This window comes from Synechococcus sp. CS-1332 (genome assembly GCF_025127995.1).
Lineage (GTDB): Bacteria > Cyanobacteriota > Cyanobacteriia > PCC-6307 > Cyanobiaceae > Cyanobium.
Genome location: NZ_JAHLYP010000051.1, coordinates 1 through 57,131, shown reverse-complemented (window position 1 = coordinate 57,131; position 57,131 = coordinate 1). Strand labels below are relative to the sequence as shown.

Sequence of the window (57,131 nt, the reverse complement as noted above, 5' to 3'; positions counted from 1 at the left end):
ACCTTCGCTGCCGGGGATGGTGGGCACACCCACCTGTTTCATGGTGATCTTGGCCGTCGATTTGTCGCCCATGGCCAGGATCGCAGCCGGCGAGGGGCCCACGAAGATCAGGCCATGGTCGAGGCACTTCTCGGCGAAGTCGGCATTCTCCGCCAGGAAGCCATAACCGGGATGGATGGCGTCGGCGCCGCGGGATGTGGCGGCCGCCAGGATGTTTGGAACGTTGAGGTAGCTGCGGCTGCTGGGGGCTTCGCCCACGCAGACCGCCTCATCCGCCAGCTGCACATGCAGGGCGTTTTTATCCACGGTGCTGTAAACGGCCACCGTGGCGATGCCGAGCTCCCGGCAACTGCGCAGGATGCGGAGAGCGATTTCGCCTCGGTTGGCGATCAGCAGTTTGCCGATGGGCATCCGTGCAGGTCCGGGCGATAAGGGCTGGCGGGGGTGCGGCCGTGCCGGGGCGGACTGTATCAGTGCTCACCGGCGCCCCCGGCGGCGAGGACCTTCGGGGGTGGGGGGAGCCCATGGGTATATTGCTCAACCGGTGCGGTGCTTCGGCCTGCGCCAGCCACGCGGATGTGGTGGAATTGGTAGACACGCACGTTTGAGGGGCGTGTGGCTTCGGCCTTGCGAGTTCAAGTCTCGCCATCCGCATTTTTCTTTTCAAGCTCCCGTCCCCCGGAACCTGGGGTTCTCTTGACCCAGCCGTCGCCGGTCTCCGCTCCAGCCGCCGAGAGCGCGATCGTGCTCGTCAGCAACGGCCCGGGGGAGCTGAGCACCTGGGTGCGGCCCCTGGCCGAGAAGCTCCATGGCCTGGAGCCCCTGCGGCCCCGCGATCCCGCCGCCAGCTGCAGCCTGCGGCTGGTGCTGGTCCCTTGCCCCAACGCCACCGGCGCGGAGCATCGGGTGGCCCAGGGCTGGGGCCTGTTCGAACAGGTGCTGCCAGCCACCCGCTTCTGGTGGCTGCTGCTGCGGCCCCGCCGTCACGGCCCCTGGCCCGCCCGGGGGGTGGTGGTCTTCCTCGGTGGTGACCAGTTCTGGACCGTGTTGCTCTCGGCCCGGCTGGGCTACCGCCACCTCACCTATGCGGAGTGGGTGGCCCGCTGGCCCCGCTGGAACGACCGCATCGCTGTGATGGGGCCCGCCGCCGCCGGCCGCCTGGCCCCCCGCTGGCGCCAGCGGGCCACGGTGGTGGGGGACCTGATGGCGGACCTCTCGGCCCTGGCCCGCCAGGACGATCCCCTGCAGGCCGGTGACTGGGTGGCCCTGCTGCCCGGCTCGAAGCGGGCCAAGTTGCTCGTGGGAGTGCCATTCCTGCTCGAGACAGCCGACCGGCTGGCGGCGTTACGGCCGGGCTGCCGCTTCCTGCTGCCGGTGGCTCCCACCACCTCGGTGCGGGAACTGCTGGCCTACGGCGGGCCGTCCAACCCGCTGAACCGGCGCCAGGGGGCCGGCGAGCCCCATCTCCAAGGCGACGAGCTGGTCACGGCGGCAGGCACCCGCATCCTGCTGCTGCAGCAGCATCCCGCCCATGCCGCCCTCAGCCAGTGCGCCCTGGCCCTCACCACGGTGGGGGCCAATACCGCCGAGCTGGGGGCCCTGGCGGTGCCGATGATCGTGCTGGTGCCCACCCAGCATCTGGCGGTGATGCAGGCCTGGGATGGCTGGCTGGGGCTGGTGGCCCGGCTGCCCCTGCTGCGGCGTCTGGTGGGGGTGGCCCTCACCGCCTGGCGCATGCGCCACCGGGGCTTCCTGGCCTGGCCCAACATCTCCGCTGGCCGCGCCGTGGTGCCGGAACGGGTGGGACCGATCGAACCGGCCCAGATCGCCGCCGAGGCGGCCGACTGGCTGGAGCATCCCGAACGGCTCTCGGCCATGGCCAGCGACCTGCGCAGTTTGCGGGGAGCGCCGGGGGCCGTGGCGGCCGTGGCGGCGATGGTGCGTGGCCTGCTGCCGCCGCGGGAGCGGTCCGGGCGACCATTGCAATCTGGATAGGATTTCTTCAACCATTGCCCCCCTGCGGGGTTCGCCACCATGCAGCCGAGCGATTCCACCCCCCTTGAGCACGTCGACGAGGCTGACTTGCGGGCCCGGCTGACCCCTGAGCAGTACCGGGTGGCCCGCGAGGGGGGCACCGAACGGGCCTTCACCGGTGCCTACTGGAACAACAAGGCCACCGGGATGTACCACTGTGTCTGCTGCGGCAGCGAGCTGTTCAGTTCCGACAGCAAGTTCGATTCCGGCACCGGCTGGCCCAGCTTCTGGGAGGGCGTGGGGGCCGGGGCGATCAACACCCACACCGACCGCACCCACGGCATGGAGCGCACCGAGATCCGTTGCGCCCGCTGTGACGCCCACCTCGGCCATGTCTTCAACGACGGCCCTGCCCCCAGCGGTCAGCGCTATTGCGTCAATTCGGCGTCGCTGCGCTTTGCGGAGGGCTGAGGCCGCAAATCGGCCGGTTCACCAGGGATCGTCGAGGATCTCCGGCTCCACATCCACCGGTTCCTTCGGCCGGGGGGCCGGGGCCTGGGGCCGCTCAGCCCTCAGGGGCTCCCGTCCTCGCAAGGGCTCATCAACATCCCGCTCAGGAGGTTCTGAGGGTGAGGCATAGGGCTCAGGCTCGAAGGCCCGTTCCTCCCGATAGCGCTCCCGGTCGTAGCGCTCCTCGTCGTAGCGGTTGTCGTAGCGGGTGGGGTTGCGGTCGGGCGCCATCCGCTCCTGCCGGTCGCTCTCCCGGCCGCTCTCTCGGCCGCTCTCTCGGCCGCTCTCTCGGCCGCTCTCTCGGCCGCTCTCCCGGCCGCTCTCCCGGCCGCTCTCCCGGCCGCTCTCCCGGCCACCGTAGGGATCTGCCGGCGCCGGGCGGGGCTCGGGGCGCTGGCGCGGCTCGGAAAGGTCGTCGTCGAGGTAGCGACGCTGGCGCAGGGGCTCCCGTTCGCGCCGTTCCTCCAGCTCCACGTATTCCAGCTCCTCGGCGGGTTGGAAGCTGCGGCTGGTGGCTGGCTGGATCCGGCGTTGCTCCTGGGCGACGGGCTGTCCGGCCGGTAGCTGGTTCTCGGCAGGAACGGCCCCGGTGCGGAAGCGATCCCGCTCCTCCTGCTCCCAGCTGGCGCCGCCGATCCCCAGTTTTTCCAGCAGGCCGGTGCCGAGCTGTTTGAGTTTCTCCTCGGCTCCCTCGTAGACGATGATCCGATCGGGGCCGCTGCTGACCACCTCCCCCACCGGCATTTCCCAGGTGCTGAGCACCCCTTCCCCCAACAGGGGAACGCCCAGGGCACCGATCACCAGGGTGGTGAGCTCACCGGTTTCGATATCGAAGCTGAAGCCGAGAACGCGGCCGAGTTGTTCCCCCGACTCGGTGATCACTTGGCAGTTGATGACCTTGCTGTAACGCTCGGGATTGAAGCCCTCGGCCAGGGAATCCACCGAGTCCACCAGGATCACGTCCCCCACCTGGCGGATGCGATCCAGCGGCATCCAGCGGGGCAGGCCCGGCAGGAAACGGGTGAGAGGGTTGTCGCGCAGGCCCAGGGCCACCACTTCACGCCGGTCGATGTCGACCACCACCTCACCGACGACGCCCAGGCGGCGGCCGGTGTCCCGGGTGATCACCTGGGTGCCCATCAATTCGGAGCGCAACCAGAGGCGGTCGCTGGTGGCGGCGGGCTCGGTGGAGGGGGGAATCGGGGAGGTCAAATCCGGAGATCGGGGCTGGACGGCAGGGGGAACGGGAGCGACTTCACGGCCTGGAACAGCCTGGTCGGCCCATTGTGGCCCACGCGGTCGGCTCAGGCCGCCGGCGGCAACCCGACCACCTGGGTGTGGGAGCCGCGGGCCTGGGTGACGCCGATGGTGCGGGTGGCCGCGGCGATCATCGGCCGGCGGTGACTGACCACCATGAACTGGGCCTGGTCGGCCTGGGCGGCGATCAGGGCCGCCAGCCGCTCCACGTTCACCCCGTCGAGGAAGCTGTCCACCTCGTCGAGGGCGTAGAAGGGCGAGGGGCGAAAGCGCTGCAGGGCGAACAGGAAACTCAGGGCGGTCAGGGATTTCTCACCTCCGGACATCGAGGCCAGCCGCCGCACCGCCTTGCCCTTGGGATGGGCCACCAGGGTCAGGCCGCCGTCGAGGGGCTGGTCGGGGTTCTCCAGCTGCAGGTGCCCCTCGCCGTCGGAGAGGCCGGCGAAGATGGTCTGGAAATGGCCGTCCACGGCCCGGAAGGCCTCCATGAAGGCCTCCTGGCGCAGCGTCGCCACCGTTTCGATCCGCAGCAACAGTTCCTCCCGCTCCTTGCTGAGCACCTCCAGCCGGTCGTCCAGGTCGGCCAGCCGCTGCTCCAGCAGCTCGAGCTCCTCGAGGGCGAGCATGTTGACCGGCTCGAGGACCTCCATGCGCTGCTGCAGGCTGCGCAGGTTCTGTTGCAGCGCCTCCAGGCCCCCGTCGCGGACCTCCTCGGGCAGCTCGGGCCGGGGCTCGGGCAGTTCCCGTTCCATCTGGGCCTGCCGCAGGCCGTGGCTGCGCTGCTCCTCGGCCAGGGCCAACCGTTCCTCCTGGCGCCGTTGCAGCTCCCACTGGCGCTGCTGCAGGGCCTGGCGCTGGCCGGCCAGATGGGCTTCGGCCCCGTCGCGGGCCCGGCGCCGTTCGCCGAATCGGGTCTGCAGGTCGGCTTGCTGCCGCTCCAGGACGGCGCGGCGCTCCTGCTCCACCTGCTGCCGCTCCTTCCAGAGCTGGCGTTCGCCCACCAGGGCCTGCACCGCCTCCACCAGCCGCCGCTCCTCCCCGGCGAGGGCTTCCAGCTGGCTGCCCAGCCGTTCCGCCCCCAGGGCCCGCTCCCGCCGCTCCGCCTCCAGGCCATCCCGCTGGCGGCGGGCCTCCACCAGGGTCTGGTCCGCCCGCTCCAGCTCGCTCTGGAGCCCCTGCCAGCGGGCACTGTCGTCGTTGCCGCTGGCGAGGCGCTCGGCCTCCTCCAGCTCCGCCAGGGCCTGGCGCAGGGGGGGCAGGGTCTGCTCGAGGGTCTGCATCCGGCGACCATCGGCCTGAAACGCTTCCTGCAGCTGCTGCAGCCGGCTGCTCACCTGCTCGCGGCGCTGCTGCCGGGGGGCCAGGGTGCGCTCGGCGGCGCCTCGTTCTGCCTCGAGGGCGGCCTGGCGCTGCTGCAGCTCCAGCAGGACCGGCCGGGCTTCCTCCAGGCCACGGCCCAGCTCGGCTTCGTGGCGGCGGCAGGCCAGCAGGCTCTCCCCCAGCTCCAGCAGCCGCTGCCGCAGGGGCTCGGCCTCATCGCCCTCGCTGCTGCGGCCGAAGCCCAGCTGGCCGGAGCGCTGCTGCAGGCTGCCGCCGGTCATGGCGCCGCTCTTCTCCAGCAGTTCGCCCTCCAGCGTCACGGCGCGGCAGCGGCCCAATTCCCGGCGGGCGTCGCCGAGGGTCGCGAACACCAGGGTGTCCCCGAAGACGTAGCGGAAGACATCGGCATAGACGGGCTCGTGGCGGATCAGATCCACCGCCCGCCCCACCATCCCGCCGGCACCGGCACCACCACCAGGGTTGCCCCGCTGCAGGGCCGCCCCTCCCGAGGCACCGCTGCCACCCCCACTGCCGCCCCGGATGCGGTTGAGGGGCAGGAAGGTGAGCCGGCCGGCGCGGCGGCTCTTGAGCAGCTCGATCGCCCGGGCGGCGATGCGGTCGTCCTCCACCACCACCTGGGCCAGCCGCCCGCCCGCCGCCACCTCCAGGGCCACCCGCAGCCGCTCCTCCACCTCGCCCAGCTGGGCCACCGAGCCGTGGATCCCCTCCAGCCCCGCTTCCAGCAGCAGGCGCAGGGCGCCGGTGCCGCGGCTCTCCTGAAGGGTCTCGCGGCGGCTGTCGAGGCGGGCGATCTCCCGTTCCAGGCTGGTCTGCTCCTGCTCCAGCCGCGCTCGGGTGCGCTGCTGCAGCGCCAGGGCCTCGGCCAGCTCCTGGGCCTGCCGCTGGCGTGCTTCCAAGCTGGCCAGGAGGGTTCTTTCCTGCTCCGCCAGGGTCGCTACCGAGGCGCTGCCCTCCGCATGGGCGGCGTCCTCCTGCTGCTCCTCGCCGCCGAGTTCCTGGAGCCGCTCGGAGGCTTGCCGCAGCCGTTCCTCCAGCTGCTGCCGTTCGGCCAGCAGGGGCGCGAGCTGCTCCTGCAGCTCCTGGCGCCGGCGGCTGCGGCCCTGCTGCTCCTCCAGCCAGCTGCCGGAGCGCCCGGCCACTTCCCCGAGCCGCCTGCGGGAGAGCTCCACCGCTGCCTCGGCCTCGCGGCAGAGGGCCTCGGCCCGGGCGACGGCGCCGTCGTCGGCCTGGCCGTCGAGGGCCTGGCGTTGCTGACGCAGCTCGCCCTGGTTCTGCTGCAGCTCCTGGCGACGGCGCTGCAGTTCCTCGGCCTGGTGGCCATGGCGTTCCGCCTGGCGGGCCAGTTCGCGGCCGCTGGTTTCCAGACCGGCCAGTTCGGCCTGTACCGCCAGCAGCTGGTCTTCGCCCAGGGTCTTCACCTCCGCCTGCAGTCGCTCGAGGGCGGCGGCGGCGGCGACCACCTCGGCTTCGGCGGCGACGATCGCCTCCCGCTCCTGCTCCTGCTGGCGGTCGAGGCTTTCAAGCCGGCCGGCCAGGGCCAGGCCGTGGGCGCGGGCCTCTTCCCAGGCCAGCACCTGCTCCTGCAGGCGCCCGTGGTGCAGCCGTTCGCGCAGCTCCTGGTAGGTGCGCGCTTTGGCGCAGTCGCGCTCGAGCTTCTGGCGGGCCGCCAGCAGTTCCTGCTCGACGATGCGGCAGCGCTCCTGACGCTCGACCACCTCGTCGAGCTTGGCCCGGCTCTGCTCAATGCGGGAGTCGAACAGGGCCACGCCGGCCAGCTCATCGATGATGCCGCGCCGGTCGCGGGCGCTCATCGAAACGATCCGGGTCACGTCGCCCTGCATGACGACGTTGCTGCCCTCCGGATCGACCCGCAGCCGCCGCAGCTGGGTCTGCAGCTGCAACAAGTTGCAGGGCACCCCATCGGCGCTGAAGCTGCTGCTGTAGGTGCCGCCGGGGGCCACCCGCAGCCGCCGGGTGACACTCCACTCCCGCTGGCCCCGCTCCAACCAGGGACCCTGTTCAGGAGCGTCCAGCCCCTCCTCGGCGCTGTCCGGCTGCCAGTCGCCGAGGTCAAAGCGGACGGTGACGCTGGTTTCTGCCGCCTTCCCCTCCCGCAGCATGGCGCTGTTGATCAGATCGGGAAGTCGCTCAGCACGCATGCCCCGGCTGGTGGCCAGGCCCAGGCAGAAGAGCACCGCGTCAAGGATGTTGCTCTTGCCGGAGCCGTTAGGGCCCGTGACCACCGTGAAACCTTCCTGCAGCGGGATGGTCATCGACCCGCCGAAAGACTTGAAGTGGGTGAGCTCAACCTGATTGATGTGAACCAACGGGCTCATGCATCAGGCGACTGCACTTTAGCCGAGGTGCTGACGAACTCAAGTCACCCTCTCTACGGTGAAGCCACCTCGGCCTCGCCACCAGATTCCCCCATGGAAACGGATACCACCCATGCCGCCACGGACCCCGCTCAGATCGCGGCTCCGGAACCCACAGGGTCAGGTGAGGCCCAGCGCCTGCAGAAGCAGTTCCGGGACCGCTTCGAGAGCCTGCTGCCCACCATCCAGAAGGAGTGGCCCGAGGTCGCCCGCCACACCCTGGAGGCCACCCGGGGCAGCTTCGATCACGTGGTGGAGGTGATCAGCCATCAGAGCGGCGTCACCGCCACCGGCGTCAAGCAGCAACTGCTGGATCTGGTCAATGTCACCGGTGAACAGGCGGGGCAGGTGGTGGACGCGCTGCGCCCCCTGGAGGATCAGCTTGAGCACCTGCTCGATGACCTCAACACCACCCTGCGCCCCCGGATCGAGAAGCCGGTGCGGGAGCGGCCGTTGATGGCCCTCGGCATCGCCGCCGGCGTGGGGCTGGTGGTGGGTCTGCTGCTGTCTTCGGGTCGGCGGTCGGCATGAGCGGCCAGAACTTCGCCCGGGTCACGGCGCTGATCAGCTCGGTGATGGACCTGCATGTGCGCATCGCCCTGCAGGAGGCCGACAAGGAGAAGCGGCGCCTGGTGGGCGGGGGGGTGATGCTGGGCATGGGCCTCACCCTGATGACCCTGGCGCTGGTGGCGGCCGAACTGGTGCTGCTGCTCTGGATCCGGGAGGCTTTCGCCCTGAGCTGGCTGCAGGCCGCGGCGGCCGTGGCGGCCCTTGATGTGGTGCTGGCCGGCGTCAGCCTGCGCATCGGCGGCCAGATGCTCAAGGGCCCTTACCTGCCGCAGACCACCGCCGGGCTGATCCGCACCACCCGGGCTCTCACCGGAAAGTCCTGAGGCCCACCGGGCTCAGAAGCTCAGCTCCAGCCGCAGGCTGCGCAGGGTGCCCCGGTCGGCGCGGGCCGTGTCGGACACCTCCAGGGTCCAGGTGCCGCTGGGATCTTTGCCCTTCAGGCCCGCCAGGGCGGGGGCATTCACCGCGTCGTAGGTGATCTTGAGGTTGTCGGTGCCGCCACCGGCCCGGTCGTGCAGCAGCACAGGGGCGGCCCCCAGGGCGGCGGGCGGCAGCAGCCGGAGCACCAGATCGCCGATGTAGGTGTGGTCGAGATCCACGGTCACCTTGATCGACTGCAACGGGCCCGGGGCGGCCACCGGCAGGGTCAGGCTGGCGGTCTGGAAGTCGTTGATGGGCACATCCTGCACCGCCTGGAACACCAGGGCCGCCGCCGGCTGGGGCGGGCGGGCCAGCTCCACCGCCTTGCGGGCGCTGACCCGCCCGTAGCCGTAGAAGGGGCTGCGCCCGCTGGCGTCGTAGTTGCCACCGGCGGTGTCGATCCGGACGCAGGCCTGCCGCAGGATCTCCCGCACCTGATCCCAGCGCAGGGCAGGGTTCCGCGCCAGCACCAGGGCCGCCACCCCGGCCACGCCAGGGCAGGCGCTGGAGGTGCCGCCGAAGGCGTTGGTGTAGTGGCCCGCCGGGTCGCCCTTCTGGGGGCTGCCCTGGTTGTAGCCCAGCCCGCCGGAGCGGTCCGTGGTCCAGATGCCGGGGGTGAGGGAGGGCCGGCCGTCGCTGCTGGGGAAGCTGCACCACACGGCCTTGCCGTAGTCGCTGTAGGCGCTGCGTTTCGAGAGGTCGTTGCAGGCCGCCACCGCGATCACCCGGGCGTAGCTGGCGTAGCCGTCGTTATCGACGCTCTCGTTGCCGTTGCCTGCCGCGAACAGCACCACGCAGCCCTTGCCGCTGCGGCCCTGGGTGGTGGCGAAGTCGATCGCCAGCCGGGTGGAATCCGGCAGCGGCACCACCTGGCGGTGGGCGGGGTCGTTCGGGTCCCACCAGGCGCCGTCGGGCGGGCCCCAGCTGCAGGAGATCACATCGGCGCCGTTGCGGGCCGCCCAGACGAAGGCCTCCGCTTCCGCCTGGGAGCCCAGGCCGGAGGCCAGCCGGATGGGAATCAGTCGGGCGCCGGGGGCCACGCCAGTGGCACCGAACTGGCCGTTGGCGCAGGCCACCCCCGCACAGGCCGTGCCGTGGTCGTCACCGCGGCCGGGCCGGGGATCGCCGCTCTGGCGGGTCACATCCCGCGGCGCGACGACCTTGCCGGAGGAGCGGAACTCCTCATGGTCGATGTCGAAGCCGTCATCCACCACCGCGATGATCGCCCCGCTGCCGTCGCTGAGGGCCCAGGCCGCTTCCACCTCGGCGTGGGCATCGACGAGCCGGCCGTTGACGGCGGTGGCTTTGAGGTGCCACTCGGAGGGGAAGGCCTGCCGGCGTTGCCGGCTCAGGCTCACCAGTTCCGGGTGGCAGAGCGTGACGGTCTCTTCGCCCAGCAGGGTGCCCGCGATCTCGAACACGCTGAGCCCGCTGTTATCGGGAGCTGCCACGAAATAGGCGTTGCGCGCATAGGTGAGAGCGCGTTTGAGGCTGAGGCCGTGACGTTGCAAGACAGCCTCACAGGCCTCGGCTTCCGCGTCGTCCTCGAACTTGATGAACAGATTCTCCGTATAGACCACAGGCCGACCGCCGGCATCCACAAGAACTCGGCCGGCAAAGTCAATCGCCGGTTCGGCCTTGAGCAGGTTGCGGGCGCTGTCGCGCAGGGACCCATCGGACTGGGGGAGTTTCGTGCTCAACAGCTCGACCCCCGCCTCGCGGAAGCGGGTAAGGGTCTCGAACTGGTCAAGAATCCGGTGGGTCTCGGCGCTGACAGGCGACACCTCGAACGGCCGCGCCGGCATCACCGCCTGGCGACTAAGGGTGCGGACGACGAGGTGATTGTCGCTGACATCAAATGCATAGGGGACACCATCTTTGCCGCCATAGCGAACCTGAACCATCGGCTTTCCGGCTGCGGTTGTCACTCTCCGCCGATGGGCTTCTGAATTCAAGACAACGGAACAGGACGTGATCTGCCGTCACAGGCAGGGGGCTAACGTCTGCGGACTGGCGGGGGGCCGGTCGATGGGCCAGGAGCAGGGGGCCATTGCGGCGATGTTCGACGCTTTCCCCCAGCAGATCAGCATGGGGGGGCCGGGATCGCTGCTCCTGGCGCAGAAGCCTGGCTGGTACGCCCTGCATGGGCAGCCCCTGCCGGAGGCGAACGTGATCCTGCTCTTCGAGCCCGAGGCGATCGCCGTGCTGGCCGGCACCCCTGCGGCCCCCCTGGCTCCGGGCCAGGCCATCAGCCCGGTCTATGCCCAGGCCGGAAGCGACGAGCTGGCTGTCCCCACCGGAGTGCTCTTCCTGCGTGTCCGACAGGGGGAACGTGCGAAGGACCATCGCGCCGCCCTGGAGCAGGCCGGCTGCCGCATCGCCAGCCTGCCCGACCATGCACCTGAGGCCGCCTGGTTGCGGGCCAGCAGTGGCCGCATCGCCGACGCCCTCGGCTGCCTGGACAGGCTGCGGGACCTGCCGGGTGTGGAGAGCATCGAGCCCCAACTGCTGCGGCGCAGGGCGCATCGTTAGCCGCCGGGGCCGGCAGCGTTCAGAGCGTCACCCCCATCACCGCCAGGGCCGCCTCCTCCACCCACACCGACACCGACCCCCCCGGGCAGTGCCATTCCGCCCAGCCGTCTGCGTTGGTGGTGACCGGCGCCTGGATGTGCCCGGTGAGGTCGCGGAAGGTGGTGTGGCGCTTCCCCACCTCCATCCACTTGTGGCCGGCCGCTCCGTCGCTCATCAACACGGCCATGGACCCGGGGTGACCGGGGGTGCCCAGGCGGGTCCAGCCGATGCTGTTGACGTGGTCGAGATAGTCGTACTGGGGGCCGTAGGCGCAGTGGCTGCGGGCCAGAAGGAAGCGGTCGATCAGGAAGCGGTGGCTGGGCAGAACGATCCTGTGCTCCTGGCCGTTCTTGCTCTCGGTGTAATCGGCGCCGTAGTAATCGGCATGGAAGATGCAGGGATAGCCCTGGTCGCGCAGCAGGATCACCGCGTAGGCCAGGGGTTTGAACCAGGCTTCCACCACCGATTCCAGCGATTGCAGCGGCTGGGTGTCGTGGTTGTCCACCAGGGTCACAGCCAGCAGGGGCAGCTGCTGCATCAGGGTGCCGTCGAGCAGCCGGCGCATGTCGTAGTGACCCCCGCTGCGGCTGGCCTGGTGAAAATTCATGTGCAGCGGTGCATCGAACAGGCTCATATGGCCGCCGGTGTTGGCCGCATACCAGTGCAGGCTTTCGACGTTGTAGGTCCAGTACTCGCCCACCACGAACAGATCGCGCTGGGCATGCTCCTCCAGGCTGCTGATCCAGTCGAGGAAGAAGTCACTGGCGATGTGCTTGATCGCATCGAGCCGGAATCCGTCCGCGCCCACGTGGTCGAGGGTCCACAAGCCCCAGTGTTTGAGCTCGCCGCGCACCTCGGGGTGGTTCACGTTGAGATCACTGCCCATCAGGTAGTCGTAATTTCCCTTCTCGAGATCGACGTTGCTCTCGAATCCGGACCCTTGGGTGCGCCAAACGGCCTTGAAATCGGGATCCAGGCTGTTGTGATCCACGGCGTCGAAGTGATACCAGTGCCACTGCATCGACGAGTAGCGGTCGCCGCGGCCATCGAAGCGGAACCGGGTCCAGGCGCTGATCGTGCGTTCCTCCCCCAGGGACCGGTTGCGGTCGGCGGGGTCGTAGGGGGTGGCCCGGTACTGCTCCTGGTCGTCGGCGTTGAGCTTGTGGTTGAACACCACATCGGCGTACACCTGGATCCCGACCTCACGGCAGGCCTGCACGGCTTCCAGATACTCCTGCTTGGTGCCGTATTTGGTGCGCACCGTGCCCTTCTGGTCGAATTCGCCCAGATCGAACAGGTCGTAGGTGCCGTAGCCCACATCCCACACGCTGCCCCCCTTGCCGGCCGGCGGTAGCCACAGGGCCGTGATGCCGGCCTTGGCCAGGGCCGGCGCCTCCTGCCGCAGCCGCCGCCAGTGGCCGCCGTCGCCATCGCTGTACCAGTGGAACCACTGCATCAACGTGCCGTTGAATTCCGTCGGTGACGCCAGCTTGCGGGCGCTGATCTCGGCCTCGTGGCTGGCCAGCCACTCCTGCAGCAAGTTCACCGTCGCCGTTCCGGTGTCGAGGGCCGGATCCCTCCCGACGGCGAGAACCTCCTGCTTGAGCGCTTCAAAGAGTGAGGCCATGGAGGCTGGCGGGGCGGAGGCAGGACCCACCGCTAGCAGTGCTGGCCCGGAGCCGCTGTAGCCGGCCTCAGTGGATGTCGTAGCGGAGCCAGCGGCAGTCGATGCCGCCATTGCTCACCGGCACCCGGCGGCTGGCCTTCATGCGCAGGGCGCCCGTGAGTGCGGGGTTGCCGCTCAGCAGCCACAGGGTCCAGCCACCGCAGTGCTCCTTCAGCATCCGCCCCAGATCGCCGTAGAGCGCCTCCAGGTCGTCGTCGCCGCCGACCCGCTCCCCGTAGGGCGGGTTGCACACCAGCACACCGGGTGTCTCGGGGGGATGGAAATCGCGAAAGTCCCCCTCCCGCAGATCGACCCAGTCGGCCACGCCGGCGGCGGCCGCGTTGCTGCGGGCCATGGCCAGCACGGCCGGATCCCGCTCCATGCCCACGACCGCGGCCAGGGGCTCGCCGCCTGGGAGGCACGAGCGAGCCATGGCCATGGCAGCGGTCCGCTCCCGCTGCCACAGGGGGGCATCGAAATCGGGCCAGCGCTCCAGGCTGAACGTGCGCTCCAGGCCGGGGGCGCGGCCAAGGGCGTGGCAGGCGGCTTCGATCAGCAGGGTGCCGGAACCGCAGAGGGGATCGGCTAGGGGCACCGTGCCGTCCCAGCCGGTGTGGGCGATCAGTCCGGCGGCCAGGTTCTCCTTGAGGGGAGCCAGGCCCATGGCAGCACGGTAACCGCGCCGGTGCAGGCTGGCGCCGCCGCCATCGAGGCTCAGCACCGCCTCGGGGCCACTGCCGCCGGGGCGCCCGGGGCTGAGGTGCAGGTGCAGCACCAGGTCGGCATCGTCCAGGTCCACCGAGGAGCGGGACCCCCACACCTGGCGCTGCTGGTCCACCAGGGCGTTCTTCACCTGAAGGGCGCTGTAGTGGCTGTGATTGAGGCCCGGCACACTGCCGCTGGCCTCGACCCGGAAGCTCAGCTGCGGCGGTAGCCACCGCTCCCAGTCAGCGGCCCGCTGCACCCCGTCGTAGAGCTCCTCGCGGCCGCGGCAGGGGAAGCGGGCCAGCTGGCGCAGGAAGCGGAACGGCAGCCGCGCCTGCAGATGCAGCCGGTAGAAGGTGGCCGCATCGGCCCGCAGACCCACGGCGCGCCGCAGGGGGCGCACCTCAAGGGCGCCGAGGGCTGACAGTTCCGCCGCCGCCGGTTCCTCCAGTCCCGGAGGAACCACGGCGATGACGTCGAACGGGGAGGGGGTGGCCATCCCCCCATGCTGCTTGCCGGCCGGCGGCCCGAAGGTGGCAAGATGAACAAGCTCGTCTTCGGACGAACTAGGTGGTCCACACCAGTGTCTCGGACAGCGGTTCGATTCCGCTCAGCTCCATTCCCCCAGGCCCACCGGCTCCGGCCGGTCCGTCATCCCGGGGCTGCAATGGTTTCGACGGGGCATGAGGAGGGTGACTGAAGCCTGCTCGGTAAGAGCGAACCCGTAACAGCGAACAACATCGTTCGTTTCTCCCGTCAAGCCGCCCCCGTGGCTGCCTGACACTCTTAACGGAGACGGGGTGAGGTCAGCCTTGTCACCCAAATGACCCATGGGGCCTGGAAGGGCCCTTTTCAGTAGGAACGGCAAGGGTTTTGGGGGTTCGATCTAACCCCGAATCTGCACCCGTGACCATCTCCGTGACCATCCCTGCTTGAGGAGCCCTGCCAGGAGCGCCTGGCCGTTGCAGGGCCTTCGGAGAAGTGACTAGGATCTTCGCAGCCGGCAAAAGCCAGGCCCACACCTCACCGAACCAGGGGTCCCAACCCCGCAAGGTCCTTCGTTTGGTGTGGTTATGGCAGGAATCTGGATTTCGACTCCCGAAATGGCTTTGTGCCTAGGGGTCCATCCGAAGACGCTCCTAAAGCTGCGTCGATGTGAGTTCTCTCCTTTCCGAGAGGGTGTCCATTTCCGCCGTGGCGGGCTGAGCACCTTGGCGCCGCTCCAGTGGGAGACCGAGGCTGCGGAACGCGCTTTCACCAGTTTCCGGCGTATAGACCCCGCACAGGTGGAAACCTTCGCATCGGCGAGGGCTTGAGCGATGGCCTCCACAGAGGTGCGCCATGGCCTGACCTCGCTTGCCACTATCAAAGGGGAATGGCGTGAACAGGCGTATGGCCGTTGGTTCTTACTGCTTACCTCCATCGCGGATATTGACAGCGATCTGTTATTGAACGGCAGCGGTGACTGCCCTCTGTGCCATGCGGTCGGCACCTTCCGCTGGAGTCAAACGGACGACGGTGATGGCGGCCATTGCTCAAACTGCGGCGGCCCAAATCAAAAAGGTGGTCCGCTCAGCGACATGGAGCTATTTCGGCGCCACTTGGGTCTGACCTTTGAAGATGCCGTCGCCAAGATTGATGGCGGAATCTGCGGCGTACTGCATCGACAACTCAAGCGCCAGCCGCCAATGCAGGCCGAGCGCAACGCAGGCGATGCCCTGCGCGAAGAACTGATATTCCTTCCCGCCGATTGGCGACTGGTTCGCGTCGGCCCAGACAAGCGGCCGATTGGTGCTGACTGGCAATCAGTTCCTGGCCTATCGCCTGATGATGCGATCGAACTGGAAACCATGCCTCCCGCGTGGGGCCTGCTATCAGGGCCGCAGTCCGGTTCCGTTGTTCTTGATCTTGACGAAGATGGATGGCGCGAAGACTTCGCAGAGCGCACCGGCCATCCAATCGAGGACTTACCGCAGACCATCGCGTGGACTTCAACCAAGCCTGGGCGATCCGGTCGTGCATTTACCGTCGATAACGAGTGGTGGCCTCACCTGGCCAATCGTCGGCCCTTCACCCGCCCATGGCAGGAGGGTGATCCCATCGGAGAACAAGGGCAGAAAAGTCCCGTCACCCTTTGGGAGCTGCGCGGCGACCGGCACCAGGCGGTCATCATCGGCGCGCACCCTGAAACAGGCTCCTACCGCTGGCTGGAAGGCTGCTCACCGCAGGACATTCCCGACCCAGCGCAGGCTCCCGATTGGCTACTGGAGCACCTAGCCGTTCAGGAGGTCAAGCAGGCTGAGCCATACACGCCGCAGGATGGTGATGCAGAGAGGGCGGTCGCGATGCTCGCGACAATCCCCGCCGAACAGCACAGTAACTACGACAACTGGTTGCGCATCGGCATGGCGCTCCACTCCGTTGATCCCGGCTTGCTGTCGAACTGGGTGGACTGGTCAAGGACGATGGCTGGGTTTGACGAGGGAGAATGCCTTTACAAGTGGCAATCGTTAGGAAAGTCCAATCGCGGCAGACCCGCAACCATCGCATCGCTGCACCATCTGGCAAAGCAGCATGGATACAAAGTGCCGAAGCGACTGCCCCCAGCCGTCCCGCCAGCGAAGGCACTGAAGCTCCCTCAGTCGGTGGTAATCGATGGGGGTGCCCCTGAGCTGAAGCTTCACAGCAAGGACAGCGACTGGCTCCCCACGGTGATGAAACTCGCCTTCGGTGCTGATCGTTGGCTTCACATCGAAGGCATCCTTCACCGCTGGAACGGAACCCACTACCAAGCCCTCCCGGATCAGGCACTTGCACCACGGGTTGCGCCTGTACTCAGTCGCCTCTACTACTTCAACACGCAGACCAATGAAGACATCCACCACTGGGCCAGACCCGCCCGCGTTACGGAAGCGATCGAGTGGTTCAGGAAGACCCTCCTGCCATGTACTGACTCCAACCCCCCGAACGCGATCAACTGCCGGAATGGCACCATCACTTGGGCCTGGAACGGTGACCGCATGGAGCTCACCTTCGGTCCCCATGACCCCGCGCAACGGTTCACCTACTGCCTGCAATACGACTACGATCCGCAGGCAGATGGAGCACACCTGTGGCGCCTCCTGGATGCTCTGGAGCCGCAGGACCGCGACACCATGAAACGGCTTCTCGGCTCTGGTCTGCAGCTTGACCGTTTCCGCGCTTCGAAAGGTCGTCCTCGTGCCTTGCTGCTCCTGGGTGATGGCGAGAACGGCAAGGACACCATCCGGGGCGCCTTGAGCCTGACACTCGGCGCCCGTGGCATGACCGGCTGCACCCTCTCCGACTTTCAGCAGTACGATAAGGGCCGGAAGTTTCCCATCTCCCCTCTCCGGGGTGCCCGCATCAACTGGAGCCCAGAGAACACCAGCTTCGCAAGGCTCGAAATGATCCAATCGCTCAAGGGTGCTATCACGGGTGAAGAACTGAGTTGGGAGCAGAAGAACGTTCAAGAGCAACCTTTCACACCTAACGCGATCTTCCTGTTCAATTGCAACCAGCCCCCGCTGATGGATGCTGGACAGGCCGCCATGCAATCGCGCTGGCATGCTGTTCGCTTCCTCAAGCGCTATAGCAGCAACCCCGACCCGAGCGACCCCAACCAGCTAAAGGCTGATCCCCGACTGAAGGATGACCTGGGTTTCATCCGGGAGAACATCTGCCCAGCAATGCTGAACTGGCTCCTGGAAGGGCTTCAGCTCGCCGTACGCGACGGCATCAACTTCCGCAGCACACCCCAGACAATTGACGCGATCCGGCGACATTCATGCCACCTGTTCGATTTTGCAGAAGACGTCGGCCTGGAGGCTGACCCCACCGCCGAGATTGAGCACCGCAAGGTCTGGAACCTGCTGGAAAGCTGGTATCAGCAACAGAAGATCCTCCACCTTGACAACAACGGCCGGCCCAGCTGGAACGATCGAGACATGGTCGGCGATCCACCTGTTCGCACCCCTAACGGACTGGAGCGCCGCCTGAAGGCTGTCTTTCCGAAGCTCTCCAGCAGGAAGGCGCCGAAGACGCGAATCGCCTTGCTTAAAGGGGTCGTGCTGGTCTGAAAAGGCATCTGGGGAAGGCATATGCCTTCCAGGGGGAAGCCATCGGGGAGGCATAGGAGAAGGCATCTTTAAGGCCATGACAGGCGGGGGAGGCATCGCACCCCTATTTTTCAAACTCAATTTCCACTCACGCGCACGCGCAAGGCCAGAGGTGATTTTGATTTTTTGCCCCGGATGCCTCCCTCTCCTGTCCCCATCTGGAACATGGCTTCCCCAATGGCTTCCCCGTGCCTTCCGCATGGCTTCTCCGTAATCCCCTCATGGCTTCCCCGGCCTTGCCCGCAACCAGTCACGATCCGCCGTCGCCCGTGTGCCCTGGATTGGTCTGCATCCCACGTTCCGGCTGCAGGCCCTGACCGTCCCTGACTACTCCCGCTGATCGCTAGATTGCCGTTCAGCACTTCACTTAGGACTGTGAATCAACACAACTGTGGGAGAGTGAATCAGTCCAAGTCAGCCAAGCAGATTGCTCCGCCTAACGCTGCCCCTGAGTGGCAGGCAGTGTGCTTGGGGAGGCGAAGCAGAAGGTGTGCGGTGGCCTGTCCACTCGAGGGGCCTGTTAGGCTTAATCTACAAGGGATGCGGTCTCCGGATCAGGATGGCAATACCACACGACGCGATTAACTCAGTCCAGCAGGGTGTTGAACCCCAATATTCCGTTAGAGATATTCTTGGCTGGTTTGAAAAAACACGTCGCGGGGTCAATGTCGTCGCAGAAATTCATGGTGCATTATCTGCGGCCAATCTGGAGACCGAGCCATCTTTTGAGACCGCTTATCTCGATGAACACGTAAAGATAAAACGAACCGGTGGCCCCATTCAGGATGACATTGTTCGAGGCGGAACAGTGGATGATCCTGTAATCAGAGTTACGTCGGTAGCAGCCGCTCATAGAACGATTATATCAGTAACAAGGTCTGAAACTGTAGAGCGTGCAATCACGCTAATGCTCGAGAACAATTATTCGCAGCTACCAATTATGGGCCGCTCCGATGCCCGGGCTATTGATGGCATGTTTAGTTGGCGATCTCTCGGTGTTGAGCTTGCAAGTGGGAGACAGCCAGTTCGAGTGCAAGATGCGATGGAGCATTCTGAGATTGTTAATCATGACGACGACTTAGTCCAAGTTGTCCAACGCATCCTTCTGCATGATGTAGTTGTTGTCCAGGCTCAGGATCGTACTTTCCAGGGCATACTGACTATTCACGACATTGCCGAGCAGTTTCAGGCTTTAGCTGAGCCATTTCTCCTTGTGGGAGAGATTGAGAAGCAGGTTCGGCGGCTTATAGATGGACGATTCACTCACCAGGAGCTCATGAGCGTTAGGGATGGAGATGATTCCCGAACAATCACAACAGTAGCAGATCTAGCTTTTGGTGAATACCTCAGACTGATACAATCTCCGAATAACTGGTCAAGACTGGGGCTGGCAATCGATCGCGCCGAATTCGTCCGCATCCTTGACAGAGTTCGCGAGATTAGAAATGATGTGATGCATTTCGATCCTGACGGGCTTGACAACGAAGTCAGGAAAGAGCTGCAGAGTGCAAAGAGGCTGCTGACTTGCATCAACCCTGAGCCAGCACCAAGACCTGAATAACTCTTGTTTATTGCCTAACTACTAATGGGCGGGTCCGTGTATAGCCCTCATGGAGCCCCCCTTTCAGTAGAAGTCACAGATGGCGGCAGAGCTGACATGAGGGGAACCCTTGCAAGAACATGAATTTGGTGCAGACCCCCGCAAGCAAAGAGGATGTTGTCCGGGTCAGCATAACGTCCGCAAAACTCGGTTCCACCCCTGCCGATCTACGCAGCGGCCAGGTCCTAAAACTGCTCTGCAGGCTTGCCCTGCCGCGTATGTGAAAACTGGAGGGGCATAGCTTCCACCCGAGGCTTTCCCCAACCCTGGAGTCCAGCTGTTGGCCCTGGCTGTTCCCTGCTACCGCCGCCGGCTGATCGGTCGGCTCCGGCCCCGCGTGGTCGGGTGGAGCTACTCCAGGCGTCGCCTCCCCCGCCTTCGGTTGCAGGGAGTGATGTGGATCCGCTCGAAGTCTTCGGGGCTATGCGGCTTCCCTCTTACCGCCCCCATTGGCCCCCTGCTGCCTCCTGACTGCCCCCTGCCGCCCCGGTGGCCAAACCCCTAGGCGACTCCTAAGGTTGGCATCCCCAGGCCCCAAGCCAGCCCGACCCAATGGATCTGATAGACCATCTTCAAGCTCTTTCAGCTAGGGCTCAGCAGACCGGCAGCAACCTCACAAATGAGGAAGCTACGAAGATGGCCTTGATCGCCCCGTTCTTGCAGGCATTGGGGTATGACATATTCAACCCAAATGAGGTCATGCCAGAGTTCTCTGCAGACCTTCCAATGATCAAACAGGGTGAGCGTGTGGATTACGCCATCCTTGAAAATGGGGAGCCGAAGATTCTCGTTGAAGCAAAACCATATGCAACTAATCTAAAGACTGCCGAAAAGGGCCAGCTTCAGCGGTACTTCCACGCAACACAGGCCAGGATCGGTATTTTGAGCAACGGTCGGATTTTCCATTTCTATTCCGACTTGGACGCACCAAACGTCATGGACGACTCTCCCTTTGCGGAAGTTGACCTTCTTGATCTGGACAATGCACCAATAACAGAAGTGAAAAGGCTGTCGAAAGCAATGTTCGACATAGATACTTTGCTATCGACAGCAGAGAAGCTGAAGTATTTGCGCGGCGTAAAGGAAGAAATCAAGAAGGAGTTAACCACCCCAAGCGAGTGGTTTGTGAAGGAGATGGCGGCTCGTATTCATAGTGGCAAGCAAGTCACAGCAAAGGTCAAGGAACTATTTGAGCCAATCGTTGCAGACGCCATCGATAGCTATATCAATAACCGCATTGCAGAGCGTCTAAAAAGTGCCATGCAAGCCGAAGGCAAGTCGGCACAAGAATCGCAGGAAGTTGAAACAGACATCGGTGAAGACCCCAATGCGCTGGTGACAACCCAAGAAGAGCTTGATGGTCTGTATATCACTCGGGCCATCTGCGCATCTGAGATCGACCCTTCAAGGCTTATAGAGAAAGACACAAAGAACTACTTCAACGTGCTGCTAGACGGGAAAAGCCAGAAGGCAGTTGTTCGGCTATATTTCAATGGCAAGAAGAAGTCTATGGAAATATGCGATGCTGCTGAGCCGGCGAATGTTGACTTAGATGGGCCGTCTGGAATTTATCAGTATGCAGATCGAATCAGGGCTGCTCTGAAGCTCAAGCTCGGCTAGTCAAGGCTGAAAACCACTGGTGATCAGCCTGGCCGGTGCCACTGGCCAGTGGATCCGCCTTGCTGAGCACGCGGCCTGGCAGGAGCAGCGGAAGGCCGAAGCGAAGCAGACCGAAGTCCCCAACTCCGAAAAGCAGACCCAGGTGCTGGAAACCATTGGCGGGCTGGCATCACCGAAAGGCTCGACAGTGCGGGAGATCGCTGAGGTGATCTACGGAGCCAACCCTGAACAGTCGCAGATGGTTGGGGTTCGGAAGCAGTGCGACTCGCTGGTGATCCAAGGATTCCTCAAGAGGATCCGCGACTCACGGCCGACCCTTTATCTGGTTGATGAGGGTTGAAAGGTGGGTTCTTGGGTTCTTTCCAGTCACTGCAAGGGTTTAGGTGGGTTCAAGACTGGGTTCTTAGTGGGTTCTTAGGGTTCAGGCGGTCGTTGGAAAGAACCCAGTGAACCCAGTCTTGAACCCAGACGGGAACCCAGCAGATCCCTTCCCGTGCAAGGGGAGAACCCAAGAACCCACCAAAACGGAGAGTTTCATGCGAGATCGCTACCTTTGGCTCCAGTGCCGAGCCCTGCCTCGGTCTCCATGAATCGACGCGAGATGGCACCTCAATCAGGGCATCCTCCATCGCTAGTTGCTGAGTAAATCCCAACGCGGCATCAAGGGGATCCACAACACGGTGGCCATCGGATGGCCGGGGCGTCCTCCTTTCGAGCTGGGTACAGCACAGTGGGGGTTCAGACGCCGATCCGAGGATTGAGCATCTTGTTGCGTGATGTGAAGCCAAGCATTGCGGGCATGCCGATCCTGCAAGGATTGGTTATGCACTCTAGTAAGTGCCTGCGCATTATTTCTATCAGTTGAGGAATAAGGGAGATGGCTTCATACCGGATAAAACTTGATACCATACGATGCTTGCAGTCTCGAAATGCGGGCGATAACCACGACACGTTGAACGTTTCTTTCTGGATCGCTCCAGCGGGGCATTTTCCCACTCCAGACATGACGCTATCGTCTGCACTTGGGATTACCAACGGCCCGCGGATTGATCCTCACTTTGGTCCCGGCGATAGTTTTGCGCTCGTTCGTGACGACAACGCTTGGGGCTACGGACGAAATATTGATTGGGAACTGGTTGTGGACTTGCCAGATGATTCGCTCGCCAATTGGGACGTTTCAATAATGCTTTGGAACAACCGTGGTATAGACGACCCATACGCAGTTACCAAGCTTGTCACAGCTCTTGGGCTGGCGGCTGCTGGGGGCGCGGCGGGGCTGGCTCTAGGTGGGGAAACAACCAAGACCTTCGCTGCCTATGTAGCAGCTGCGGCGAAGGGGCTTGGCGGCGAGGCCATCAAGAAGATTGTAAATTCATTCTTTGCAGACTGGCCGGAGTGTACTGGAATAGTCTTCAAAAGGAGCTTGCCTTGGAACCGAGATAACTTTGGCCAATCGGTTGGCTCGCTGATACTGGAATCGGATCCGATTGACGAGGTACCTGAAGGTTGCCATCGGCCACGTTACCAGGTGGACATCACCGTCACCTCGGAAACGTTGCCTCGATTTGGCACCTCCGAGAAGCTTCGGAAAAGGCGGTACTACGCCGTTCAGGCGCCTGCCAGGCGTCAGTGGCTTGGAACGTGGTTTGATGCATTGTCCTCGGCTTCGATTGGGGTCACGATTCGGCCATCGTCTCAAGGAGGGCCAGATTTTTACAGTGTGGAGATAAAAGAGGACGCACAATACCCGAATGGTTCTCGTGGACAGGTTATCGATAAAAGCTACGATCCAGTCACGGAACTGAACTTACGCGACGCCTTCTACTCAGGAACTGTAATAACAGCGGAAGCTACAGGGATGACAAATGGGATGGTGCATACACCACTCATTCAAGAATTTCTTCGTGACATCGAGACGGCCGCACTTTGGAGAGGCGCGGCATCGGTTTCCAATCTCACGGGCTCGGTCAGCGATCTGATGCTTTCCAGCAGCAGCCAGCATTCTGACTTTTTCGAGCCAGTCAGAACAGGACAAGCCGAGCAGACGTTCAGAAACGAAACCGGAGTGAATCGCAGGGTTATCGCTGAGGTGGTATACACCGCCGTTACAGAAGAGGGCGCCACGCTGTACATCGAGGAGCATGGAATCACATTGCGCCTGTATACAGTTGAGGACATCATGGAGTCGGGAGAGGTCCGGCGTTGGGGCCCGATCCTGCGCTACTACCGAAAGCCTCGTATCGAGGCGACCGTCGCCGATGTTCAGCTCGGACAATACACAGGAGTGAATTAGAAACGCGTTCAATGAAGTTTATGGTGTTGTTCACGGTCTTATACCGCTCTGGTAAACAGATATCGTGTTCACTTGTTGAGTCCCAGATTCATGACTGTGCTGCTCCACCAGGTTGTTCATGCCTGCTACTGAGCCAGCTGCTTTTGGGAGGTGAGGCCACCCCAGTGACCTTTGGGTAGCAGCAGGCGAGGGGACGCCATCCGTCCTGTATGTGGGGCGACTACTCAGGCCAGCTAGTGAAGACCGGGGCGTGCTCGCCGATGATGGTGTCGATTCGTTCGAGGGGCCATCCATCGGGATCGAGGTGCCAGAGGTAGCGGGGCATGGAAGTTGAGCGACTGCACAAAGGGTTCCCGGTGGCGGACAAGTCAGCGAGAATGCCCCCAATACAACTTCTGAACAATGCGCCTCCCAGTCCTGCTTGTAACGACCTTGGCCGCCCTCACCCTGGCTTCGCTACCGGCCGATGCGAAAGTGGTCGCCGAGGGGAAGTCAAGCCCCGGCGGCTTCTATTGGCAGAAGGTTCAGAAAAGCAACGGCAGCATCCAGTACCTCAGCCGGTCGACCAACGATTCTGCGATCCAAAAGAACGCCAAGTGTGATGGGGCGAAAGCCGCCAAGCCTTAGCCGCACCTTTGCGCTCTGTGCCTCACTGCTACTCCTTGCCGGGCCTGCCGCAGCGGCCACTGTGATCTCAGTCGGTGATGGCGACACACTGCGGGTCGCGGATGGTGGGGAGGAACATCACGATCCGGGTGTCATGCATTGATGCCCCGGAGATTGCGCAGGCGCCCTATGGCATGGCCTCCCGCCGCCTGCTGCAGGAGCTGGCACCGATCGGGGCGAAGGTTCAGCTGGTCATCAAGGACCGTGACCGCTATGGGCGCACTGTGGCCGACATCCAGCGCAATGGGCAGAGCATCAACCTGAGGATGGTTCGCGCCGGCCAGGCCTTCGCGTATCGCCAGTACCTCGCGAAATGCGATGCAGCCGCCTACCCAAAGGCGGAGCACCTGGGCCTGGGCGTCCTGGTCGATGGCGCTGACGCGGCCGTAGCCGATGCGTGCCCCCTGCCGTTCCGCAAAGGAGGGGACTCCCCAACCGAAACGGGGCAGGGTTGCGAGACAGCAGACCCCCTGGCCTTCCGTGGTCGGTTCCGTCCCCGATCCGGTGTAGCGGAAACGGTCGTTTGCGGGACAGCTGCTGGGCGTTTGGTGGTGGCTGTCATGGCGTGTCGGTGGTGGTGGTGGATGCGGCGCTGGTCAGGCCAGGGCCAGCAGCAGATCGGCGCGGCAGCCAGAGCAGGCCAGGGCATGGTGGCCAGCAGTACGGGCCAGTTTCCGCAGCTCGCGCACCTGCAGGGCCGCCAGCTGGGGAGTAAGCGCCTAAGGGGCAGGAGCACGCGCCGGTGGGATCAGCAGGGCCAGGGCCTCGAATGTGGCGGCCCCTGCGACCAGGGACAGCAGCACGGCCCGGTCGCTGGTGTCGGTATTCATCAGTGGTTGCGCCCGGCCGGGAATGTAGAGCGTCCGGCTGGCAAGACCAGCTCCAGGGCTCGAACCTGGCTGCCGCCTCGACGGGCTGGTGGTGGTGCGCGTGGCAGTGATGCTCGATGGTGAGGGAGCCAGCCGGCATCCCTAAGCCCCTGTCAGAACAGAACCCAGCCGGTGAAGTGGCGACCCTCGGCGCGATCGATCACAAGGCGAAGCCGGAGCCGCCCTAGGTCCAGCCCCCAGCTGATGGCGCCGCCGGCACGATCGAACCACAGGCCACGGCCCAGGAATTCGGTGCAGCGATCGACGTGGATGGCCAGCTGGCGGCCGAGCACAACCAGCAGGGCGAAGCCGGTGGAGGTGATGGTGCAGGACATGGATGATGGATGCGTTGGGACTAGCAGCGACCCAGGTAGTCGGCGGTGGCGTGGGTGCAATTGCTGGTGGACGATGCGTCCCGCGTTCACTGATGCCGGGAAACGTTGCCATCCGCAATGCAACCCATGCGCTCGTAGTTGCGGACTGGTCCGCCAGATGACTCAACAGGAATCGGTAGGGGGTACTGGGAGGGGTCATCACTTCGCGGCGATGGGGAAAGGTCCAAAATCGGGCGACCCCAAAATCAATGTGAAAGGCAACTTGCAAGACGCATTAGTGGCCGCCTCACTCCCAACTGCAACCATTATGGGAAAATCAGATCAGGGATGTAGCCAGCCCTGGAATGACAATCATCCTCGCCGAAATTGACTGATTGCAGGAGTGGCCAAGACTCTATAGACACTCGATCACCGTTGAAGTTGCTGCAGCAGCAAGGCCACCGCCAATTCATTCCTTGAATGTAGCAAAGAAAAAAAGTGATCTGTCAATGGGCCGCGGTCTTACGCGGCCAGCTCAATATCGCTCATCCCATGATGCCCGCCGAAGGTCAGCTCTCAACGGTTGATGTCCTCCGTGTTCAGCGGTTGAACCTCCAGAATTGCACCCCGTCCTGCTCGTCGGCGACTAGGCGCTGGCGGGCCTGGGGTGGCTCATCGCGGCGCATGAGATCGAACATGTCATTCAGCAGCGCCTCGGCTTCGGCGAAGTACCCGTGGCCGATCCAGTCCAGATCGAAGTTCGGCACCGCCACGGTGTCTACACCTTCCACCACGGTGTATGGAGAGAAGTAGCCGGCTCGGGGCGCGTCATGCAGACGGGCCGAGAAGCCAACGGCCCGATCGGCCGATGAGGCATACAGCGTGGCGCGTTTGCTGAATTGGGGATAGTGACGTGCCAGTTCAAGGAACAGATCACGATCCACATCAGGAGCGGCCAGGAAGATCTGGCCGAATTTCACCGTAGATCGGGCTTGCGTATCCGCGGCGATTCGCTGCAGGGCCCTCAGTAGCCCGCGATTGCCCATGCTGTGGGCGATCAGGTGAACCGTCTCGGCGCCGCAGTGGCGGGTGAAATCGATCAGGAAGTCGGTGATCGCCGCCTCACTGGCCTCGATGGTGGCCTCATCGGATGGATAGGCGGTGAGGCTGCCACGCGACGGCCAACTGAAGAACGCGGTGGCGCCTTGAACGTTGAGGTCCACATCAAGCTGGGCAGCGCGGATGGCGGCTTCCTGGAAGCTGACATTGAAACCGTGCAGAAAGATCAGGGCGTGGGGAGCGGCGCCTTCCTGCCGCGCCTGATCCATAGCGGCTTGTAGCTCAGCAAAGAAGGCTTCGTGCTGGCGCGGTTCGATGGCCTGCAGGCGGAGACGATCGTCCCGGAGATCGAAGCGTTTCAGCCGCTTCCAGAAACTTCTTCCCGTCTCCCCGAAGCGATGGCCCGCCGGCACATGGACTAGGGCCCGGCCGTAGGAGGTGCTGGCGCCGCGGCTGTTTCCATAGTCATCCCCGGCGGGAGTTCGGTTGGTGGCGAACCAGACCGGCACCACCGTGCCAGTGATGGCAGCAGGCCTCGCGGAGGGCGCGCCCGGTGAGAAGGGAAGGCTGCCTCCGATGAAGGAGAAGCTTTGAGGTGAGGGTGTGCCACGTTCCGGGTTGAGGAAGCTCTCCAGTTCCTCCAGTTCCTCCAGATCCTCTCGGGGCTTCTCGGGCGGCTGGCGTAGCTGCGCCATCAGTCCCTGGACCTGTTGCTCGATGGCGGCGGTTTCAGCTGCCTGGTGGGCGAGTTGTTGCAGGATCAGCTGCTCGAGCTGGCCGGCGGCCGCAGCATTCCCCTGACGCACAGCCGCCTCCAGCTCGGCCAACAGTTCGGTGATGGGGCGATCGGGTGAGCCTGAGGGAGTCATGGCGGGAGAGGGGGAGGGGATCAGTTGCCGGCGAGGGCCTGCTGGCGGCATTGCTCCAGGATCTGATCGGTTCTTTGTTGCAGCTCTGCCAGATCAACCTGCAGCTGCGTTAACCATTCGACCAGCGGCCCGAAGGCCGGATCGGCCAGCAGCTCGGCCACTCGGGGCACCACCAGAGCGCTGCCGACCACCTCCGCCTGCCGGAATATCTTGACGTAGTTGACTAGGGAGTTCTGCAGGCCCTGATTCAGGCCCGCGCAGTGGCGATAGAGCAGGGCGGCCAGCTGGTGGCGGGCGGATTCCCTGGACGCCTGCTCATCACGGGCGTCCAGCAGGTAGATCGCCAGGCTGCCGTGGGAGATGGCGCGACTCTCTGGATCCTGCAGGTGCTCTGTGATCGCCAGGGCCTGGCAAGCCTGGCGAATGGCCTGCTCAGTATCACCTAGGTTTTGAAACAAAGCCGCTAAGGAACCGCGCACTTTGGAAGTCATAGATGGATCGTTGGTGAACAGCTCCAGGCAGGCAACCAGTTCCTCTTGTGCTTCATCCAGCCGGTTGAGTGCGATCAGCGTCGAGGCCCGATTGAAGCGGGTCCCCCCGATATCCTCGGCGGAACGGCCCAGGGCCTGCTTCACCTGCAAGCTGGTCTCAAGACGCGCCAGCGCCGAGACCCAGTCCATGCGGTCGTAGTCCGCGCGAAAAGCGACATGCAGCGCAGTGAGGTAGGTGCGGCTGAGCATTTCCAGATCCGGTGCCTCCGGTACGCTCAGGCCCTAGCGGCTCTGGTGCCACCACTCGTCAACCTGCGCCAGGTGCAGCTCGATTTCCGGCAGAGCCGAACGGGATTTGCCCTGCGTAATGTCAATGCCCAGTGCCTGCAGTTCGCTGTTGATCACACCGATCAAGGGTCCGCCTGCCTTCTTCTCAGCCTCAGCAGATTGCATGTGCAGGTCGCGGGCGGCCTGCAGCTCCCCCAAGTTCCTCAGTGCACACCCCCAGTTGGCGTAGGTCACTGCCAGGACCATCCAGCCCTCGCGGTCTTCTTCCACGCTGTCTGCTATGGCCAGGCGCGCCAAGTCGGCAGCCTGCTCATAGAACGGCAGGCTCTGGCGTGGAGCACCGCTGTTGTGCAAAGCATCGGCGAGAAGGATTAGGCATGTCATGCGCGGCCGGCCTGCGGGTGCCGTGTCTACGGCCCAATGGAGGTGGGGCAGAAGGCCCTGCAGTAGCACCGGGTCTTTGATGCTGGTGACCACTTGGCCGGCGACACCGCCTAGCTGGTCGTAGGCACCGGCCTGCACGAAGTAGACGATCGCCTGACGGCCAGCCTCCTGCGCCGTGCTGCCCTGCTGGTGCAGGAGGTCCTCGTAGCAGGCCATCAGGTGTTCGGCATAGTCTCGCCGCACCGCAGCGGCGTCGCGATCCCCTTGCTCGGCGGGGTGGTGCTCCATCCAAGCGTCGATGCGCTCGACCACCAGCGCATGGACGCTGTAGAAGGTGACGGCCTGCTCCGGCTTCTTGCCGGTGGGAACCTGCCGCTCCTGGAGCAACCCCGCCGCCATCAGGGCGCTGAGCAGCGGCTGCAGGGCGGGGCGTTGCGGGGCCTTCGGCAGGGCCTGAAGCGCCTCATGGTCCTCCCGGGGCATCTGATCAAGTTTGCGCTGCTGCTCAGGGGGCAGGGTGTCCCGCAGATCCAACAGCTTGCGGACAAACCGCATTCGCTGCACCTCATGACTCTCAGTGCTCCACAGCCCCTCCAGCAGCCGCAGGGAGACCGGATCATTGGCCAGGGCCAGGATCCATAGCAACTGGCGGGCCCCGGCGCCGGCCTGGGCGATCAGCTGATCAGTGGAGGTGGTGAGGGCGTCACGGAGGTAGCTCTGCTCCAGCTCACGGTTCTGTTCAGCGGCAGTGCCGGTGAAGAGCTCCGGTAATGCTGCGAAGTCCTTCTGCCGCTCGAGCGTGTCGAGTGCCTCCAGCAGCTGGGAACGGCGGTCCGGAGCTGCCGCCAGCCTGGCCAGCCGCGTCATGAGCAGGGGGTGAAAGCGGCTGACGCTCAGCAGCCGCAGCGCCAGCTGACGTTCTTTGAGATCCTCCCCGAAGGCCATCGCGCGCAAGGTGGGCTGAGAGCCCAGATACAGGGCCGCCTCGGCGCGCTGCAGCGGCCCGAGCGGCACCCCATACCCCCGGCCGCCGGCCTGGGCCGCCAGGGGACGGCGGCTGGTGATCAGCACCCTTGAGGATGAGCCCTGCAGCTGCTTGGCCAGCAGCTGCAGGCACTGGTCCCAGGCCGGATCCTGGCAACGCCAGAGGGGCTCGGCTCCATCGGCGTTGTCGGGCTGGGGCAGCAGGTTGGTCTCGAAGTTGTCGAGGACCAGCAGGATGGGCTCATCGCGCAGGGCGCGGCAGAGGTTTTCCATCAACCGCTGCAGCCGTTTGGGGCCTGTGAAGGTCTCGCTTGCCTCGCGGTGGATGGCATCGGCGCGGTGCTGCTGCACATGCGTGTAGTAGCGCTGCTCCTCCCCGGCGAGCCTGAGATGGATGTCCCGCAGGGTCCCCTCAAAGCTCAGGGCGCTGGGCTTGGCCTGATAAAGCAGCAGCCATTGGAAGCGGGATTCCCATAGGTCAAGCGCCTCGCTCAGCAGGGCGCTCTTGCCCATGCCGCCCAGCCCGGTGATCACCGCCACCGGGGTGACCTCGGCTCCGCCGGTGGAGCCGAGGAAACGGGCACCGAGGCCCGCCAACTCCCAGGTGCGCCCCACGAAGGAATCGTGGCTGGCAGCGGTGAGCTCGGGGATGCTGTGCAGCCGGCGGCGGGTCTCCCCACGGGCCGGTGAGCGACCGCTGAGCTGGCGGATAGGGAGGCAGCTGTCCAGCTGGCCGTAGAGCAGGGGTGTGGCGTGATCCGCCCACGCGCAGCTTGCACCGCCCGGGGGATGATTGATCAGTTGCCGGCGGGCCATCGCCAGCGCCGTTGCCGCCTCCTTGGGCGCCTGGTCGGCCAGTAGGTGGCGGTAGAAGGCCACCGCCAGCTGGCGGGCATAGCCATCCCCGACCGCGAAGCGCATCGCCACCACCGTCGGCACCCCGGCAGCGAGCAGGGCCGCGGCGGTGCCGGTGAAGCCGGCCGGCTCGCTGCGGGAGGGATCGCCCGGGGCGGTCGTGCCAAAGGAGGGTGTGCTCTGTTCTGCGGTGGCAACCTTCGTCCCGGTGGGCTCTACGCCCTGCGCCACCGCCAGGAACGAGCTCCAGCTCCTGATCAGCGGTGCGCCGGAATGGCAGGCGCTGAGGAACACCAGCCGCGGCAGGAAACCCCCGGCATCGGCGAACAGCTCCACCAGCTCCTCCCCACTGATTGGATCCGGATGGCCATCGGCGTCAGCGAGCTCCAGCAGGTTCTGGTGGCCGTGGCCGCTCCAGTGGATCAGGTGATAGCCGTCATGGCGCTGGATCTGATCGATCAGCCGCTCTTTCGTGACGCCATAGGAAAGGACATCCGCGATGATCCTCCGGCCGGGGTAGATCTCGCGCTCGAACAGTTCAAGCAACTCACGCCGCTCGCTGCGCGCCGCCAGGGGGCTTGAGCCCCGCGATGCCGCGAAGACCAGCAGCACCCGCAGGGGTTCATCGGCCTCAAGCACCAGCGGCTCCGAGCAGGGGGCATCAGAGGGGGGTTCGATGCGCACCACCAGGTTGCGCTCCGCCAGGGTCTGCTGGTTGGCGCTCGGGCGTGTCAGTTCCCAGGGGACACGGGCCAGAGCGGCCGCGAGGGGATGGGCCTGTTGCGGACCGGTCGGCAGCTGGATGGAGAGGGTGCGCTGGTTGATCGGTTTCCAGAGGAGTTGCGTGATCTTCTCCCCCAGCAGGTCGTGGGCGATGCAGACACCGATGGCGGTGATCTCCTCCTCCTGGCGCTGCTCCTCGATGTAGTCCCGCAGATACTGCCTCAGATCGAAGAGCCCCTGCTGCCGGCTGGCGGTGAGAGCTGCGATGTCGGTGTGGTGATAGTCAATCTGGCTGCCATGGGCATCCAGGAGCCGGAAGTCGGCGCCGCGGCCGGAAGGGTCGAGGCCGATCCGCAGTTGGTAATGGGCGGGCATGCCGTTCGGCCTTTGGCTGGCTCCAGGCTCAATCCTGAACAGAGTCGTGGGAAATGGCCACAAGTTTTTGGGCTCCTGACCCGCAGGGAGCGCGTCAGGCTCGCCGGGCGTCGGTAATGCGAGGTGTGCCTCGCGAGCACTGGATTGAGCGATTAGACCATAGCGCTTAGTGCCGGGATGCCAAGGCCAGCCTCCACTGGCTTGGTCGCTAGGAGGCCCAACCCCCAAGTGCGGTTGGAACAGTGAAGATCGGGCCACAGGCCACGGCCCAGGGAGTCTTCGGCGTGGTCGAGGTGTGCACATCTGGGGGCCGAGCACTACCGGCAGGGAGAAGCCGGCCGAGCTGGTGGGCATGGATGCAGAAGCGATGGGCCAGGAAGCACCTCAGGCGGGGGGCGGTGCAGGTTGCGGTGCGTCAGGGGCTTCTGCCTGAAGCAGGCCAACGCCGGGTGTCGTGATGAAAAGTAGAGATGTCGTAACTCGCAGCAATTGCCTCGCGTGCTTTTGATCCAGGCGCCAATGCTGACCAGGTGCGCCACTGCTGGAAAGGTGGACACATGGACGCCAGCCCACTACCCCAAGGAGAGAGGGGGGGAATGAGCCTCATGCGCTGCAGTGAATGGCCCTAGATCGTGCGACCCCTAACAAGGGGGAGGGGAGTTACGCTATATGTAGCGTATGCGCTCACGGCACGCGCTATTTATAGTGTCCGTAACAAAAAATTCATTTATCTCATCTCGGGAGAAGACCTTTCGAGCGCCACGTGACTGAAACGCTGAGAGGCATGGCCATTCATTCGGCAACAAATGTCGGTAATGCACACAGCCATTTGGCGCTGCCATGTTTTATGGTGTAGAACCACGCAAGTGCCTCATATGCAGGCATTGTGCCTTTGAGTACACTGTCGCACCGTTAAGGCCGTTTGTGGCCAAATCTCTTGCAACGCAGTCATTTCCTTCCCTTTCATCTCTAGGCTAATGCCAATATTCAATTTAACGACCGGGGCGGCAAACGCCTCTACTTCGCAACAGCTGCAGCGCCAAGAAGGTGGTCAAGGATTTTCTGCAGCTGTTGAAATCATCCCAAAGCGAGCCAAGGCTCAAAGGCGTGTTAAATCGGGTCTATCAAGTATGAAAAAAGTTGAAAACGCAATTAACAGCTCTCGTTTTACATGGCGAAATCCCAACTCAATTGCGGAAGAGCTTAAGCTAGACATAAGTGAAGTTATTAAGATTCTATCAAACCGAAGCATCTATATTAAGTCAAAGAACCTTGGCGAAGACGGTGCTCCTCTTTTTACAACTAAAACGAAGTACAGGGAAACTACACCGTTGCTATCAGTTCTTCTGAATAGCATCTCCGGAGAGGCTCCAATAGCCCAAAAAGGCTAGGGATAAATTGTAGATGTTTGAATTTGAAATCATTGGCAAAGCCTCTCATTTGATAGGTGCCGCGGTAATTGCATCTATACTGAAGTCGTTTTACAATATAATTTACAGAAATGCACCTTTTGACTGGAAAGATATTCGAAGGTGGGCTGGATTATTCCTTTTCCCTTCTATCGTAAGTGTGTTTATCGTTATCTGGAATATTGATAACAAGATTGCTTGCATCGACTGCTATGACTTGATGAAAGCTGCCGCTTTAGGCCTAGGCGGATCAGAGGTTGCTTCGTTGTCTGGATCTGTCGCTCAAGAACATGCTGGATCCGCTCCTAGCGAGTAAGAAGCATTGACGAAAACAGTGAAAGAATGAATATTTATAGCCATGGCCAGCTACGATGACGCAATAAGTAAGTCGCGCCAAAAAAAATCATTCCTTCTCATTGCTTAATCGTGGCCTTAACGGCCAATGCCCACGACCAGATGGGGTGTGGTAGTTAATTAGAAGTAACCGTTTAGACCAGCCCGCTCCCTAAGCGCCTCATGCAGAAAAGGCGCAACTATGGAAAGACCGGTTACGACCCTCATGGCCCCCGCCTCCCGCCGCTCCGCCGACCGCGCCCTCCTGAGGGACCGGCCTGCGACGTCGACCCCCGTCAAGCGGGCCGCCGTGCTCGACGCCGCCCAGATCGCCCAGATGTTGGAGATCGCCAGGCCTCGCGATGCCGCCCTAGTGGCCCTGATGACGGCCGGCGCCATGCGGGTCGGCGAGGTCACCCTTCTGACCTGGAACGACGTCGCTGCCTGCGTTGTCAACGTGCCCGGCGGCATCACCAAGACCGGCGCCGGCCGGACCATCAAACCTGCCCGAGGTGGCCTGCCGCTACCTGCTGGCCTGGAAGGAGGCCTGCCCCTCTACGAAGAAGGGCTGGATTTTTCCTGGCGTCGCCAGCCAGCCGCTCAGCGTCCGTGGAGCGCAGACCGCGATCAGCAAGCTGGCCGACCGCCTGGGTATCGAGGGGGTCTCCAGCCACAGCTTCCGCCGCTCCGCCCTCACCGCTGCCCATTCCGCCGGGCTGAGTCTGCGAGAGGTGGCCGAGATCAGCGGCCACCAGAGCCTCGCCGCCTTGGAGAAGTACCTCGATGCCGACGCCGCGAAGGAGAAGGCAGAGGCCGCCCGGGGCCTGCTGTTGAAGTGATCCTGCCCCTCATCTTGATAGAGCAGTAGCAGGTGATCAGCCCCGGGAATTGAGGGAATCGTGATTCTCCCCATTCCCGAGGCCTTGCTCGATTGCAGGCACCACTAAGCGCCCCCTCAGTGCGGCTACGCCTGCAGCGTTTTAGGCCTGGCCTGACGTAAGCCAGGCCAGACTGTCCCAAAGCTCTGCGGCTAAGCCCTAGCAAGCTTTCTTGCAGGCTTTGCCCGCTGCCTTGGCGGCAGCTTTGCAAATAATGTTTGCGGGAAAGTCAAGCAATTCGCAGGCAGCCGTTGCGACTTGTTCAGCTACGTCGCATAGGTCTGTACATGTATCTAAAACTTCAGTATCAAAGGTAACCTCCTGCCCAGGAAAGCAGGTTGAGATGATTTTCTCAATCTCTTGCTGGGCAATAGGAGGCAACTCTTCCCAAGCTGAAGAAGCTAGTACTTTCGATTTTGTCATGGGGAAAACAAAGGTGGAACACGTACATAGTTAGCAAGGCAAATCTAGACACAAAAAAATCCCTTACACTTCTTCACATATGACATCCTGGCCATTAATAATTTCGATTATGCACTGCATATCTGCATCACTTCTGCTTTACAAAAGATGACGCTTGCATGCTTCCGGCGCGGCATAGAAAACAATGCGCTGAATGTTGCAGCGTCCTGGATAGTCCTGGATAAAACGTGAGCCTGTACACCCTCCGCCCGAGCCTGGCCACGACAATGAGGCTGCTGCCCTCGCCCTGATCGGGGGCTGACCCCGGCACCCTCAACATGGGGCGCCCCTTCAAGCACCCAGGAGCCGCGGCTACGGCTGGGGCTTTCTGATGGGTCGCGCACTGCCGCCAGACTCAGCGGACAGTGTCGGACCCCGGCCGATGCCGTCGCCAGACTCCGCCCACACCGCCGCCCATGCCGCCGGCTACAGCCTGCGGGAGGTGGAAGAGCTGACCGGTCACCAGAGCCTCGCCGCCCTGGAGCGGTACCTAGACCAGGACGCAGCCAAGGAACGTGCCGAGGGCGCCCGTGGCCTGCTGCTGAGGCGACCGGCAGGAGAGCACCCCATCCGACGGCCTGACCAGCCTCTGGAGCTGGTCTGAGCCTGCCTAACTTTCCGTGTACGGATGTAGAGGCTCAGAAGTTAGTGCAGCTGACAACAATTCCCGCTGCGTCGATTCGTGTTGATGCACAGCGTTTCCAGTTCAAGCTCCATGCCAGCCGCGCAGGTACAACGCCGGTCCTGCAAGATGCCGCTCGCTGGAATCCTGACCTGGCCGGCGTACTGACTGTTTGGCACGATCGAGCAGACCCAGGCCCGTTCGTTGTCAACGGCCATCACCGGCTGGCCCTCGCCCTGCGCTGTGGCGTTGAACTGGTGGCGGTGAGGTTTCTATCTGCAGCAACCGCCGTCGAGGCCCGAACCATCGGCGCTCTGCAGAACATCGCAGAGGAGCGCGGCACTGCAATCGACGCGGCCAAGCTATTCAGGGATACCGCCATGGGCCCCGAGGAGCTGGCCGCCTACGGGGTGCCCCGGGATGGCCGGACAACGCGAACGGCGCTGGAGCTGGCCCACCTGCCGCCGGATCTGTTCGAGGCCGCGGCGATCGGGCGGCTCCCCCTGGAGGTAGCAGCCGCCATCGGCAGCAGCCGTGCCCCGGACACGATCCAACGTCAGTTGGCCCAGCTGGCCCTCCGCAACGACTGGACCGCCGCGAAGGCAAGGGAAGCCGCCGAGATCGCCCGCCTTGCATACCTTCGCCCCTTCACCCAGAACTGCCTGCCCGGCTGTGAGGACCTACTGGAGAGCAGCGACCTGGAGCCGCTGCTGGAGATTCGCGCCGCCATTCGTGCCCGATTGCGCTCCGAGATCAGGGACCTGTCGGCTGCTGCGCTCCCCAAGCGGGCGAGCGTTCTGGCCGCGGCCGGGAATGTGATCGACGCCGAAGGAAGCCGGCAGGCAAGGGCAAAGGTGCAGACCAGCGCTGCCTACTTCGGAGAGCTGGTCAATCACCCTGGCCCGTTGGCCGATCTGGTGGGACTGCTGGCTGGTGAGATCACCACGAAGCGGCCCGCCAGTGTGATCGTGAGCGAGAACCTGGGGCTGCTGAGGGAGTCGATCGCCGCGCTAATCGGCTGATCGCTGGAGCTAGCCTGTTTGAGATACCTAGCCTGAAGGGTGCTCGTTGGTGGCCTCTTTGGATCCTTTCGTATTGCCGGACATGCGCCGGCCTGGTGAGCCCATGCTGTCGGTCCCGCTGAAGCTGCCGGCACCAATGGCGGCTGATCTGCAGGAGTGGGCGGACAAGATGCGCTGCTCCCGTGCTGCCCTTGCCCGCGCACTGCTAGCCCAAGGTCTGGAGAGGCTAGAGGGCCGCACCCCTCTGGCATGAAACAGCGGGTCCCTTTGAGCGCTGCATAGAGGGGATTGATTCTATCCGCGTTGGTTGCCTACTTAGCTGGCCAAAACGATGAGATTGAGCTAGCTCAATAGCCTGATTAGGCTATACGAACCCCTACCCCGTGTCCGCGATTAGATTATGGCCGCATACTCAGTTTCAGAAGCCGCCCTTCGCACCGGCCACAGCAGGGCGCAGCTGTGCTGCTTAATCAAGGATGGCACCCTCAAGGGTTACCTGCGCTCTACTCCAACCGGTCAACGCCTCCTGGAGCTGGCACCGCCCGATCTGCCGCCGCTGATCGATTGCGTAACCGCTTGTACAAGGCTGCGGATCAGCAACAAGCCGAAGCCGAAACCAGCACCAGAGCCTGTTCCTGACCCTGACCTTGAAGCGTTCCTGTCGAGGCTGTGGGGCCCCATGACGCCAATCGTTAATCGTGCGCTGGCTGATCAGGGTTGGCCGCCGCTGGAACCTGCTCAGCTGCTGGCCATTGCAGGCACTATCGAGCAGGTAATTTCCCGTGACTTTCCAGTGCATGACACAACCAGTAGGGAATGGTGGGCGGATTGGCTTGAAATCGAAGGCGAAGATCCCTGGCGGTGCGGGCACTGCGGGGAGCCGTGGAATCCACAGCACCCGGAATATCGCCGGCCTGTTACTGGCAAGCCGACTTGAGGGGCTTTGGTATTCCTTCACGCTGTAAAGGCTGCATCAAACGCTGCCGCCGTAGTGGCCTCTGATGCCCACCTGTAGCTGCTGGCATGAACCGCCAGGCTGTGACCCATGGCAGATGCGACCGCCCCCACTTCCACCCCATGCTGATGGCACCGCAGGCTGTAACTATCCCTGAAGGTGTATGGCCGCAACCATTCCCCCCTGGCGGTGTGTAGCGCCTTCAGCTCCTTCCATTCCGGTTGGATCCGTAGAAACCGTTCGACGTAGTGGCCGTTCAACACTCTGAACCCACCATCACGCCCCTCTGGAAGCTCCAGAAGGCCCGCTGCCATCGCCCCGGTGATGTTCCAATCCTGCCGCTCACCCATGGCGTTGTGAGGCGGCGCAGGCAGCAGCCAGCGTGGGGCTGTGAGTTGGCCACCGCAGGTCTTGCGGTAGCGGCACCACATTCTCAGCACCCCCTGATCATCGGGCTTGGGAACAAGGTGCTGAAGCTCTACAGGCCGCAGGCCGAACAACGCCAGGGTGCGGAGTACATTCGCCCAGCCTGGGTTTCGGCGCTCTACCCCCTCGATGAGATAGAGCATTTCGGGATCGGCCAGCGTGGCCTTTGTTCGCTTCTCGGACGGTTTGCCCCGAAGGGTTTTCACCATCGGGGCCGTGATGGTCCAGCAGGCGGGAGCATGGTGGCGGGCCATGGCGTGATCGGTCAGATTGCGGATGGCAATGCAGCAGGCCGCGCGGCTGGCCGCTTTGCCCTTCCACCGCTCCAGAGTGCGCTGGAGGAGCCCATGCCCATCGTGGGGCGGATTGGGGCACTCCAAGATCCGCAGTGCTTCCTCCATGTATTGCTGGTAGTTGGTCTTCCACGTCGCATAGAGGATCTCGTTACGCCCATTCATTAGTTCCGTTCTGAGGCCGTTCACAGCGGCGCTCCAGTCGGTGCCTATCTTCATAGTGTCGCTTCCCTCCACAACCGTCTGCAGGGCACCCCTGACCGTCTGCTGGCCGCTGGCGACGAGCCGGTAGATGTGGCCGATCAACTGGAGGGCCGCCGCTTGGCCACCTGGTTCCCATTTGACGGGGAGCACTACGCACTCATCAGGGGCCCCCTGATCCGCACCCTGAGCCGGACTCTTCCCCTTGCGTTGATGACGGACCATCCCTGGCGGCCTTCTCGAACGGCAGAACGGAAACCGACCTCCCACGGACGACCTGAGTTGATGGCTGGCATGGGGCGTCTGCTGTTGACTCGGTGGCCTGGATGGTCACCAGCGTGACCATAAAAGCTCCCCAATGCTAATCAGTACTCCCAGCGATTCCCCCAAATACCAGGCCCTGTCTGAGGTGGCTTGTGACGGCAAAGGCTTTTTCATTTCTGTCACCCACATGACCCATGGGGCCTGGAAGGGCCCTTTTCAGTGTCGCGGCCTGGGCGGCTGTCAGCCTTGCGATGTGGCCACCTGCAGGGGATTCGAATGACCAGCCAGCGCCCCGATCCCATGGCCGTCCTGCGGGAGCAGGAAGCCCATCGCCTGCCGTGGCTGCTGCCGATCCGCCACGGTCGCATGGCCCAGAGTCCGCTGGCCTTCTTCCGCGGCGCTGCGGCCCAGATGGCCATCGACCTGGCCTGGCAGCCCCATTCGGGGGTGATGGTCCAGCTCTGCGGGGATGCCCACCTGATGAACTTCGGCTTCTATGCGTCCCCGGAGCGCACACTGGTCTTCGGCGTCAACGACTTCGACGAGACCCTGCCGGGCCCCTACGAATGGGACCTCAAACGGCTCCTGACCAGTGTGATGCTGGCCGCGGACAGCCTGGGGATTGCCGCCGATGACGCCCGTTCGATCGTGCGCCGGAGCGCCCGTCGCTACCGGCAGGCCCACCGGGATCTGATCAAGCTCGGCCACCTCGACCTCTGGTATCACCGCGTCGATGTGGCGGCCTGGCGGGAGGGGGTGAAGCACAAGCCCCTGCGGGAGTTCCTCGATGCCATCGCCGAGCAGGCCCAGCACAACGACAACCGCCGGGCAGCGCGCAAGCTCTGCCAGCGGGGCGCCGATGGTGTGTACCGCTTCCGCCATGACCCGCCCCTGCTCTGGAGCCTGGAATCGTTGGCCAGCCAGGGAGCCGACCCGGTGGCGCTGCGTCGGTCCGTGCAGCAGTCCATCGAGCACTACCGCGCCTCCCTGCGTCCGGAGATGCAGTGGCTGGTCGGCCGCTACAAGGTGCTCGACTTCGCCCTCAAGACCGTTGGCGTTGGATCGGTGGGCACCCGCTGCGCCATCGCCCTCCTGCAGGGCCGCGATGACGACGACCTGCTGATCCTGCAGAGCAAGGAGGCGGGGGCGTCGGTGCTCGAGGCCCATCTGGGTCCGAGCACGGCGGGCTCCCCGGGCGAGCGGGTGGTGCGCGGCCAACGCTTGATCCAGACGGTGAGCGACAGCTTCCTGGGCTGGGTGGAGGCCGCCCCCGGTGGTGTGGCCAGCTACTGGCGTCAATTCCGCGACTGGAAGGCCATGGTTCAGCTGGAGGACCTGAATCAGGACGCCCTCGCCGACTACGGCGAGCTCTGTGCGGCGGTGCTGGCCAAGGCCCATGCCCGTTCCGGCGACGGCGAGGCCATCGCCGCCCACCTGGAGGCCATGGGGGACGCCGATGAGCTCCTGGCCGACTTCGCAGGGGCCTACGCCGAGCAGAGTCGCGCCGATCACCGGCGCCTGGTGGCGGCGATCGCCGACGGCGAACTGGAGGCTCAGTCGCCGGGCTGATCAGTGCCCCGAGCGCTCGGCTGAACGGGGGGCCGCTCGATCACGATGTGGGGGTAGGGCAACTCGATGCCCAGCGTCTGGAACCGTTCCACGACGGACTGGACGACGGCACTGCAGCGGGTCCGGTTCTCGAACGGACTGGCAATCCAGAACTTCAGCACGTAGTCCGCGCCGCAATCCCCCACCCCCTCCAGGTAGGCCTTCGGGGGGAGATGGGTCTCCACACCTGGCACGGCGGCGGCGATCTCCTCCAGCAGGCCCAGGATGGTCTTGACCGGTTGGTTGGCATCGACGCTGATGGCGATCTGGGTGCGAAAGCGGGTGCGACCGACGCCGAATTCGACCGTGGTGCTGTTGAAGAAGGTCTGGTTGGGGATCACGAGCTCGGCATTGTCCCGGTCGCGCCAGAGTCGCGTGGCCCGCAGGCCCAGACGTCGCACTTCGCAGAAGTCGCCATCAAGGGCGACGATGTCCCCGGGCCGCAGGGAGCCCTCAAACAACAGCCAAAGACCGCTGACGAAATTGCCGAAGACCTCCTTGATGCCAAAGCCGAGGCCCACCGAAAGCCCTCCGGCAATGGCCAGCATGGCGGTGCTGTTGAAACCGATCGTCTCCATCACAGCCACGGTGCCGAGCGTGATCACCGCGTAGCGCACCATCAACCCCATGGCGCGCACACTCACCCGATCAAGGGCAAACACCCGCTTGAGCAGCCAGGCCACCCCCAGTGAGGGTGGCCCTGAGGAGACCATGAGCAGATACAGCACCACCACCAACCACGTCAGGTCGCCGACATTCACATCCGCCCCCATCCACCGACCCAGGGGGATCAGAGCCAGTTCGGCGCGGGTGTCCAGCAGTTCGATCAGGGACCAGACCATCGCCCCGAACAGGAAGGGGCGGATCAGCAGATAGCGAAGCGGCTGAAGTTGATCGGCGGGCAGCCAGCTCTGGCTGCGGCGCAGCACCAACTCCGACACCTGCAGGCTGGCCACGAAGGTGAGCAGCAGCAAGGCCAGCGTCACCGGCTGCCGGGCCATGGCCAGCAAGCCGCAGCCCAGCCCTCCCACTACCACCGTGCCACTGAGTTCAACCACCCAGTGCGGGGCCGAGTGCTGGAAGCGCCTGGCCAGCAGCCGAACTCCCACCACGGCCAGGGCCACCAAGGCAAGCTGGACGAGGACCTGGGGCCGGCTCAGCATCGGCAACCAGCCAAGGATCTGGCCGAACAGCTCGTTCATGGCACAGGAGCGAGGGCCCTGATCACGGCCTCGGTGGCGTCCATCGCGGTCAGCTCACCGAAGGCCACGGCAGACACGAGGCCACTGAGCTCACGGTCGCGCGGGTCGCCAGCAGGCAGCAGCTTGGAGATGGCATCGCTGGCGTCGGCCTGCTCGACGGACCGCTGCATGGCCTTGAGCACGGGGGTGTGCAGGGCCGAGGGTGGCACGAAGCGATTGGTGGGCAGCATGTCCTGGTTGTCCGTGGCCAGGGTGCTCTGAATCCAGGGGTTCAGGGCAAAGGCAGCCAGGGCTTCCGCCACGCGCCGCTGCCGGGCCGTGGAGCCGGTGCCGAAGGCCAGCACCCGCAGCCGCGTGATCGGTGTGGGCGGTCCGTAGGGGCCGCTGGGAAGGGCGCTCACCCCGAGGGCGGGCCCCAGGGACGCGCGCAGCCGGCTGAGATTGCTGCTGTTGCAAGGGATCCAGTCCAGACGCCGCTCCAGCAGACCCTGCACCAGCGCCTCCTGGTCGGGCTCGATGAACACCTGCTGGTTGAAGTTGGCGGCCGAAAGCCACTCCAGCCAGCGCTGCAGACCCTGGCGTTGCTTGGCCTCCAGGGGGCGCCCGGCCGCGGCGGCGATGATCGCCCGATCGGCTCCCAGGGGGCCGGTGCTCCAGAAGAGGCTGCGCGATTCCACCGCCAGACCCACGCGAAGTCCCTGGCGGGCCTGGTCGATCAGAGCGACGGTGGTGGCGGGGCTGGCGGCCACCTTGCTGCGGTTGTAGCAAGCGAGTTGCGGTCGCCTCAGGATGGGTAGGCCCGCCAGAGTCCCCGGCGTGATCTCCAGTCGCGCCAGGGAGTCCGGGTCCATCTGGTTGCGGGTGGCCTCGGGAATGGTGAGGTCCCGGGCCAGGTCCGATTCCACCAGGGTGCGGGCGGTGGAGCCAGCCACCAGCATCAGATCAGGGCCGAGGCCAGCGGCCTGGCGGCGGCGCACCTCCTCGATGAAATCGCTCTCGCGGAAGAGGTTTGTTTCGATCGCCACGTGCGGGTGCAGTTGGCGAAAGGCCTCGACAATCATCTGGGCCTGCAGGACCTCCTCCTGCAGGATCCCTTTGGTCAGCGGCTGGTCACCTTCGATGCTGATGGCGAGGTAGGCCGTTCCGCTCAAGTCCTTCGAGCTGAGGCCGCAGGCGGACAGCAGCGTGAGGGGCAGCGTCAGCAGCAGGAAGGCTTTGGCCGCTTTCATCGGCTGCAGGGACCGTGCTGGTGAGGCTGGGCGGCGGGTCAAGGGGGAAGCCGGTGAAGGTTGTGCTCTGCGATGCCTATGCCGTACTTGGTTTCGACCGCGATCCAGAGGTTCTTCATCGATGGGCGATCAAGCCGGGAGGCCTTCACTCCATGGAGGGGCCGTGCGGCACCTGGGACACCCGCGGTTGGGGCGCCGATGGGGACACGATCAACCTAATTACAGAATCATGGTACGAGCACTCGTTCGCCCACGGTTTTCACCGTGTCGGGCCTGGCGGCTCCAATCGGGACAAGGCGTGCACATCGGCGGAGTACTGGGCCGACCTTGCTAGGACGAGGTTCTCCTCCGCATCTCCTGGCGATGAAACGCTGCAAGGACGTCGTTGTTCTGACGGTGGCGGCGGTGGCCGTCGCCCTGGCCATCCCCAATGTCAGCGGGGCCCGGCCCAATCCCGGCGGTCTCGGCGGGCCGGCCTCCGGCGCGGGGGTGGCTCCCGGCGCCGGGTTCGGCGCGGCTGGTCCTGGCCTGGACCGGCAGCCAGGGGTGGGTGCCGGTGGAGTGGGCGGGCCCGCCTCCGGAGCTGGAGTCTTGCCGGGTGCTGGTTTTGGCGAGGCTGGCCCTGGCCTTGAACGGCGGCCGGTGGAAAACCCCGGTGGTGTCGGTGGGCCGGCCTCGGGAGCCGGTGTGCGCCCTGGCCTGGGCTACGGGGCTCCCGGCGCTGGCATGTATCGCCGCTGACCCCTGGCCCAACGCTTGCCGCCGCAATTGGATGGGTCCACCTTCGCCTTCAGTCCTGGCTTGATCGGGGACCGGCGAGGGCTATGGGCGTTTGTCCCTGGGGTTCAACAAGCTTTTGACCGAATGTGTCTCCAGCCAGGACCAGTCATGGCTGGAAACATGTTCGGCAGTTCGGCAGGCGCTTTGGCACCATGGCTCAGGAAGGATCTGATTTGATCAGCAACCTGAGAAACGTCTTGGAAATGTCGAAGTCCTCTTCAAACCTCAGCCCCGAGTAGTGGGCACCCCTCAGTTGGTTCATCCAGATCAGTTCGCCCCTTGCTTCGATGATTTCCGCATCGGAGGGATCGTGGAAGCGAATCTGGGCAGGAGTCCCCATGGGCACTTCCTGGAAGCTGCGAATACACGCTCCAGAACGGCTGACATCCCAAAGGTGTCCTGAATAACAATGGTCCTGAAAAAAGACTTCGACTTTTATGAGGATCTGGAAAAAAGGCGCTGAAAACTTGGGTTCACGGGGTGGAAGTGTGGATCCCTTCATGGCCCTGAGGTGAGAAGTTTGGCTCCAGACGGGTTTCAGTGTTCTGCGGAAATAGGTTTGATGACTATACCAAAATATCCAATGACGTCGACGTGGGACTTGCGCACAAGAGAGACTGTCTGATGCAGGTGTGCTGCATGGGCCACAGCATCAAGGCCCCCTTTTCAGGGAGCGCCCTTGGCCGGTGCCTGGGAGAAACCACTCCAGCGTTTCAGCTCCTCGATCGTCTGCACCCCTTCCACCCGCTTGGTCCCCAGAACCCAGGTGGGGTAGGCCTTGATGCCCGCCTCCTGGCAGCGTTCGCGACCCTCCTTGGTTTTGTCGCACTCCACGTAGGGCAGTCGATCGCCCGCCTGCTGGCCGAAGAGACTTTTCTGCTTGAAGCAGGCCGGGCACCACCAGGCGCCGTAGAACAACGCCCCGATGCTGCGCAGGTGCTCCGTCAGCTCGAGCTGGGCGCTGCCGGACGGTGCCAGGGCCTCCCCAAGCGTGGGGGTGGTGGAGACCCCGGCCTGGCCCCCATGGGCGGGGGCGGTGAAGGTCAGCGCACACCCCAACAGGGTCGGCAGACCGCCCAGCAGCAGCAGCGGCCGCAGCGCCGCAGCCCGGTTGGCCTTCGTGGATGGGGAGGGGAAGCGCATCGGCGGGCGGAAAGACCTGAAATCTAGGCGGCATCCCCGGGCCCGTTCGGGCTTCCGCCCTGCCAGGGCCTGTGAATTCAGCGCCGAGACTGGGACAATTTCAACGATCGACGGTGACGGACGCCCTGGCGACATGAGCGTGACGAGATGAGCGTGAATGGGTACCGCGACTATTTCAAGGTTCTCGGCGTCGAAAGGGGCACGGACGCCGATGGCATCAAGCGGGCCTTCCGCAAGCTGGCCCGTCAATACCATCCGGATGTCAATCCTGACGACGCCTCTGCCGAGTCTCGTTTCAAGGAGATCAGCGAAGCCTATGAAGTGCTTTCCGATCCCGAAAAGCGCCGTCGCTATGAGCAGTTCGGCCAGTACTGGAACCAGGTAGGCGGCGGTGGCGGAGCCCCCGGCGTCGATGTTGATTTCGGCCGTTACGGCAACTTCGACGACTTCATCAACGATCTGCTGGGCCGCTTCGGCGGGGGAGCGGCGGGCGGTGCTCCCGGAGGTTTCGGCTTCGGCAGCGGTTTCCCAGGGGGGTTCCCCTCCGGGTTCGGTGGCGCCGGCGCCGAACGCTCCAGCCAGGTGCAACTCGATGCGGAGGCGACGATCAGCCTGCCGGTGGCCGATGCCTTCCGCGGCTGCGAGCGCACCCTTGCCGTTAACGAGGAGCGGGTGCAGGTCCGCATCCCCGCCGGCGTCAAGGACGGCAGCCGTCTGCGACTCAAGGGCAAGGGCAATCTGCAGCCCGGCACCGGACGGCGCGGCGATCTCTATCTCACCCTCAAGCTTCAGCCCCATCCCGTCTGGCGTCTCGATGGCGACCAGCTCCGGGCCGAGCTTCCCCTCAGCCTTGATGAACTGGCCCTGGGCGGCGAGGTGCGGGTGGCCACCCCCGATGGGGAAGCGACGATCCAGGTGCCCCCCGGCATGACCCTCGGCCGCAGCCTGCGGCTCAAGGGCAAGGGCTGGCCGGTGAAGGACGGCAGGGGCGATCTGCTGTTCACGCCGACCCTCAAACTTCCCGACAGCCTCAGCCCCCAGGAGCGGGATCTGCTCGAGCAACTGCGGCAGGCCCGGAGCGTCGACCCCCGCAAGGACTGGATCAGCGCCGCCCTGCTCTGAGCGCCGAACCTGGCCGCCTTTCAAGCGCCGGAAGGGCTTTCCGTAGGATCCGGCCAGTCAGATCTGCCCCATGGAGCTCACCTATCGGCCCCGCCGGCTGCGTCGCACGCCGGCCCTGAGGGCCATGGTGCGGGAATTCCAGCTCAGCGCCGCTGATTTCATCTATCCCCTGTTCGTCCACGAGGGCGCCTCCAACGAACCGATCGGTGCCATGCCCGGCGCCCAGCGCTGGAGCCTGGAGGGCCTGGTGGCGGAGGTGGGCCGGGCCTGGGATCTGGGCATCCGCTGCGTGGTGCTGTTTCCCAAGGTGGCCGATGGCCTCAAGACCGAGGACGGCAGCGAGTGCTTCAACGAGGGTGGCCTGATCCCCCGGGCGATCCGGCGCCTCAAGCAGGCGCATCCGGCGATGGCGATCATGACCGACGTCGCCCTCGATCCCTATTCCTGCGACGGCCACGACGGCATCGTGAGTGACGAGGGGGTGGTGCTCAACGACGAGACCGTCAGCCTCCTCTGCCGCCAGGCGGTGGCCCAGGCCCGGGCCGGGGCGGACCTGATCGGCCCCAGCGACATGATGGACGGACGGGTGGGCGCCATCCGGGAAGCCCTCGACGAGGAAGGCTTCGAGCACGTCGGGATCATCAGCTACACCGCGAAGTACGCCTCCGCCTACTACGGCCCCTTCCGCGAGGCGCTGGATTCCGCCCCCCGGGCCGTGGGCAACAAGCCCATTCCGAAGGACAAGAGCACCTATCAGATGGATCCGGCCAACGGCCGTGAAGCCCTCACCGAAGCCCTGCTCGATGAACAGGAGGGGGCCGACATCCTGATGGTGAAGCCCGGCCTGGCCTACCTCGACATCATCCACCGTCTGCGGGGTGAGAGCGAGCTGCCCATCGCCGCCTACAACGTCAGCGGTGAGTACGCCATGGTGAAGGCCGCCGCCGAGCGGGGCTGGATCGACGAGCGGGCGGTGGTGCTGGAAACCCTGCTGTGCTTCAAGCGGGCCGGCGCCGACCTGATCCTCACGTACCACGCCTGCGACGCCGCCCAGTGGCTGCGCGACGGCTGAGCCGCACCGCTTGAATGGAACGATGAACCGTCGTTCCCCCTTCCCATGACGCGTCTCGGCCACGTGGCGGTGCGGGTCCAGGACATGGAGCGTGCCAAGCGCTTCTACGAGGAGCTGGGGTTGCGCCTCACCTGGGATGCCCAGGACTGGGCCTACATGCAGTCGCCCGGCAACGGCGACGGCATCGCCCTGCTCGGCCCCGCCTACACCGCCGCCGGCCCCCACTTCGCCTTCCATTTCAGCGACCGCGCCGAGGTGCAGGCCGTGCACGAGCGGCTTGAGGCGGCAGGCCACCGGGTGGGACCGGTGCACGACCATCGGGACGGCACCGCCTCCTTCTATCTGCAGGATACGGAGGGCAACTGGCTGGAGATGCTCTACGAGCCCGCCGCCGGCATCCCCTCCAATGTGGGGGCCGCCGCCATCCCCGCCCCCACCTCCCTCGCGCCGGCTGGGTGAGCGAGATCCATCAGGACACGCTGGAGCTTCTGGAGTGGCCCCGCCTGGCGGAGCACCTGGCCGGCTTCGCCAGCACGGCTGCCGGCCGGCGCCATTGCGCTGGGCTCGGTCTGCCGGACCATCCGGCCGAAAGCCGCCGCCTGCTGCTCGAGACCACCGAGCTGCTTGCCCTCGATGGGCTCTGTGAGGGTGGTCTCAGCCTGCAGGGGGCTGGGGACATCGCCGACACGGTCGCCCTCTGTGCCAAGGGGGGCTGCGGGGGCGGTGAGGAGTTGCTGGCGGTGGCGTCCACGCTGGCCACGGCCCGGCGGCTGCGGCGCCAGATCGAGGACTCTGAGCTGCGTCCCGTCACCAGCGCCCTGGTGGCCGAACTGCGCACCCTGCCGGAGTTGGAGCAGCGGCTGCACTTCTGTCTGGAGGAGGGCGGCCGGGTGGCGGATCGGGCCAGCGGCTCCCTGGAGGCCGTGCGGCGCCAGCTGCTGGGCCTGCGCGGCGAGCGGCGAGAGCGGCTGCAGGAGCTGGTGCGCCGCTACGCCTCCCTGCTCCAGGACACGGTGGTGAGCGAGCGCAGCGGCCGGCCGGTGCTGGCGGTCAAGGCCGGCGCCGCCGCCCAGGTGAGCGGCCTGGTGCACGACAGCTCCGCCTCCGGCAGCACGGTGTACGTGGAGCCCCAGGCGGTGATCCCCCTGGGCAATCGCCTCCGCGACGCCGAGGGTCAGGAGCGGGAGCTGGAGCGGCAGGTGCGCAGCGAACTCAGTGCCCTGGTGGGCGAGCAGGCAGAAGCCCTCGGCCATCTGCAGCAGGTGTTGGTGCTCCTGGATGCCGGCTTGGCCAGGGCCCGTTACGGCCAGTGGCTGGGGGCCGTGCGGCCCGAGCTGGCTGAGACGGCCGAGGCCCCGTTCGAGCTGCGGGACCTGCGCCACCCCCTGCTGCTCTGGCAGGAGCGAAAGGAGGGCGGCCGGCCCGTGGTGCCCGTCACCATCAGCGTGGGCCGCGAGCTGCGGGTGGTGGCGATCACGGGGCCCAACACCGGCGGTAAGACGGTGACCCTCAAGAGCCTCGGCCTGGCGGCCCTGATGGCCCGCGCCGGCCTGTTCCTGCCCTGCACCGGCACCCCGCGGCTGCCCTGGTGCGGCCAGGTGCTGGCCGACATCGGCGATGAGCAGTCGCTGCAGCAGAACCTCTCGACGTTCAGCGGCCACATCCGCCGTATCGCCCGCATCCTGGCGGCCCTGGCGGAGGGGGCAGTGCAGCCACAAGCTGCGGCGGCGCTGGTGCTTCTTGATGAGGTGGGGGCCGGCACCGATCCCACCGAAGGCAGCGCCCTGGCCGCCGCCCTGCTGCGCCACCTCGCCGATCATGCCCGCCTCACCGTGGCCACCACCCACTTCGGCGAGCTCAAGGCGCTCAAGTACGCCGATCCCCGTTTCGAGAACGCCTCGGTGGCCTTCGATGTAGAGACCCTCTCGCCCACCTACCGGTTGCAGTGGGGCATCCCCGGCCGCAGCAATGCCCTGGCGATCGCCTCCCGGCTGGGCCTCGACCCCACGGTGCTGGCGGCGGCCGCCGCCCAGCTGGAGCCGGGCGGCGAGGGCGACGTGAACAGGGTGATCGAGGGGCTGGAGCAGGAGCGCCAGCGCCAGCAGGAGGCGGCCGAGGCGGCGGCGGTGCTGCTGGCCCGCACCGAGCTGCTGCACGAGGAACTGCTGCAGCGCTGGTCGCAGCAGAAGGAGCAGTCGGCGGAACTGCAGGAACAGCGCCGCCAGCGGCTGGAGCTGTCGATCCGTGAGGGGCAGGGGGAGGTGCGTCGCCTGATCCGGCGGCTGCGCACGGTGGGACAGGAGGTGCGCGTCGGCAGAAGGGTGGCGGGGGAAACGGCCCGCCAGGCCGGCCAGCGCCTGCGCCGGCTGGAGCAGCAGCACCGGCCCCTGCCGGAGCAGCGCGACCATGGCGGCTGGCGGCCCAGGGTGGGCGACCGCATCCGTCTGTTGGCCCTGGGTAAGGCCGCCGAGGTGCTGGCCATCTCGGAGGAGGGCAGCGAGCTCACGGTGCGCTGCGGCGTGCTGCGGCTCACCGTGGCACTGGCCGCGATCGAAGGGCTGCATGGCGAAAAGCCCGCCCCACCTGAGCCGCCGCCCCAGGTGCGCATTCGCAGTCGCCGCTCTCCCGGCAGCCGGGGCCCCGAGGTGCGCACCGAAGGGAACACGGTGGACGTGCGCGGCCTGCGGGTGCATGAGGCCGAGGCGGCGGTGGAGGAGCGCCTGCGGGGGGCCAACGGGCCGGTGTGGGTGATCCACGGCATCGGCACGGGCAAGCTCAAGCGGGGCCTGCGCGATTGGCTCTCCGGCCTGGCCTGGGTGGAGCGGGTGAGTGATGCCGAGCAGGGCGATGGCGGCCCTGGCTGCAGCGTCATCTGGGTGAAGTGAGGCCTCAGAGGTTGATGGCGGGCAGCTGGGGTTCCTGCCGCGGCGGTGGGGTGGTGACCTCGGCCGGCAACAGGGCGGACCCGAGCCCGTCGAACAGGCGCCATCCCGTGGGGTCGACGTCGAGATGGACGGTCTGGCCCACGGTCACGCTCTGGTCAGGGGTGGCCCGCACCAGCACCAGGTGGCTGCCCTCCAGCAGCCGGCAGGTGACCAGTTGCTCGTTGCCCAGGGCCTCGCAGTGGCTCACCTCCGCCGCCAGATTGCGGTTGGTGGCGGGAGCCAGTCGCAGGTGCTCGGGACGCAGGCCGCCGGTGATCCGGTGGCCGATCCAGTCGCCCAGCAGCTCCGCCATCGGCCCCTCCACCGGGAAGCGCCGTCCCCCCAGCAGCAGCTGGGCGGAGCCGGCCACCTCCACCGGCAGCAGGTTCATCGCCGGGCTGCCGATGAACTGGGCCACGAACAGGTTGGCGGGCCACTGGTAGAGCTGCATCGGCGTGCCCAGCTGCTGCAGCCTGCCCTCGTTGAGCACGGCGATGCGGTGGCCCATCGTCATCGCCTCCACCTGGTCGTGGGTGACGTAAAGGGTGGTGGTGCCCAGGCGTCGCTGCAGCTCCACGATCTGGGTGCGGGTGCCGGTGCGCAGCTTGGCGTCCAGGTTGCTGAGGGGCTCATCCATCAGGAACACCGCTGGCTGGCGGGCGATGGCCCGACCCAGCGCCACCCGCTGCTTCTGGCCTCCGGAGAGCTCCTTGGGCCGACGAGCCAGCAGTGGCTCCAACTCCAGGGTGGCGGCCACCTCATCGATGCGCGCTTCGATACGGCGCTCCCGCTCAGAAGCGATCCTCAGGGCCGCCGGCAATCCGCGGCTGGCCCTGTGCAAGCTGTCCTGCAGCTGTTGGGGCAGGCTGCGGTGGCGGCTGCGGCGCAGGCCGAAGCCGATGTTGTCGGCCACGCTCAGGTGGGGGTAGAGGGCGTAGCTCTGGAACACCATCGCCACATCCCGCTGGGCGGGGCGCAGGCGGCTCACGGGCCGCTCGCCGACGTAGATCTCGCCCGAGGTGGTGGCCTCCAGGCCCGCCAGCAGCCGCAGCAGGGTGCTCTTGCCGCAGCCCGACGGGCCCACGAGCACCAGGAATTCACCGTCTTCGATGCGCAGGTCGAGCTGGCGCAGCACCTCCACCGGGCTGCCGCCGCGACGGGGCGGGTAGGTCTTGCCGACCTGGTGGAAGCGGACCTCGGCCAAACAAGCGCTGCAACCGGGGGATCCTAGGGTTGTTCCTCATCAGAGCCCCGGCCGAAAACCTTCCTTGCAGTTCATCGATCAGGCCCGCATAGCCGTGCGCGCCGGCCGCGGCGGCGACGGCATCGTGGCCTTCCGTCGTGAGAAATACGTGCCCGCCGGTGGGCCGTCCGGTGGCGATGGGGGTCGCGGTGGAGACGTGCTGCTCGTGGCCGACTCCAATCTCCAGACCCTGCTGGATTTCAAGTACCGACGTCTGTTCGCCGCCGATGACGGCCGGCGCGGCGGCCCGAACCGCTCCTCCGGAGCCAGCGCTTCCACCCTGACGATCCGGGTGCCCTGCGGCACCGAGGTGCGCGACTGCCGCACCGGCATCCTGCTGGGCGATCTCACCAATGCCGGCGAGGAGCTGCTGGTGGCGGCCGGCGGCCGGGGCGGGTTGGGCAACGCCCACTACCTCAGCAACCGCAACCGGGCCCCGGAAAAGTTCACCGAGGGCAAGGAGGGCGAAGAATGGAAGCTGCAGCTGGAGCTCAAGCTGCTGGCCGAAGTGGGAATCATCGGTTTGCCCAATGCCGGCAAGAGCACCTTGATCGCCGTTCTCTCCGCCGCCCGGCCGAAGATCGCCGACTACCCCTTCACCACCCTGGTGCCCAACCTGGGTGTGGTGCGGCGGCCAAGCGGCGACGGCACTGTCTTTGCCGACATCCCCGGACTGATCGCGGGGGCCGCCCGCGGCGCCGGCCTGGGCCATGAATTCCTGCGCCACATCGAGCGCACCCGACTGCTGGTGCATCTGGTGGATGCCGGCGGCGAGGACGTGCTCAGGGATCTGTTGGTGGTGGAGGAGGAGCTGGCCGCCTATGGCAACGGACTCAGCGAGCGCCCCCGCCTGGTGGTGCTCAACAAGATGGAGCTGTGTGATGACGAGGAACTGGAGGAGCGGGTGGTCGCCATCGCCACCCACACCGGCCAGAACCCCCTGGTGATCTCCGCCGCAGCCTCCCAGGGTCTCAACGTCCTTCTGTCAGCCGTCTGGGAGCAGCTGGGAATCGTCTGACGCTGGGCCTCAGTCGTCGTAGACCCGACACTCGGGGGCTTCGGGGTTGAGATCGCAGTAGACCTCCAGCGGGCTGGGGTCGTGGCTGTCCTCAGGGTGGTGCTCCTTGTACTCGTTGAGGGCCTTGAGCTCCTCCTCGAGATGGCGCACCTTGCCGAGATTGCCGTCTGCCTTGGCCGACTCGATCTCGACTTTGTCCTTCTCGATGTGATCGTCGATCGTCTTCATGCAAAAACCGGCCTTCACGAGCCGGAACTCACCGCAGACACCATACGGTCGGGGCAGGGGCGTCGCCGTTTCCTGTGGGTTCCCGCACACCCAGGGCCCAGGCCAAGGCCCAGGCGCTCAGGCGGCCAGCTCGCTCAGCACCAGCCAGCGCTCCTCCGCCGCGTGGATCCGCTCCACCAGGGCCGCCAGATCGTGGGTCAGTTCCTCCAGGCGGGCGTAATCCGGGCCACTGGGAGCCGCCAGGTGCTGCTCCAGCTCACGGCGTTGCTGTTCGAGCTGGGGCAGCTCGGTTTCGAGGCGCTCCAGCTCCTTGGCCTCCTTGAAGCTGCGTCGGCGCGGGCCAGCCGCTGGCACACGGGCTGGAGATGTCGATCGCTTGGCGGGCTCCCGGGCCGCGGCCGCACGCCTCGGGCCCATGCCTTGGACTGGGGACCCAGCCCCTCGCTCCAGCCAGCTGCTGTAGTTGCCCTCGAAGCGTTCCAGCTTGCCGTCTTCGAAGTGGAACAAGCGGTCGACGGTGCGATCCAAGAACCAGCGGTCGTGGGAGACCACCACCACACAGCCACGGAAATCGTCGAGGAACTCCTCCAGCACGCTCAGGGTGTGCACGTCGAGGTCGTTGGTGGGTTCATCCAGCAGCAGCACATTGGGGGCCTCGATCAGCAGCCGGCAGAGGTGCAGGCGCCGCCGCTCGCCCCCGGAGAGCTTCGCCACCGGTTGGTGCTGCTGGGCGGGGGGGAACAGGAAGCGCTCCAGCAGCTGGGAGGCCGTCAGCTCCACCCCGTCCACCTGTACGCGGCTGGCGGCCTCCTGCACCACCTCGATCACCTTGCGCTTGCCGTCCCTGGCCAGCAGCACGTCGCTGTGCTGATCGAAGTAGGCCAGCTTCACCGTGGACCCCAGCTCCAGCAGGCCGCCGCTGGGGGGGCGCCGTCCGGCGATCACCTCCAGCAGGCTGGACTTGCCGACCCCGTTGGGTCCGATGATCCCCACCCGGTCTTCGGGGCTGAAGTCGTAGCTGAAGTCGCGCAGCAGGGTGCGATCACCCACGGCCACGGCCAGCCCCTCGGCGGTGATGGCCCGCTTACCGATGCGCCGGGCGGTGGCGGCCATGGCCAGGCTGGTGCGCCCCTGGCGGGCGGGGGCCTCCAGCAGGGCATCGATGCGTTGCAGCCGGGCCTTCTGCTTGGTGCTGCGGGCCTTGGGGCCCTGGCGCAACCAGGCCAGTTCCCGCCGCAGGGTCCCCTTGAGCTTGGCGGCGGTGGAGGCTTCGGCCTCCTCCTCGGCCGCCTTGAGGCCCAGATAGGTGCCGTAGTTGCCTTCGTAGGGCCGGGCCTCGCCCCGCTCCACTGCCACGATCCGGCGAGTGACCCGATCCAGCAGGTAGCGGTCGTGGGTGACCAGCACCAGGGCGCCGGCGAAGCGATCCAGGTAGCTCTGCAACCACTCCACCCCCTCGGCGTCGAGGTGGTTGGTGGGTTCATCCAGCAGCAGTACCTCCGGTTCGGCCACAAGGGCCGCCGCCAGGGCGACGCGGCGCCGATTGCCGCCGGAGAGTTCGCCGATCGTCCGCTCCTGGTGGGCCGCGTCGATACCCAGGCGTTCGAGCACCTCCCGGCAGCGGCGCTCCAGGTCCCAGGCCTGGCAGCCATCCATACGGTGCTGCAGAGCGCTCAGGCGGGCCAGCAGCTGGCCGTCCTCGGCGCCGCTGGCCAGCTGGTGGCTCACCCCGGCGTACTCGCGCAGCAGGGCCATGGCTTCCCCATCCCCGGCGAACACCTGCTCCAGCACGGTCAGGGACGGATCCAGGCGGGGCTCCTGGTCGAGCAGCACCACCCGGGTGCGGGAGTGGCAGCGCCGCTCGCCCCGATCGAGCGGTTCGAGGCCCGCCAGCACCCGCAGCAGGGTGCTCTTGCCGGCGCCATTGGGACCGATCAGCCCCAGACGGTCCCGTTCACCCACATGCAGGTCGAGATCGGCGAACAGGGTGCGCAGGCCGAAGTCCTTGGCGGCTCCCACCAGGCTGATCGCGCTCATGGGGTTTCGCCGCCCTGGCCCAGGCGCTGCTGTTCCAGATGGGCGAAGACGCTCTTGTCGCCCACATCGGCTGCCGCCGGCATGGGGAACTTGCGCAGGCAGAGCACCAGCAGCAGCAGGGCTTCTGCGGCCAGCAGGCTGGCGGTCGTGGCCGGGCTCAGCACGCCGGCCAGCCGCCCGAGCAGGGCCAGGGGCAGCAGCAGGGTGACACCGATCGCCTCGGGGCGCTGGAAGCAGAAGAACTCCTTGAAGCCGATCCCGGCCAGGGCAGCGAAGAAGGGCCCCACCGCCAGGATCCACAGGGGCTGCTGGGCCAGGGCGGGGAGCATCTGGCCCGGTCCGTCCTTCAGAGCGAGCAGCAGCCCGCCCAGGCAACCGGCCAGCCAGAACAGCTGCAGGGCCCGGTGCAGGGGACGCAGGTAGATGTGGATCCAGCGGAGGGCAAGGCCCAGGCCGGCCGCCATCACCAGCAACCAGGGCCAGAGCAGGTCGGGGCCGAGCTGGCGCCACTGGGCCAGCAGGGCCAGCTGGCCCAGGGCCACGGCGGTGAGGGCCAGTCGGTAGCCCAACACTTCGCGGCGGTCGGTGGCGGTGATCGTGAAGATGCCGTACACCCCTTCGAAAACGGGGTCTGTGCCATCCGGCGTGGCCAGGGTGCTGCTCATCGGGTCGGGGCGCCGGGGGCGGCAGGGGGCGGGTTGCCCACCAGTGTGGCCAGGTCCGGTCCCGCCGGGACGATGCCGGAGGGGTGCAGGGGGAACAGAGCCCCGAAGTAGTCGCTGCGCCAGGCCGTCGGGAAGCAGGTGGCGGCCACCCCCGCCAGGCCATGGAAGCGGCGCCGCCAGTCCCACAGCCGGGGAAGCTGCCAGAGGGGCCGTCGGCTGCAGCCGAACAGCGGGGCGTAAACCAGCTCCATCCGGATCAGGGTGGGGAACAGCACCACGTCCGCCAGGCTGGGGTGGGCTCCGCCGCAGAGCCAGCCGCTGCCGCTCTCCCCCTGGGCGGCGAGGCTGTCCTCGAGGACCTCCAGGGTGGCGAACAGGGCCGCTTCGGCCTCGTCGTAGGCCGCCTGGTTGCGGGCGAAGCCGCAGCGGTACACCCCGTCGTTCACATCCCCTTGCAGGCGCTCCCGCCAGGCGGCGATGGCCGGGAGATCATCCGTGGGCTGCAGGTCCGGAGCCTCGGCAGGCGCGGGCCAGGCGTTGAGCAGCTCGATCAGGCGGGCGCTCTCGTTCACCAGAATCTGCCTCTGGCTACGGGAATAGAGGGCCGGCACGGTGGCCCGGGCCCGGGGATCGGCACCGCAGCGGCTGTAGAGGTCGAGCAGGGTCTGGCAGTCCACGAAGGGCGTGTCGAACCGCCAGCGGCCGGCGGCAGGATCGGGCACCACCACCACCGTGTCGATCGACGGCGCCAGGCCGCGCAGGCTCCAGGTGAGCCAGGCCCGGTGGGCCCACGGGCAGCTGCGGCCCACGATCAGCACGTGGCCGCCGGGGTCGGCGGCATCCTCCGGCAGCGGCGGCAGGCTGGTGAAGGCCCCGGCAGGCCGGCGGTAGCGGCCCTGGTCGTCGGCGGGACCGAGCCCGCCCATCAGCAGCCGCCACTGGCACTGCCAGAGCTGCCGGGCGGTGCGCACCAAGGTGGCGGGCGGGGCCATGGAGATCAGCGGTTTGCAGCCATGACTCTGCGCCAGGCTGGAGCCCTGTGAGCGAGCAGGCAATGGTGGCGGGCCGGGTAATGGTGGTGGGGGGCACCCACGGCAACGAGCGCAACGCGCCCTGGATGCTGGACGCCTGGCGGCAGCACCCGGCCCTGCTGCGCCGCCATGGTCTCGACCTGGATCTGGTGCTGGGTAACCCCGCCGCCCACGCCGCAGGCCGGCGCTACCTGGACCAGGACCTCAACCGCAGCTTCGTGCCGGCCCTGTTGGACGCCGACGCGCTGGGGGACCGGGAACTGCGGCGGGCCCGGGAGCTGCTGGCCCTCCACGGGCCCGGAGGCAGTGCCCCCTGCCTGGTGGCCCTCGACCTGCACAGCACCACCGCCGCCATGGGCAGCAGCCTGGTGGTCTACGGCCGGCGGCCGGCCGATCTGGCGCTGGCGGCAGGGATGCAGCAGCGCCTGGGGCTGCCGATCTACCTGCATGAGCAGGATCAGGTGCAGACCGGCTATCTGGTGGAACGCTGGCCCTGCGGGCTGGTGGTGGAGGTGGGCCCGGTGCCGCAGGGCGTGATTCAGGCCAGCATCTGTCTGCAGAGCCAGCTGGCCCTGGAGGCCGCGCTGGAGGTGCTGGCGGAGGCCAGGGCCGGTGCTCTGCGCCAGCCTGCTCGGCTGGTGGTACACCGGCACCTGGGCAGCCTCGACCTGCCGCGCCACGGCGACGGATCCCCGGCGGCGGTGGTACATCCGCAGCGCCAGGGACGTGACTGGCGGCCGATCGTCGCCGGCGAGCCCCTCTTCCTCACTGCGGAGGGCACCACGATCCCTTTCCACCCCCAGGGAGACCAGGTGGAGGGACCCGTCTGGGCCGTGTTCATCAACGAGGCGGCCTATGGCGAGAAGGGCATCGCCCTCAGCCTCACCCGCCGGGAAACCTGGCCCGTGGAGCCCGCCTGGGGCCAGGCCCTCAAAAACCTGGCCCGGAGCCTTCAGACCCCTGGCTGCGTCCGAGGTGGACCGTTGTAGAGCACGCTCAGGACGCTGCGACCATCGGGGGCGATGAGGATCTCGGTTTCCACCGTCGGTGGCTGGCCGAGCTGGGCCCAGCCGGGGACTCCGCCATAGAAGCGGAACAGCAGGCCCTCGGCGTCAGAGCGCACCAGGCAATTGCCACCACTGCGCTCGTACATGCAGATCGCGGGCCGGTAAACGCCCAGGCCGCCGTTGATCATCTCGCCCCGCATGCGGGCCAGGTTGACGGCGCGGCCGCGCTGGAAGGCCTGTTCCTGGCTCATCTGGGCCCGGGCGGGGGCGACGTGTGCCAGGGGGGCGGCCAGCAGCAGGGCCAGGGCGCCCAGCAGGGGCCGGAGACGGAACGAAGGCATGGTCATCCGCAAACGAGGGTGGTCTGTTCTTTGGTGCAGGGGAGATCGGTCTTGCTGCCGTCAGCCCAGTAGATCCGCAGCCGGTCGTCCTCGGTGTCGGTGCGCAGGGTCAGCGATTTGACCACACCGGCTGGGGGCTTGCCGGCTGGGTCGGCGGTGTCGGGGCGCACGTCGGGCTTGTTCAGCCGCTGTTCGAGCTGTTGGATCTTCAGCTCAAGTTGGTCGATGCGGCGGCTCTCGGTATTGGGCGAGCCCTGGCAACCCCCTACCAGCAGCGGCAGGACCAGCAGGGCGGGGGACAGCCGGCGCAGGCGAGAGGCGGGGGTACGCCACGGTTGGGGTGAGAGCGACGAACGCGAGACCATCGGCGGGTGGGCGAGATGACCGGAGCCACTCACCTCCTAGCAGCGGCAGGGGGGGCAGGCCAGGAAGGAGCCTCAGCTTTTCTTCATGAAGGGGCGCTCACATGCCGAAACAGTCTGTTACAGTCCGTTCAGGCGATTTTTTCGCCACTACTTACGCCAAAGGTGACCGCGCTCGCGCTTGCACCTGACGGCACACTTCTCTGCACTCATGACCGCCACTCTCCAGCAGCGCTCCGGCGCTTCGGTGTGGAACCAGTTCTGTGAGTGGGTCACCTCCACCAACAACCGCCTCTACGTCGGTTGGTTCGGTGTGCTGATGATCCCCACCCTGCTGGC

At 65.6% G+C, this 57,131-nt stretch carries 47 protein-coding genes, 1 tRNA gene and 2 pseudogenes (1 of these 50 running past the window's edge); 27 read left to right on the top strand and 23 right to left on the bottom strand.

Going from position 1 to position 57,131, the window contains the following annotated elements:
* On the bottom strand, positions 1–411 hold the beginning of the coding sequence (gene accC, locus KQ305_RS13340; protein ID WP_259725888.1) for an acetyl-CoA carboxylase biotin carboxylase subunit. Its footprint begins 939 nt before the window's first position; 411 of the gene's 1,350 nt are visible here — the first part of the coding sequence; its start codon is at positions 409–411; its stop codon lies beyond the left edge, outside the window.
* A gap of 161 nt (positions 412–572) precedes the next feature.
* Between accC and KQ305_RS13335 the strand changes: the two genes are divergently transcribed.
* The 3 genes from KQ305_RS13335 to msrB all read left to right on the top strand — a co-directional run bounded on the left by KQ305_RS13335 (position 573) and on the right by msrB (position 2,445).
* Positions 573–654: transfer RNA gene (locus KQ305_RS13335), tRNA-Leu, on the top strand.
* Between the two features lie 42 nt (positions 655–696).
* Positions 697–1,995: a glycosyl transferase gene (locus tag KQ305_RS13330; RefSeq protein WP_259725887.1), complete on the top strand. Its 1,299-nt coding sequence runs from the start codon at positions 697–699 to the stop codon at positions 1,993–1,995.
* Positions 1,996–2,034: 39 nt separating this feature from the next.
* The gene (gene msrB / locus KQ305_RS13325; RefSeq protein WP_259725886.1) at positions 2,035–2,445 is read left to right on the top strand and encodes a peptide-methionine (R)-S-oxide reductase MsrB; all 411 of its coding nucleotides are present in this window, start codon (positions 2,035–2,037) and stop codon (positions 2,443–2,445) included.
* Positions 2,446–2,463: 18 nt separating this feature from the next.
* Here the strand turns inward: msrB and KQ305_RS13320 are convergent, their stop codons facing one another.
* Both KQ305_RS13320 and smc read right to left on the bottom strand, forming a co-directional pair.
* Positions 2,464–3,624, bottom strand: coding sequence for a PRC-barrel domain-containing protein (locus KQ305_RS13320; protein ID WP_399231644.1), 1,161 nt, complete (start codon positions 3,622–3,624; stop codon positions 2,464–2,466).
* A gap of 164 nt (positions 3,625–3,788) precedes the next feature.
* On the bottom strand, positions 3,789–7,409 hold the full coding sequence (smc, locus tag KQ305_RS13315; protein WP_259725897.1) for a chromosome segregation protein SMC: 3,621 nt from the start codon (positions 7,407–7,409) through the stop codon (positions 3,789–3,791).
* 102 nt (positions 7,410–7,511) lie between these two features.
* Here smc and KQ305_RS13310 point away from each other — a divergent pair, with 102 nt between their 5' ends.
* Positions 7,512–7,988, top strand: a complete 477-nt coding sequence (locus tag KQ305_RS13310; protein ID WP_259725884.1) for a glycine zipper domain-containing protein — start codon at positions 7,512–7,514, stop codon at positions 7,986–7,988.
* Positions 7,985–8,350, top strand: coding sequence for a phage holin family protein (locus KQ305_RS13305; RefSeq protein ID WP_259725883.1), 366 nt, complete (start codon positions 7,985–7,987; stop codon positions 8,348–8,350). Before KQ305_RS13310 ends, KQ305_RS13305 begins: the two co-directional genes overlap by 4 nt.
* Before the next feature lie 12 nt (positions 8,351–8,362).
* Here the strand turns inward: KQ305_RS13305 and KQ305_RS13295 are convergent, their stop codons facing one another.
* Entirely contained in the window at positions 8,363–10,351 is a 1,989-nt protein-coding gene (locus KQ305_RS13295) for a S8 family serine peptidase (protein ID WP_311134356.1), read from the bottom strand.
* 124 nt (positions 10,352–10,475) lie between these two features.
* Between KQ305_RS13295 and KQ305_RS13290 the strand changes: the two genes are divergently transcribed.
* Entirely contained in the window at positions 10,476–10,979 is a 504-nt protein-coding gene (locus KQ305_RS13290; protein ID WP_259725882.1) for a hypothetical protein, read from the top strand.
* 19 nt (positions 10,980–10,998) lie between these two features.
* On the opposite strand, the gene KQ305_RS13285 is transcribed toward KQ305_RS13290, so the two are convergent.
* Together KQ305_RS13285 and KQ305_RS13280 are read right to left on the bottom strand one after the other, a co-directional pair.
* On the bottom strand, positions 10,999–12,645 hold the full coding sequence (locus tag KQ305_RS13285) for an alpha-amylase (RefSeq protein WP_259725881.1): 1,647 nt from the start codon (positions 12,643–12,645) through the stop codon (positions 10,999–11,001).
* Between the two features lie 67 nt (positions 12,646–12,712).
* Positions 12,713–13,888 carry a class I SAM-dependent RNA methyltransferase gene (locus KQ305_RS13280; protein WP_259725880.1) on the bottom strand — a complete coding sequence of 392 codons (1,176 nt, stop codon included), beginning with the start codon at positions 13,886–13,888 and terminating at the stop codon, positions 12,713–12,715.
* A gap of 820 nt (positions 13,889–14,708) precedes the next feature.
* On the opposite strand from KQ305_RS13280, the gene KQ305_RS13270 reads away from it, so the two are divergent.
* The 7 genes and pseudogenes from KQ305_RS13270 to KQ305_RS15455 form a co-directional block, all read left to right on the top strand.
* Positions 14,709–17,486 (top strand): PriCT-2 domain-containing protein, encoded by a 2,778-nt coding sequence (locus KQ305_RS13270; RefSeq protein ID WP_259725879.1) that lies wholly within the window; start codon positions 14,709–14,711, stop codon positions 17,484–17,486.
* A 598-nt stretch (positions 17,487–18,084) separates the two neighbouring features.
* Positions 18,085–19,086 (top strand): CBS domain-containing protein, encoded by a 1,002-nt coding sequence (locus KQ305_RS13265; RefSeq protein ID WP_259725878.1) that lies wholly within the window; start codon positions 18,085–18,087, stop codon positions 19,084–19,086.
* Between the two features lie 591 nt (positions 19,087–19,677).
* Positions 19,678–20,745, top strand: a complete 1,068-nt coding sequence (locus KQ305_RS13260) for a type I restriction endonuclease (RefSeq protein ID WP_259725877.1) — start codon at positions 19,678–19,680, stop codon at positions 20,743–20,745.
* Between the two features lie 19 nt (positions 20,746–20,764).
* Positions 20,765–21,085 (top strand): hypothetical protein, encoded by a 321-nt coding sequence (locus tag KQ305_RS13255; RefSeq protein ID WP_259725876.1) that lies wholly within the window; start codon positions 20,765–20,767, stop codon positions 21,083–21,085.
* A 612-nt stretch (positions 21,086–21,697) separates the two neighbouring features.
* Entirely contained in the window at positions 21,698–23,038 is a 1,341-nt protein-coding gene (locus tag KQ305_RS13250; protein WP_259725875.1) for a hypothetical protein, read from the top strand.
* A 432-nt stretch (positions 23,039–23,470) separates the two neighbouring features.
* Positions 23,471–23,665, top strand: a complete 195-nt coding sequence (locus KQ305_RS13245) for a hypothetical protein (protein WP_259725874.1) — start codon at positions 23,471–23,473, stop codon at positions 23,663–23,665.
* A 77-nt stretch (positions 23,666–23,742) separates the two neighbouring features.
* Positions 23,743–23,973, top strand: a pseudogene (locus KQ305_RS15455) (thermonuclease family protein); the annotation flags it as partial.
* 713 nt (positions 23,974–24,686) lie between these two features.
* On the opposite strand, the gene KQ305_RS13240 reads toward KQ305_RS15455, so the two are convergent.
* From KQ305_RS13240 to KQ305_RS13225, 4 genes are all read right to left on the bottom strand, one after another.
* On the bottom strand, positions 24,687–24,908 hold the full coding sequence (locus KQ305_RS13240; protein ID WP_259725873.1) for a hypothetical protein: 222 nt from the start codon (positions 24,906–24,908) through the stop codon (positions 24,687–24,689).
* A 578-nt stretch (positions 24,909–25,486) separates the two neighbouring features.
* On the bottom strand, positions 25,487–26,815 hold the full coding sequence (locus tag KQ305_RS13235; RefSeq protein WP_259725872.1) for an alpha/beta hydrolase: 1,329 nt from the start codon (positions 26,813–26,815) through the stop codon (positions 25,487–25,489).
* 20 nt (positions 26,816–26,835) lie between these two features.
* Positions 26,836–27,555: a hypothetical protein gene (locus KQ305_RS13230; RefSeq protein WP_259725871.1), complete on the bottom strand. Its 720-nt coding sequence runs from the start codon at positions 27,553–27,555 to the stop codon at positions 26,836–26,838.
* 33 nt (positions 27,556–27,588) lie between these two features.
* Positions 27,589–30,915 (bottom strand): CHAT domain-containing protein, encoded by a 3,327-nt coding sequence (locus tag KQ305_RS13225; protein ID WP_259725870.1) that lies wholly within the window; start codon positions 30,913–30,915, stop codon positions 27,589–27,591.
* A gap of 977 nt (positions 30,916–31,892) precedes the next feature.
* Between KQ305_RS13225 and KQ305_RS13220 the strand changes: the two genes are divergently transcribed.
* Positions 31,893–32,306, top strand: coding sequence for a hypothetical protein (locus tag KQ305_RS13220; RefSeq protein WP_259725869.1), 414 nt, complete (start codon positions 31,893–31,895; stop codon positions 32,304–32,306).
* Positions 32,307–33,169: 863 nt separating this feature from the next.
* Positions 33,170–33,496, top strand: a complete 327-nt coding sequence (locus KQ305_RS13215; protein WP_259725868.1) for a site-specific integrase — start codon at positions 33,170–33,172, stop codon at positions 33,494–33,496.
* 198 nt (positions 33,497–33,694) lie between these two features.
* Here KQ305_RS13215 and KQ305_RS13210 read toward each other — a convergent pair whose 3' ends face one another.
* A complete protein-coding gene (locus KQ305_RS13210) occupies positions 33,695–33,958 on the bottom strand; it encodes a hypothetical protein (protein WP_259725867.1) in 264 nt (87 codons plus the stop codon).
* Positions 33,959–34,379: 421 nt separating this feature from the next.
* Between KQ305_RS13210 and KQ305_RS13205 the strand changes: the two genes are divergently transcribed.
* The 3 genes from KQ305_RS13205 to KQ305_RS13195 all read left to right on the top strand — a co-directional run bounded on the left by KQ305_RS13205 (position 34,380) and on the right by KQ305_RS13195 (position 36,578).
* A complete protein-coding gene (locus KQ305_RS13205) occupies positions 34,380–34,601 on the top strand; it encodes a hypothetical protein (protein ID WP_259725866.1) in 222 nt (73 codons plus the stop codon).
* Positions 34,602–34,876: 275 nt separating this feature from the next.
* Positions 34,877–35,641, top strand: a complete 765-nt coding sequence (locus KQ305_RS13200; RefSeq protein ID WP_259725865.1) for a hypothetical protein — start codon at positions 34,877–34,879, stop codon at positions 35,639–35,641.
* Between the two features lie 400 nt (positions 35,642–36,041).
* Positions 36,042–36,578 (top strand): hypothetical protein, encoded by a 537-nt coding sequence (locus KQ305_RS13195; protein ID WP_259725864.1) that lies wholly within the window; start codon positions 36,042–36,044, stop codon positions 36,576–36,578.
* A 17-nt stretch (positions 36,579–36,595) separates the two neighbouring features.
* Here KQ305_RS13195 and KQ305_RS13190 read toward each other — a convergent pair whose 3' ends face one another.
* Complete coding sequence (locus tag KQ305_RS13190; protein ID WP_259725863.1) at positions 36,596–37,621, bottom strand: site-specific integrase; 1,026 nt, start codon at positions 37,619–37,621, stop codon at positions 36,596–36,598.
* 435 nt (positions 37,622–38,056) lie between these two features.
* Here KQ305_RS13190 and KQ305_RS13185 point away from each other — a divergent pair, with 435 nt between their 5' ends.
* Positions 38,057–39,349, top strand: coding sequence for a DUF2252 domain-containing protein (locus KQ305_RS13185; RefSeq protein WP_259725862.1), 1,293 nt, complete (start codon positions 38,057–38,059; stop codon positions 39,347–39,349).
* On the opposite strand, the gene KQ305_RS13180 is transcribed toward KQ305_RS13185, so the two are convergent.
* Together KQ305_RS13180 and KQ305_RS13175 are read right to left on the bottom strand one after the other, a co-directional pair.
* Complete coding sequence (locus KQ305_RS13180) at positions 39,334–40,590, bottom strand: mechanosensitive ion channel family protein (RefSeq protein WP_259725861.1); 1,257 nt, start codon at positions 40,588–40,590, stop codon at positions 39,334–39,336. The genes KQ305_RS13185 and KQ305_RS13180 overlap by 16 nt on opposite strands.
* A complete protein-coding gene (locus KQ305_RS13175; protein WP_259725860.1) occupies positions 40,587–41,819 on the bottom strand; it encodes an extracellular solute-binding protein in 1,233 nt (410 codons plus the stop codon). Before KQ305_RS13175 ends, KQ305_RS13180 begins: the two co-directional genes overlap by 4 nt.
* A gap of 363 nt (positions 41,820–42,182) precedes the next feature.
* Between KQ305_RS13175 and KQ305_RS13170 the strand changes: the two genes are divergently transcribed.
* A complete protein-coding gene (locus tag KQ305_RS13170) occupies positions 42,183–42,560 on the top strand; it encodes a hypothetical protein (RefSeq protein ID WP_259725859.1) in 378 nt (125 codons plus the stop codon).
* Between the two features lie 196 nt (positions 42,561–42,756).
* On the opposite strand, the gene KQ305_RS13165 is transcribed toward KQ305_RS13170, so the two are convergent.
* Both KQ305_RS13165 and KQ305_RS13160 read right to left on the bottom strand, forming a co-directional pair.
* Positions 42,757–43,101 carry a PilZ domain-containing protein gene (locus KQ305_RS13165; RefSeq protein WP_259725858.1) on the bottom strand — a complete coding sequence of 115 codons (345 nt, stop codon included), beginning with the start codon at positions 43,099–43,101 and terminating at the stop codon, positions 42,757–42,759.
* Positions 43,102–43,265: 164 nt separating this feature from the next.
* Positions 43,266–43,742, bottom strand: coding sequence for a hypothetical protein (locus KQ305_RS13160; protein ID WP_259725857.1), 477 nt, complete (start codon positions 43,740–43,742; stop codon positions 43,266–43,268).
* 147 nt (positions 43,743–43,889) lie between these two features.
* Between KQ305_RS13160 and KQ305_RS13155 the strand changes: the two genes are divergently transcribed.
* The 4 genes from KQ305_RS13155 to KQ305_RS13140 all read left to right on the top strand — a co-directional run bounded on the left by KQ305_RS13155 (position 43,890) and on the right by KQ305_RS13140 (position 48,821).
* Complete coding sequence (locus KQ305_RS13155) at positions 43,890–44,864, top strand: DnaJ C-terminal domain-containing protein (protein ID WP_259725856.1); 975 nt, start codon at positions 43,890–43,892, stop codon at positions 44,862–44,864.
* Between the two features lie 70 nt (positions 44,865–44,934).
* Complete coding sequence (gene hemB / locus KQ305_RS13150) at positions 44,935–45,936, top strand: porphobilinogen synthase (protein WP_259725855.1); 1,002 nt, start codon at positions 44,935–44,937, stop codon at positions 45,934–45,936.
* A 45-nt stretch (positions 45,937–45,981) separates the two neighbouring features.
* On the top strand, positions 45,982–46,395 hold the full coding sequence (locus KQ305_RS13145; protein ID WP_259725854.1) for a VOC family protein: 414 nt from the start codon (positions 45,982–45,984) through the stop codon (positions 46,393–46,395).
* Entirely contained in the window at positions 46,392–48,821 is a 2,430-nt protein-coding gene (locus tag KQ305_RS13140) for an endonuclease MutS2 (RefSeq protein WP_259725853.1), read from the top strand. Before KQ305_RS13145 ends, KQ305_RS13140 begins: the two co-directional genes overlap by 4 nt.
* A gap of 4 nt (positions 48,822–48,825) precedes the next feature.
* On the opposite strand, the gene KQ305_RS13135 is transcribed toward KQ305_RS13140, so the two are convergent.
* The gene (locus KQ305_RS13135) at positions 48,826–50,064 is read right to left on the bottom strand and encodes an ABC transporter ATP-binding protein (RefSeq protein ID WP_259725852.1); all 1,239 of its coding nucleotides are present in this window, start codon (positions 50,062–50,064) and stop codon (positions 48,826–48,828) included.
* Between the two features lie 64 nt (positions 50,065–50,128).
* Between KQ305_RS13135 and cgtA the strand changes: the two genes are divergently transcribed.
* On the top strand, positions 50,129–51,121 hold the full coding sequence (gene cgtA / locus KQ305_RS13130; protein ID WP_259725851.1) for an Obg family GTPase CgtA: 993 nt from the start codon (positions 50,129–50,131) through the stop codon (positions 51,119–51,121).
* Between the two features lie 9 nt (positions 51,122–51,130).
* Here the strand turns inward: cgtA and KQ305_RS13125 are convergent, their stop codons facing one another.
* From KQ305_RS13125 to KQ305_RS13110, 4 genes are all read right to left on the bottom strand, one after another.
* Complete coding sequence (locus tag KQ305_RS13125) at positions 51,131–51,349, bottom strand: Calvin cycle protein CP12 (protein ID WP_094586564.1); 219 nt, start codon at positions 51,347–51,349, stop codon at positions 51,131–51,133.
* A 117-nt stretch (positions 51,350–51,466) separates the two neighbouring features.
* Positions 51,467–53,386, bottom strand: coding sequence for an ABC-F family ATP-binding cassette domain-containing protein (locus KQ305_RS13120; RefSeq protein WP_259725850.1), 1,920 nt, complete (start codon positions 53,384–53,386; stop codon positions 51,467–51,469).
* Complete coding sequence (locus tag KQ305_RS13115; RefSeq protein WP_259725849.1) at positions 53,383–54,051, bottom strand: DUF2301 domain-containing membrane protein; 669 nt, start codon at positions 54,049–54,051, stop codon at positions 53,383–53,385. Before KQ305_RS13115 ends, KQ305_RS13120 begins: the two co-directional genes overlap by 4 nt.
* A complete protein-coding gene (locus tag KQ305_RS13110; RefSeq protein ID WP_259725848.1) occupies positions 54,048–55,043 on the bottom strand; it encodes a glutathione S-transferase C-terminal domain-containing protein in 996 nt (331 codons plus the stop codon). Before KQ305_RS13110 ends, KQ305_RS13115 begins: the two co-directional genes overlap by 4 nt.
* 62 nt (positions 55,044–55,105) lie before the next feature.
* Between KQ305_RS13110 and KQ305_RS13105 the strand changes: the two genes are divergently transcribed.
* Complete coding sequence (locus KQ305_RS13105; RefSeq protein WP_259725895.1) at positions 55,106–56,071, top strand: aspartoacylase; 966 nt, start codon at positions 55,106–55,108, stop codon at positions 56,069–56,071.
* On the opposite strand, the gene KQ305_RS13100 is transcribed toward KQ305_RS13105, so the two are convergent.
* Positions 56,035–56,430 carry a hypothetical protein gene (locus KQ305_RS13100; protein ID WP_259725847.1) on the bottom strand — a complete coding sequence of 132 codons (396 nt, stop codon included), beginning with the start codon at positions 56,428–56,430 and terminating at the stop codon, positions 56,035–56,037. The two genes, KQ305_RS13105 and KQ305_RS13100, sit on opposite strands and share 37 nt — an antisense overlap.
* Before the next feature lie 2 nt (positions 56,431–56,432).
* A complete protein-coding gene (locus KQ305_RS13095; RefSeq protein ID WP_259725846.1) occupies positions 56,433–56,795 on the bottom strand; it encodes a hypothetical protein in 363 nt (120 codons plus the stop codon).
* Positions 56,796–57,003: 208 nt separating this feature from the next.
* Between KQ305_RS13095 and KQ305_RS13090 the strand changes: the two are divergent.
* Positions 57,004–57,131, top strand: a pseudogene (locus KQ305_RS13090) (photosystem II q(b) protein); the annotation flags it as partial.

What these genes read in the sequence shown, in the direction of transcription:
- msrB (WP_259725886.1), top strand. Translation starts at nt 2,035, where the DNA reads ATGCAGCCGAGCGATTCCACCCCCCTTGAGCACGTCGACGAGGCTGAC.
- KQ305_RS13320 (WP_399231644.1), bottom strand. Translation starts at nt 3,624, where the DNA reads ATGGGCACCCAGGTGATCACCCGGGACACCGGCCGCCGCCTGGGCGTC.
- KQ305_RS13310 (WP_259725884.1), top strand. Translation starts at nt 7,512, where the DNA reads ATGGAAACGGATACCACCCATGCCGCCACGGACCCCGCTCAGATCGCG.
- KQ305_RS13305 (WP_259725883.1), top strand. Translation starts at nt 7,985, where the DNA reads ATGAGCGGCCAGAACTTCGCCCGGGTCACGGCGCTGATCAGCTCGGTG.
- KQ305_RS13295 (WP_311134356.1), bottom strand. Translation starts at nt 10,351, where the DNA reads ATGGTTCAGGTTCGCTATGGCGGCAAAGATGGTGTCCCCTATGCATTT.
- KQ305_RS13290 (WP_259725882.1), top strand. Translation starts at nt 10,476, where the DNA reads ATGGGCCAGGAGCAGGGGGCCATTGCGGCGATGTTCGACGCTTTCCCC.
- KQ305_RS13285 (WP_259725881.1), bottom strand. Translation starts at nt 12,645, where the DNA reads ATGGCCTCACTCTTTGAAGCGCTCAAGCAGGAGGTTCTCGCCGTCGGG.
- KQ305_RS13280 (WP_259725880.1), bottom strand. Translation starts at nt 13,888, where the DNA reads ATGGCCACCCCCTCCCCGTTCGACGTCATCGCCGTGGTTCCTCCGGGA.
- KQ305_RS13270 (WP_259725879.1), top strand. Translation starts at nt 14,709, where the DNA reads ATGGCCTCCACAGAGGTGCGCCATGGCCTGACCTCGCTTGCCACTATC.
- KQ305_RS13265 (WP_259725878.1), top strand. Translation starts at nt 18,085, where the DNA reads ATGGCAATACCACACGACGCGATTAACTCAGTCCAGCAGGGTGTTGAA.
- KQ305_RS13260 (WP_259725877.1), top strand. Translation starts at nt 19,678, where the DNA reads ATGGATCTGATAGACCATCTTCAAGCTCTTTCAGCTAGGGCTCAGCAG.
- KQ305_RS13240 (WP_259725873.1), bottom strand. Translation starts at nt 24,908, where the DNA reads ATGTCCTGCACCATCACCTCCACCGGCTTCGCCCTGCTGGTTGTGCTC.
- KQ305_RS13235 (WP_259725872.1), bottom strand. Translation starts at nt 26,815, where the DNA reads ATGACTCCCTCAGGCTCACCCGATCGCCCCATCACCGAACTGTTGGCC.
- KQ305_RS13230 (WP_259725871.1), bottom strand. Translation starts at nt 27,555, where the DNA reads ATGCTCAGCCGCACCTACCTCACTGCGCTGCATGTCGCTTTTCGCGCG.
- KQ305_RS13225 (WP_259725870.1), bottom strand. Translation starts at nt 30,915, where the DNA reads ATGCCCGCCCATTACCAACTGCGGATCGGCCTCGACCCTTCCGGCCGC.
- KQ305_RS13220 (WP_259725869.1), top strand. Translation starts at nt 31,893, where the DNA reads ATGCCAATATTCAATTTAACGACCGGGGCGGCAAACGCCTCTACTTCG.
- KQ305_RS13210 (WP_259725867.1), bottom strand. Translation starts at nt 33,958, where the DNA reads ATGACAAAATCGAAAGTACTAGCTTCTTCAGCTTGGGAAGAGTTGCCT.
- KQ305_RS13205 (WP_259725866.1), top strand. Translation starts at nt 34,380, where the DNA reads ATGCCGTCGCCAGACTCCGCCCACACCGCCGCCCATGCCGCCGGCTAC.
- KQ305_RS13195 (WP_259725864.1), top strand. Translation starts at nt 36,042, where the DNA reads ATGGCCGCATACTCAGTTTCAGAAGCCGCCCTTCGCACCGGCCACAGC.
- KQ305_RS13185 (WP_259725862.1), top strand. Translation starts at nt 38,057, where the DNA reads ATGACCAGCCAGCGCCCCGATCCCATGGCCGTCCTGCGGGAGCAGGAA.
- KQ305_RS13180 (WP_259725861.1), bottom strand. Translation starts at nt 40,590, where the DNA reads ATGAACGAGCTGTTCGGCCAGATCCTTGGCTGGTTGCCGATGCTGAGC.
- KQ305_RS13175 (WP_259725860.1), bottom strand. Translation starts at nt 41,819, where the DNA reads ATGAAAGCGGCCAAAGCCTTCCTGCTGCTGACGCTGCCCCTCACGCTG.
- KQ305_RS13170 (WP_259725859.1), top strand. Translation starts at nt 42,183, where the DNA reads ATGAAACGCTGCAAGGACGTCGTTGTTCTGACGGTGGCGGCGGTGGCC.
- KQ305_RS13165 (WP_259725858.1), bottom strand. Translation starts at nt 43,101, where the DNA reads ATGAAGGGATCCACACTTCCACCCCGTGAACCCAAGTTTTCAGCGCCT.
- KQ305_RS13160 (WP_259725857.1), bottom strand. Translation starts at nt 43,742, where the DNA reads ATGCGCTTCCCCTCCCCATCCACGAAGGCCAACCGGGCTGCGGCGCTG.
- KQ305_RS13155 (WP_259725856.1), top strand. Translation starts at nt 43,890, where the DNA reads ATGAGCGTGAATGGGTACCGCGACTATTTCAAGGTTCTCGGCGTCGAA.
- hemB (WP_259725855.1), top strand. Translation starts at nt 44,935, where the DNA reads ATGGAGCTCACCTATCGGCCCCGCCGGCTGCGTCGCACGCCGGCCCTG.
- KQ305_RS13145 (WP_259725854.1), top strand. Translation starts at nt 45,982, where the DNA reads ATGACGCGTCTCGGCCACGTGGCGGTGCGGGTCCAGGACATGGAGCGT.
- KQ305_RS13125 (WP_094586564.1), bottom strand. Translation starts at nt 51,349, where the DNA reads ATGAAGACGATCGACGATCACATCGAGAAGGACAAAGTCGAGATCGAG.
- KQ305_RS13120 (WP_259725850.1), bottom strand. Translation starts at nt 53,386, where the DNA reads ATGAGCGCGATCAGCCTGGTGGGAGCCGCCAAGGACTTCGGCCTGCGC.
- KQ305_RS13115 (WP_259725849.1), bottom strand. Translation starts at nt 54,051, where the DNA reads ATGAGCAGCACCCTGGCCACGCCGGATGGCACAGACCCCGTTTTCGAA.
- KQ305_RS13110 (WP_259725848.1), bottom strand. Translation starts at nt 55,043, where the DNA reads ATGGCCCCGCCCGCCACCTTGGTGCGCACCGCCCGGCAGCTCTGGCAG.
- KQ305_RS13105 (WP_259725895.1), top strand. Translation starts at nt 55,106, where the DNA reads ATGGTGGCGGGCCGGGTAATGGTGGTGGGGGGCACCCACGGCAACGAG.
- KQ305_RS13100 (WP_259725847.1), bottom strand. Translation starts at nt 56,430, where the DNA reads ATGCCTTCGTTCCGTCTCCGGCCCCTGCTGGGCGCCCTGGCCCTGCTG.
- KQ305_RS13095 (WP_259725846.1), bottom strand. Translation starts at nt 56,795, where the DNA reads ATGGTCTCGCGTTCGTCGCTCTCACCCCAACCGTGGCGTACCCCCGCC.